The organism is Virgibacillus dokdonensis (assembly GCF_900166595.1).
Classification (GTDB): domain Bacteria; phylum Bacillota; class Bacilli; order Bacillales; family Amphibacillaceae; genus Virgibacillus; species Virgibacillus dokdonensis.
The window spans coordinates 2,768,230-2,825,900 of record NZ_LT745763.1; the positions used below are offsets into that span (position 1 = coordinate 2,768,230).

A 57,671-nucleotide genomic window follows, 5' to 3' on the forward strand; every position below is an offset into this window, starting at 1 on the left:
CTTCATCATATTTGGAAAAATTTAGCTATCGCCAAGCTTTTCTGGCGATAGCAGTAGTTATTACATAAATATAGCGCAAGTTTGTCATACACACAAGGGTGGCGCGCCAATTAGAAACACACACCAACCATGATACTATTACGTCCATATGTCCAACACTTGCCCCCGCTTAATTGCTTTGCCTGATTGCAAATAAAGACACTCATTTGTGATCTGCTTTACCTTCCCTTTGCTAGTTAAAAAATCCCGACCATTAAAGTACTTAATTTCAATACAGATACCCTGACGAACGGCAGCTTGTAATTGGACGTCCAACTCCTCCAGCTTTTGTTCGTCCAAAATAGGCATTTCTTTGCGCTCAAGCTTTTCCCACATATCCTGAAGTACATCCACATGCTCTGGTAACATCATAGAGGTCCATTTTATCGTCCCTCGATCATATATCTTCATCTTATGCACTTCCCTTTCTTTTCACACGATCACAAGAAAGGATATAGCTAAATTTAAACCTGCGAACTTCTTTACGATAAAAACAAAATGCTATAAATGAGTCTTCATATATCTCTATCACACGTATGAATCGTTGTGTTACTCGATTATTTTGATCCATATAAAATAGAACCAGTTTTTGCTTGTTCTCCTTTGACCACTGTAACATGGAGTTCATCGTATAGCCCCCTAAAGAACATTTGTTCTTATTATACCACAAAAACCGAACGTGTATACGTGTTTTTTAGTCATTTCAAAAGAAATCTACCCTTGTGATTCTGTTTCTTGCCGATCTTTCGTTAATGCTACCAAGGAAAGTGCTTCTCGAACAATGGAATTAATTTTTTCGTGAACAAGAGCTTCTCCATATACTTGTTTAGCTGCTTCAATTTGCTCCACAACATCATCAGTAAAATGAATGAGGGGATCATCCGCTTCCATATTGTTATAAAGCTCAATAAAAGTATCTAACGCTTTATCAAATTGTTTACTCTCTTCTTCTGAAGCCTTCATCATGCATCACCTTCCATAAGTTTGCCCTAAAAATAAAACGAACAAACTATAAAAAAGGAAAAGCGCTTTTTCCGCTTCAGATGTAGCACTCTCCTATTACCTCTCTCGGCACATATTCTCACTCATCCTAAGACTTTCCATTTAATACGAGCTGCTATTTGCTGTAATATACGCTTATGTTCTAACAATATCGCCTCTGCTTCCTCTAAACGTACCTCTTGAAAACGAACAGAAGTATTTGGTTGCGTTTGAGCAAGCGTGGCTAAATCCGCCGAAATAACTTGAGCAATTTTTGGATAACCTCCTGTAGTTTGGCTGTCAGCCATTAAAATAATAGGCTGTCCATTTGGAGGAACTTGAACGGTTCCAAATGTAACTGCTTCGGAAAGCATATCAAATTTTTCAGTCAAGGATAGCAAGAGACCCGTTAAGCAGTACCCCATTCGGTCTGATTGCGTTGTAATGGTATAATTTTCATGAAAGAACGCGTACTTACTTTCTTTATCGAATTGCTCAAATTCATTTCCTTTCATAATTCGAATGAATGAATGATTATGAAAGGAAATGAGTGGGGAAGGATTGACTGACCAAGGTAAATAATCAGAGGCGCGTTCTAATTGATGCACGAGTGCTTCTGCTATAGGGCTCCTATCACCACAAGCAAAAGTATCGCCTTTTTGTAAGGTCCTTCCACCATATCCACCTATGCCAGCTCTTACATACGTACTTTTACTATCCATTATTTTTGGTACATGAATACCTCCAGCGAAGGAAACATAGGCATAGCACCCTTTAATAGCAAATTGAAACTGGAGAACAGAACCTTTTCTCACTAAAATCGGACGCCACATAGGTACTGGTTTCCCATCTAATTTAGGCGTTAAATCGCCTCCAGTAATAGCAATTACATGCGATTCTTTAAATTGTAAGGTTGCCCCAGCTAACGCCATTTCTATTACCGCTTCTTCTTCTTCATTTCCTACAAGCAAATTAGCAATTCGTAAAGAATAAGCATCCATTGGTCCGCTTACAATTACTCCATATTTTTGATATCCAAATCGACCCAAATCCTGAATTGTAGTATACAGACCTGCCTGGAGCACACGTACACTATTCATTCTCCTTCCCTCCCCGTCGATATTGCCTATACTCCTCCAGGGATATGGATACGAACTGTATCGTATCACCAGCTTTTAACAAGGATGGCGGTACTTGATTAGGTAAAAATAAATCAATGGGGGTACAGCCAATAATCTGCCAGCCTCCTGGCGTCTCTAAAGGATATACACCTGTTTGTGCTCCAGCAATTCCCACTGACCCTGGTGCAATAGTTAAGCGGGGTGTACTTTTGCGAGGAGTAGCAATTTGTTTACTCATACCACCAATAAAAGGAAAACCAGGGGCAAAACCAAGCATATAGACCAAATATTCTTTTTCCGTATGAATACGAATGACATCCTCCATGGACAAATTGTGATAATTGGCGACATACTCTAAATCTGGGCCATAATCACTCCCATAGAGAACAGGGATGACAACCTTTTGTCCAGTAAATCTTTTCCTGTCATCGTTTAATTTATGTAGTAGCCCATTTATGTAAGTCCTTACGATTTCAAAAGGAGATATAGGCGTTACATGGGAAGGCTGAGATTCATACACCTTATAAGGGTCATAATAAACAGTCACATTAAGGTAAGCAGGTACACATTCTATAAATCCAACAAAAGGGGTCTCTTCTAAAAGAGTTACGAATTGCAATACTCTTTGGTGTACGATTGGATTTAAATCAGCTCCTAATTGTACTATAAGAGCAGATTCATTAAACGGCCAAACTTTTACTTTATTTAGAACACAACTCATCCAATTACCTTCTTTAATCCATTTTTCGAAATAATGATAAAAACATATACTGATTATACGACTTATTAAAATAGTACGTCAATATGACATATAGCAAAATTCTAATTAAACAATAAATAACAATCTTTTCAACATAAAAACAATATGCTACTATTTCTTTATACTAAAAATTTAAAAACTAGTATTAAATCTATTAGAAGAGGAAGAAGAGAATGGTATATCAAATAGACTTAAATTGTGATATGGGAGAAAGTTTCGGAAGGTATAAACTAAGCGAGCAAAAGGATATTTTAACCTATGTCTCCTCAGCTAACATTGCTTGTGGTTTTCATGCTGGAGACCCTACTGTAATGAGAGAAACAGTGCAACTGGCTCTAGAAAACGGGGTGAAGATCGGAGCACACCCTGGCTTGCCAGATTTAAATGGATTTGGAAGGCGAGAGATGGCGATCACAGCTCAACAGGCTTATGATATGGTTATATATCAAATTGGCGCATTACATGCTTTCTTAACTACATACAATGCGCAAATGCAACACGTGAAGCCCCATGGCGCCTTATATAATATGGCCGCCAAAGACAAGGAGTTGGCTGCTGCCATTGCGCAAGCTGTAAATGATTTTTCTACGAATCTAGTATTGTATGCTTTATCTGGCAGTGAACTTGCGAAAGCCGGAGAAAAAATCGGTTTAACAACTGCCCACGAAGTATTTGCCGATCGCACTTACCAATCAGATGGCTCATTAACTTCTCGTAATGAAAATAATGCATTCATTACCAACAGAGAACAAGCAGTATCGCAAGTAATTCGTATGGTGACAGAGAGTAAAGTCATTTCTACACAAAAAAATGCTGTTCCACTAAAAGCAGATACCATTTGTATCCATGGAGATGGTAAACATGCTCTTGAATTTGCTGCTTATATAACCGATGCGTTCCAAAAACACAACATCCGAATTTCCCCAGTTTAATTGAGAAAGGAAAAACTACATGACTGCAAAGAAAATACATTCTCAACTTGAGACAAAAAAAGTGAAAAAGAAATCTAACAGAAGCATTCTTCTTGGAGCAGCTTTTTTAATGGCGACTTCGTCAGTAGGCCCAGGATTTTTAACACAAACGACTGTATTTACACAGCAGTTAGCCGCAAGTTTTGCCTTTGTCATATTCGTTTCCTTATTATTAGATGTGTTTGCACAGCTAAATATTTGGAGGATTATTGCAGTAACCGAGCTACGAGGTCAAGAAATTGCTAATAAAGTTCTCCCTGGGCTTGGTATTATTTTAGCAATTCTCATCGTGTTGGGAGGTCTTGCTTTTAATATAGGAAACGTTGCTGGAACAGGCCTAGGTTTAAATGCTATGCTCGGTTTAAACCCCATTTATGGAGCAATAATAAGTGCCATTTTTGCTATCTTGATTTTCACCATAAAAGAGGCCAGTAAAGCAATGGATAAAGTGGTACAAGTTGCTGGCTTTATTATGATATTATTAATGCTCTATGTAGCTTTTAAAACCTCTCCACCTGTTGGGGAAGCGATGATAAACACGGTAAAGCCAGAAAAAATTAGCATGTATGCCATCATTACTTTAGTTGGAGGAACTGTTGGTGGTTACATCACCTTTGCAGGTGGACATCGTTTGTTAGATGCTGGAATAAAAGGAGAAAAAAATTTATCCTACGTAACAAAAAGTTCTATAACTGGTATCGTTGTTACAGGTGTAATGCGTGTGGCCTTATTCTTAGCAGTTCTCGGTGTTATCTCACAAGGACTAAGCATAGACCCTAGCAATCCCCCTGCTTCCGTTTTTCAACTAGCCGTTGGTGATATAGGGTATCGACTGTTCGGCGTAATTATGTGGGCAGCAGCTATAACTTCTATAGTTGGAGCAGCCTATACCTCTGTTTCATTTATTCGTTCTTTTAGTCCAGCGATTGAAAAATATCATAATTGGATTACCATTTTATTTATTATCATTTCTACAGCTACATTTGCTTTCATTGGCAAACCTGTTCAGATGCTTATATTAGTAGGGGCTTTAAATGCCCTTATCTTGCCACTTGCTTTAGGAACCCTATTGGTGGCTGCAAATAAGAAAAAAATTGTTGGTTCGTATAAACATCCACTTTGGTTAACAATAACTGGAGGAATTGTAGTTGTGTTGATGGGTTACTTAGGCATTCTAACAATGGTAGAGCAAATTCCTTTGTTTTTTTAGAAAAACTTGGTTAGCGCCAATCTTTATAGATCGAGGAGAAAGGAACCTATCTTTTTGGATTGTGTTCCTTTCCCTCGTATATCTGTGTGGGAGTTATAAATGCACACGGATCCTCTCCAATATCTTTCTCAAAATGCAGCTAATCCTTTCCCTTCATTCGTAAATTTAAATCCCGGATTTCGGAAGTAGAAATTTACGCAAAAACAGCTGAACGCTTCCCATGTGAACGACTTATGCTTGCTTCTGCGGTTCGTCCACTTCATTTACAAGTTATTTCCATAATAGATGCTGGCTCGAAATGCGTGCCATAGTAGTTTACTATAGTACAAATTAAGCGTATCCTTGAACCGATAGAGAAGAACCCCCACACCTCAAGCTAAGTTGTAATTAATTTGCCTGTTCTTTAGGGCGTATTACTCCAACTTCAACATGAAACTTTCCAGCAAATATAAAACACACCCTCCATTGCTACGAAATGAGTAATAATGGAGGGTGCATACAAAACAAATTCCAAAATGCAAAGAAATACTTTTATTCAGGCTTAGCCGCCCATAGTTCGATTTCAATCTTTATTTCTGGTAAGCCTAATTCAGAGATATAGCCAATCGTCATTGCAGGGTAATTTTCACCAAATAGGCCATCCCACTCAGAATATAGATAGTCCCAATCGATTTTTTCTGTAGCCCAAATATTTACTTTAATGATGTTATTCTCATCTAATGCTTCCGATTCGGGAACATGTTTCATATTAATAAAGGTGTTTTTAACTTGAGCGTTAAAATCAATCGGGATATCTCCCTTCATGTCCACTCCAATTTGCCCTGAGGTTACAAAAAGATCTGCTTCTTTAGGTATTCTTGTAATATGCGTATAGTTACCCACTGGAGTGGGCATTGTTACAGGGTTTTTTCTAGTAATTTTTCCGTTCATTTTATTACCTCGCCATCAAATTATTCTACTATTATTCTTCAAAAGCTATTTTGGGCACACTTCACCAATTTATATAACTTTTAGAAAAAAACAGCAGTAGAGTATCCATATCCCATTGATAAATAAGCAAGTATTTTTTTCTTCATGAGCTAGATACTCCTTCCTTAAAGATGACAAAGTAAATTCTTTATTCAATATACCACATTCTTTTTAAATCCACAATTATAGCATTAAGAATTAACCTCATTAGATTTTTTAATTCCATTCATTTTTTGGCATGCTGCACTTTTACTGCACAACTATTCCTTTATAGAAAAAATAAAAACGCCTCTTTTATTACTTACATAGACAGTAATACAAAGAGACGTTTTAGTCATCTAATAAATTATAAAAAATCACAGTATGAGGTACCATAAAAACTTCCGATGGTTTTCTCGGATATAAAATCTTTTTTACGCGCCCGGAGGGATTTGAACCCCCGACTCACGGTACCGGAAACCGTTGCTCTATCCCCTGAGCTACGGGCGCATATTTTTATTTTGAATGAAGACACATAGGATATTATAACCTGTATTCTAATAATAGACAACCCCTTTTTTCTTTTGTATGTTTATTTTCATAGAAAACGGGAATAAATGGATGTATATTTGTCAAACTTCAATGTTTATTGTTTGACCTTATTTGACCTATTAGTTATGATAAATATATCGATATCAAAGATATACGAATAGATAGAGGAGGATAATTGTTATGAATTTAATACCAACAGTAATTGAACAAACTAACCGCGGTGAACGCGCCTATGACATCTACTCACGCTTACTTAAAGATCGAATCATTATGTTAGGAAGTGCGATTGACGATAACGTTGCAAATTCCATTGTAGCCCAATTATTATTTCTAGACGCAGAGGATCCTGAAAAAGATATTTCACTATACATCAACTCACCAGGTGGATCAATCACTGCCGGCATGGCAATTTACGATACGATGCAACTCATTAAGCCAGATGTTTCTACAATCTGTACAGGAATGGCAGCATCTATGGGGGCATTCCTATTAACTGCGGGTGCCAAAGGCAAACGTTACGCATTACCTAATAGTGAGGTAATGATTCATCAACCACTAGGTGGAACACAAGGGCAAGCAACAGACATAGAAATTCATGCACGTCGAATCATTCAAATGCGTGAAAAAATTAATCAAATCCTTTCTGAACGAACAGGACAGCCAATTGAAGTCATTGAACGTGACACAGATCGCGATAACTTTATGACAGCTGAAAAGTCTGTAGAATATGGTTTAATTGATAAGGTACTAGAGCGTAAACCTGATTAAAGAACATAGAAAGCCACCCTTTTTGGGTGGCTTTCTATGTTTCAGAAACAAACTTTGTTAACCTTTCAATAGCCTGTTCTTCATCTGTTCCGTCAGCAATAAGTGTAATCTCTTCTCCAGCAACTATAGCTATGCTCATTAATCCCATAATGCTTTTTGCGTTCACTTTTTTCCCATTTTTTTCAATAAAAACATGAGCATGAAAACGATTTGCTTCTTGAACAAATTCTGCTGCTGGTCTAGCTTGTAGACCAGTAGAAAGATTTACTTTAATTATCCGTTCAACCAATTAGATCATCCTCTCTCCCTCTACAGTAAGCGTTATCATTCTCCTCTGATATCGCTAGCATCAACCTAAAAGCCTTCCCATATTGCTTTTACTTTATGCAAACTATTACTACAACATGGAAGAGAGGAACCCCTCTCCATGTTATCTTATCTATGCAAAATATTTATAATTTACAACCATTATATCATGGTACATTTTGTAAGCAAAGGTTAAGGTACAAACTCGCCATTTCTAATTTTTTCGGCGAAGTCATCGATTTTCTTCAAACGATGATTTACACCTGATTTAGATATCTTACCACTTTCTACTAATTCACCTAATTCTTTCAAGGAAACTTCTTGGTGTTTTACACGGAGAACAGCAATTTCCTTGAGCTTTTCTGGTAACTGCTCCAAACCAACTGTACGATCAATGAACTGTATGTTTTCAATTTGGCGAAAAGCTGCTCCAATTGTTTTATTTAAGTTTGCTGTTTCACAGTTAACAATACGGTTAACCGAATTGCGCATATCTCGAACAATACGCACATCTTCAAATTTAAATAGAGCATTATAAGCACCAATTATACTTAAGAATTCTGAAATTTTTTCTGCTTCTTTTATATAAACTATATACCCGTTTTTTCGTTCTAATTTACGAGCATGTAATTCAAATTGGTTAAGCAAATCACAAAATGAATTATTATGTTCCTCATAAATATTAAAAATTTCCAGATGGTAAGAAGACGTCTCTGGATTGTTCACTGACCCACCAGCAAGAAATGCTCCACGCAAATAAGCTCTCTTACAACAAGACTTATGAATAAGATGATCAGAAATAACCCGATTAAACGTCATTGGTTCTTGCAAAATATGGAGATCTACTAAAATTGGTCTTACACCTTCATTCAAACGAACAATATATACATTATTTTTTTTCAATTTCATTTTCTTTCTTACTAATAATTCCACTCTTGTATCATAAGTTGCTTTAATTAAAGAATAAATCCTTCTCGCTATAGCAGCATTTTCCGTCTGTATATCCAAAGTATATTTTTGCTTTGATATTGAAATTGCCCCATTCATTCGAACTAATGCAGCTAATTCCGCATATTTACAGCAATCATCTACTTCGATTGCTGTTAATTCTTTTTTTATTTCGGAAGCAAAGGACATACTTATCCCTCCCTTCTACAGATCAATAGTAGGTGCTATTAATGGCGGCCATCACGGCTACAGATTACATTGTTTCGTTTTTAAAATAAATTTTTCTGTGAAAGCTATTTCCTTTCTTGCTCCTATTACACTAGTTCTTCAAATACAAAATTGACGTGACACCTTTTTTATCTACAATATTCATTTGTTCAAAAGCGAATGTAGCAATGATGCAATTTTATGATTATCATGCCTTAAAGTAGGCTGTGTCGGATCAATAATATCTCCCTCTATAATTTGCAGGCCCATACCTATTAAACGCTCTATATCATATACCACGGGAGAAGCGTTTTCTTCTGCATACATCTCTCGTATCGTTTTTTCAATGGGTTCATTATGTACGACAATCGCATCAACACTCGCTTCTCCAATATGATCACAAATAGCTTGCACGTGGTCAGCAGCTGTATAACCAGTAGTTTCGCCCTCTTGCGTCATGACATTACAAACATATACCACTTGGCATTTTGCATTTTTTATTGCTTCTGCTATTTGTGGCATAATGATGGTCGGCATGATACTTGTATACAAGCTACCAGGTGCAATAACGATTAAATCGGCATTATTTAGAGCACGTACTGCATTCGGTAATGGTTCAACAGGCTGCGGGCTTAAAAAAACACGTTTTATTCTTTTGTTAGATAAAGGAATTTTCGACTCCCCAGACACGATTGTCCCGTCCTCCATTTCAGCATGGAGCGACATGTTATCATTTGAGATCGGATATATTTTTCCTTTTACATTTAGGACGCGAGAGATTTCTCTAATCCCCATATTAAAATTCCCCGTAATCGAACTCATTGCTGCTAGGAGTAAATTTCCAAGTGAATGACCAGATAAGCCATTACAAACATCAAAACGATGCTGAAATAATTCAATTAACATCGGTTCAGCATCAGATAAAGCTGCAATCACGTTACGAATATCCCCTGGAGCAGGAATTGCCATTTCATTACGTAACCTTCCCGTACTTCCTCCATCATCGGCTACAGTAACTAATGCTGTTAAATGAATAGGTAAATCCTTCAGACCTCGGAGTAGGACAGGCATCCCCGTTCCCCCTCCAACAACTACTACATTCGGACGTTTCTCCTCAGTCATATTATTGTCCCTTTCTTTTATCAATATCACGATGCGTGACGTGTGTAATATAGTCTTTATGCAATTCTTTAGCGAAATGTTCAGCCAGTGCGACGGAGCGATGCTGCCCACCAGTACAACCAATGGCAACAACCAATTGTGACTTTCCTTCTTTTTTATATTGTGGTAACATGAATTGCAATAAATCAAGTACTTTTACGATAAATTTTTGTGTATCTGTCCATCGAAATACATAAGAAGATACATCTTTATTTAAACCTGTTAATGGTTGTAAATTTGTTACATAATGAGGATTCGGCAAAAAACGAACATCGAATACAAGATCGGCGTCAATTGGTAAACCATATTTGAAACCAAATGAAACCATGTGCACAGAAAATACTTCTTGATCTTCTTCTGAATACTTTTGAACAATCTTTTCACGAAGCTCTCTCGGCTTTAAATTCGTCGTGTCAATAATTCTTTGTGCTCTTCCTCTTAGTTCATCCAATATTTCTCGTTCTTGCCGGATTCCATTAAGCGGTAAACCTCCAACCGCCAGCGGATGTGAACGCCTCGTTTCTTTATACCTACTGACAAGCTTTTCATCTTTTGCATCTAAGAATAGAACATGTTCATCTAACCATTCTTCATCTGCTAAAGTATCTAAAGCTTCAAACAAGGAATCAAAAAATTCTCTAGCACGTAAATCCATGACAATAGCTACCCGCTGTATATTGTTTGTAGAATCTCTCATGAGTTCAATAAATTTTGGCAATAATGTAGGAGGAAGATTGTCAACGCAATAGTACCCTAAATCTTCAAAGCTTTGCACTGCAACTGTTTTACCGGCACCTGACATTCCTGTAATAATTACTAATTTTGTTTCAAGATTTTCACTCATATTCATTATCTCCCTCTTTCATTGGCTTCCTTGCAGAATGACATTAAAAAATTACTTCATATCGGAGGAACCATCTATTCGATAGGTAATCAAATCATCTTTAGGTGTATAAGTAAAAGCTCCTGATACAACATGTTTATTTTCAAAAATATGCCTATAAATTAACCGGTCACCTTCAGCCATCGGCAACTGTAACACTTGATTCACGGGAACCCATTGTAGCTCTCCTTCTCTACAAAAGTCTGCCAGTTTACCGCTGTAGTCTTGACAAGTAAATGTATACATCATCCATTCTTTCGTTTGTTGATCATCTTGTAAAACAGTGAATGTAAATACCCCAGCTAAACGCGGATTTTGAATTGTCAAATTGGTTTCTTCTTTATATTCTCTAATAACGGCTTCTTTTATCGTTTCACCAGATTCCATCTTTCCACCAGGCATTGCATACCAGCCATGCTTCGGTTTTTTTAATAATAAAATGTGGTCTTGTTTTAATAATATGCAATTTGCTACTTGTTGCATTCCTATCACCTCTAAATGAACAGAAACTAAAAAACAAACTTTCTTTCCCTTTCTAATTATACTAGTTTTATGTTGAAAATGAAACTTCCTAACAGCAAGAGAATGACAAGCACTACGATATGGGGATGGAAACATATACTAATGGAGCGCTACTAACGAGAGAGGAAAACAGAGTTTTTGCTTCAGTATCTTCGTCTTTCTTCTTTTAGCAAAAACTTGTCTATCACCCGAGTATTTTGGAAAAATCACTGTCGTTTTTATTATACTTTGCGTCTAAAAACAGAAAAAAACACAGATACGTGATCTGTGTCCATTAACTAATCTATCTATTAAAAGGGGGTCAATTAGTTATTTTTATTATAACCCATGAATATTGCGCTTATATTACAGCGCGATTAAAAAGCAATGACTCATCGTAAATTTTTCTTAAAAGAAACCTCTAATTACGAATGTGTTGCTTTTAACTCTTCCATTAAATCTTCCACATATTTAATGGCCTGTTCAGCTGCAATACTTCCATCACCAGTCGCTGTAACAATTTGACGTAACGTTTTTTCGCGAATATCACCAGCAGCAAATATACCAGGAATTTTTGTTTCCATATTTTCATTTGTTGGAATATACCCTTCCTCATTGGTAATACCCAACGATGTAAAAGGTTCACTTAAAGGTACCATACCGATATAAACAAATACACCATCGATTTCATGATCATAGGTTTCACCAGTGTTATTGTTCTTTAAAGTAACACTTCCTACTTTCCCGGCGCCTTCGTTTATTTTTTCTACGACAGTATCCCAAATAAAGTCGATTTTATCATTGTCAAAAGCGCGATCTTGCAAAATACGTTGGGCACGTAATTCATCACGGCGGTGAATAATGGTTACTTTGTTAGCGAATCGCGTTAAATAAATGCCTTCTTCCACAGCAGAGTCTCCCCCGCCAATAACAACAAGGTTTTTATCTTTGAAAAACGCTCCATCACAAACAGCACAATAAGAAACCCCTCGACCGCTAAGCTCTTCTTCCCCAGGGATGCCTAGTTTTTTATATTGTGCACCAGTAGTTATAATAAGTGCTCGCGTATGGTATTCTTTTTGTCCAGCAACAATCGTTTTGTACGCTCCATGATCAATTACTTCTTTAATATCACCATACGCATACGCAGCGCCGAACTTTTTCGCATGCTCAAACATTTTATTTGATAAATCTGGTCCTAAAATATGATCATAACCTGGATAGTTTTCAACATCCTCTGTATTCGCCATCTGGCCACCTGGTATTCCACGTTCAATCATTAATGTCTCTAGATTAGCTCGAGAGGCATAGACAGCCGCAGTCATTCCGGCTGGGCCTGCTCCTGCAATGATTACATCATACATTTTAATATCAGACATTGTATTCGCCTCTTTTCTTATAAATAATTCAGCCATACTTAGCTTAATAAACAAAACAACTTTCGTCTATTATTCTGCTCAAGGCGCTTCAACCCTCATGCCAAGGTGTATTTTCGTTTTTCAATTCAGGATGTTTTTTACACCCTTCCCTCCAAATAGACATGGCTTTTTCATGGTCTCCTATATGGTATGCAGCTAATGCATAAAAGCGAAAATAAGATAGATGCCCATTCAATTTGTCTTTTTTTAGCATTTTAAATCTATCTACAGCAGCTACATACTGCCCTGTTCGGGCTAATGTTACTGCAATACGTAATTTTTGTTGCTCGTGAATTGGATATACTTTTAGTAATGGCTCGATATAGAAATTATATGCTTCCATATGACCTAAATAATAATTAAATATAGCTAAATTATTGCATCCATATAGTGAAATTGGATTTGATTCCATTTCTTCAAGCTCCATATTAACCGCTCGCTGTTCATGGCCTAAAAAAAAGAGCGTTTCTGCGTACTCATGCTTTATATTTGGTTGATTTGGAAACAAGATAAGCATTTCCTCTAAAATATGCATCGCCTTTTCCCACTCATGATGCTCCATATGGTAAAAAACCGTTTCCTGATAGATAAGAAGTTCATCCTCTTCTTCCAACTCTTCATCCTCTAGGTCTTCTTCAATTTCAAGTAGTTCTAATAAATGGAGAACTTCTTCTTTAAAGTCCCCATTCGGATCTTTTTCTATATAGAGATGAGCGTACTTTTTTGCATCATTTAATAATCCTAAATGAGCGAAATTGTTCGCTATTAAATAGTAACAATCGACATTCTCAGAAACCTTTAGTACATTCATTAAAAGGTCATTAGCAGCATGGTAAGCGCCAATTTCCGTATATATAATAGATAATTGACATTGATACAAAGTTTCATCAGGCTTGTGATCAATTGCCTTTTTTACCCACTTGACAGCACTATCAAATTTTCTTTTTTGGAAAGCTTCTATACCTTTTGTAAAATAAAAATCACCTTCAGGGATAAAAGGGAGAACGTTATTTTGTTTTCCTTTCGTTTTATTCGTAACTTGCTGCATAATAAATATCCCCCTAATTTGTAGACATACAAATTTAATTATACCATATTTAGTAGCACGTTGATATAGATTCGAATAAGAGTAAAGCATGAGGCAATCCTACGTGGACGGAATATTCTTAAGCTTTTTTCAACAAAACGGGCATCTCCCAATAGATGCCCGTTTTTGCTTTAATTATTTACTACTGGATGAGTAGCCTCTTCCATCGCTATATTTAATTCATCTGTATACTTCTCTACTTCCTCATTCGTCCATTGTAATACCTTAGCCATATATGAAATAACTTTGTCTTTATGTGCCTTTACCCATTCTATTTCAAAAAATAATGCCCCAGTTCGTCGAATAAAGAAGTCTACAGGCTTATACGCTGCCTCATACTCTAGCGCATATACTAGTTCTGCAAAAAGACAACGTTCGATCCCTTCAGCACTTGCTTCTTGCTGTCTATCACGGTAAAATTCCAAGATTTTATCAAAATTCGATCCATACCTGTAAATTAATCGTTTAGCTGTCGAATCATCTATCCCTTCTGCTACTGCTTCCTCTGTCTTACGAACAACAAATTTGGCAAACCCTTGCGAGCCACCAACTTCTCCACCTGAGATTGGGAGATGTACTGTATCAGATTTAGAATATAAAATACCTTCTTCTTCTTTTAACTGCTGTGTAACTTTATCCACGACATCTTCGGCCATCTTACGGTAGCCGGTTAATTTCCCCCCAGCCATTGAAATCAGCCCAGAATCAGAAACAAATATTTCGTCTTTACGTGATATTTCTCCTGGATTGTCTTTCCCTTCTTCAGCAATCAATGGGCGTAAACCAGCCCAGCTCGATTCTACATGGTCGGCAGTAATATTTAATGACGGGAACATATAGTTAATAGCATTCAAAATATAGTCCCGATCAGAAACTGTCGTTGCCGGATTCGCAATATCCCCTTTGTAACTCGTATCTGTTGTACCGACATAGGTTACATTTTCACGAGGTATCGCAAAAATCATGCGACCATCTGGGCTATCAAAATAAATAGCTTGTTGTAATGGGAAAACTTTTTTTGAGAATACAAGATGAACCCCTTTTGTTAAATGTAGCGCTTTCCCTTGTTTTGATCCGTCTATCTCTCTTAATTCATCCACCCATGGTCCACCGGCATTAATCATTTTTTTTGCATGCACTTGATAGCGTTTTCCTTTAATTTGATCTTCAATAATAGCACCTGTTATTTGTTTATTTTTATCATATATAAAGTCAATCACTTTAGCATAGTTAGCTGCATGTGCCCCTTTTTGTACAGCTTTTTTCAATACTTCCATCGTTAATCGGGCATCATCCGTCTTATACTCTACGTAATAACCGGCTCCTTTCAAGCCATCTTGTTTAATCAACGGTTCCTTTGCCAAAGCTTCTTCCATATTTAACATTTTTCGCCGTTCTGATTTTTTTACACCAGCTAGCAAATCGTATACGCGCAAACCAATATTTGTCGTAACTGGTCCAAATGTGCCTCCTTTATAAAACGGCAACATCATCCATTCTGGCGTTGTTACATGTGGGCCATTTTCATACACAATAGCTCTTTCCCGTCCTACTTCTGCTACCATTTTAACTTCCATTTGCTTTAAGTAACGAAGCCCGCCATGGACAAGTTTTGTTGAACGACTAGAAGTTCCTGCTGCAAAATCTTGCATCTCCACTAGCCCTGTTTTCATCCCTCGCATTGTAGCGTCTAAAGCAATACCGGACCCAGTAATCCCCCCACCAATGACCAATAAATCCAGTTGCTTACTTTCCATATGTTTTAAGTTATCCTCACGTTGAAAGCTTGAAAAAGTATGCATTCTCCATCACTCCCTAAATATTCGACTATTGTTTCTATATATCCATACCCCATTTACAGGATACGCATGTATAAAATGGAACGGAAATATATTTACACATAAAAGATAAACGATTATTATTCATCAATGCTGCGTTTAGAAAAACTTGGCTAGATGTATACGATAAACCAAGTGTAAAAAAAGAAAGCCACAAAACAAACTAATATAATATATATTAGTTGCTTTGCGGCTTCTCCATATCTCCGTCCATCTATTAACTTACTTAAAGTATAACATATATGTAGGCAGTCAACAATGATTTCCTTTTACCCTATTACCAAAGATCTGTATTAGATGTTGAGACTCCTACAGCTCCAGCCTCTAGCGCTTGTCTTACTTGATCACTTGTTTTAATGAGTCCCCCAGCAATAACTGGCAGCTTTGTTTGTTCATTTATCGATTGAATCATGGTAGGGATTAGACCTGGTAATACTTCAATACAATCCGGCTTGGCATTTTCAATCTGCTTTAAATTTTGCTCCAGCGCTAAACTGTCCAATAGAAACACCCGTTGAATAGCCAGTAAGCCATGTTTTTTAGCCATGCGAATAACATTTGCTCTTGTTGATAAAATACCATCTGGTTTGATTTCCCTAAGTACATATTCCATTCCGTAATCATCCGACTTTAAACCTTGAATTAAATCGAAGTGAATTAAAATATTTTTATTTGATTTTTTAGTGTGCGCAACGAGACTCTTAATTTGTGCTAAACGCGTTTCTAAAATAACAATGGTCGGGTATCCTGTTTCTAATGCTTTATCAAAGTCCTTCATCTTACGTATAGCCGGCAATATACCAGTCGGAACGTGCAAATCTTTCACCTGCCTTCATTTGAATTATGTTTTTCCTCCCTTTCTTTTTTTGTATGGATTATTTGCATTGGATTTCCCCCAACAAATGCTCCTTCAGGCACATCTTTGTGAATTAATGTACCAGCTGAAACAATCGCCCTATCACCAATATGAACTCCCGGCAAAATAGTCGTGTTCGCTCCTATCATGACTTCATCACCGATCCTAACCTCTCCAAGCCGATACTCTGTAATTAAATATTCATGAGCTAAGATCGTCGTATTATAGCCAATGACACTATTTTTTCCTACCGTAATCTTTTCAGGAAACATTATATCTGGCATAACCATAAGCGCAAAAGCAGTTTGTTTACCAATTTTCATCGATAAGCATGTACGATAAAGCCAGTTTTTCACAGGTAAAAAAGGCGTATATCTGGCTAGCTGAATGATGATAAAATTCCTCATGATTTTCCAAAATGACACTGTCTTATACATTTGCCATAAGGAATTTGTATGTTGCACAGGGTAACGCTTTGTTCTTCGCATGTTTTACACTCCTGTAAGGTTTAAAAGATCACGCATATCCTCTAGCATAAATGTTGGTTCATATTGTAATAAACGTTCTTTTCCTTTAAAAGACCATGCTACTCCAGCTGTTTGCACACCTGCATTTTTCCCAGCCTCTATATCGTGTGCGTTATCGCCGATCATCAATGTTGAAGGTTGTTCTGCAGTTAACTCTTCCATCGCTTTATATACTGGTTCTGCGTGTGGTTTTGGGTTCTTGACATCATCTAATGTAATCACAGTATCAAAATAAGCTGTTAACTTTGTAGTAGATAACCCTTTTTCCACACCTGATCGCATTTTAGTTGTAACAACCCCTAATTTGAATCCGTTTCGTTTTAGCTGCTCCAATGTTTCTATAACATAAGGAAATACCTTAACATAATTATCATGTTCTTTCATATTATGGCTTCGATACGTTTGCACCATGCTGTCTGCCTTTTCTGAATCGATTGCCTTAAACGTATCTACTAAAGGAGGACCATTAAACTCAATAATTTCTTCTCGCGTAAATTGTAGATTATATTGCTTAAATGTATGGAAAAACGAGGCGATAATTAACTCATTTGTATCTATTAATGTCCCATCTAAATCAAAAAGTATTGTACGAATGCTCATTTGTTGTCGGTTCCTTCCTTTTATTTTTATCTAGTTTATTCCAAATATAAGCTATTGTCATCGTTAATACAATCGCTGTTACTAAACGAATGATTAATAGCGGCCAAACTGGTATACCTAGCGGAATAAAGACGAGCGTATCTTCTACAACAGCATGACAAGATACAAGAAAGATCAGCGCAAGTATCATATCCTTTCTCTCGACTCCATCTTCTTTCACAGCCTGTATCATAACTCCAGCACCATAAGCTAAACCAATCGTTAGCCCTGCTACCATCGTCATCGAAGTATTTTCTTTCATTCCAAGTGCTTTTGTAAATGGACCAAAGCCTTTGGAAAGTTTTGTTAGCCAACCCATTTCGCGCAAAAATTGCATTACAATCATAAGCGGAATAACAATAAGTGCTAATTGAACTATCGCAATAGCTGCTGTCTGTAAACCGTGTAAAACAATTTCCCCCCAGCCATTTAAAGCAGGGGTTGAACTGGAAATAAAACCGTAAACAGCTTGTTCGGAACCACCTTCCCATACAAGGTTAATGACAATTGCGGCAAATAGCGCTAAACCTATACGAATTCCAGAAATGAGCCACCAACTAACTCCTACCCTGGACGCTACTGCCGATTCAATAAATAAGTTATGGGAAAATGACAGCATTATAGCCATAATAAAAACTTCTTTTACCGTAAATTCAAAAGAAACAATAGCTGCTATACCTGCATATAGATTTAATGCATTTCCTAGCACTAATGGAACAGCTGCTTCTCCGGAAAGCCCAAATACCCCCATTATAGGTGTTAGCTGTTTGATCACCCATGGAAGTACGGGTGTAAATTGTAAAATGGTTACAATTAGCGTGATTGGGAAAATAACTTTTCCTAATGTCCATGTCGTTAAAAGCCCTTGTTTTAATCCTCTTTGCGCTGTCCCCTTCATTCTCTTCCTCCTCGCATATTTAGCTAGTATACTTTATAGTAAACCAAACGTATTTATGGCATAGTACGTGCGTGCTACTAATTAACCTTATTTCTTCTTCTTTTTCTTCTTCTTTTTTCCAACTAATTTGGTTTTCTTTGTTTGCGATTGTCGTTTCATGATATCTAAATAGCGAACGTGTAAAGTTTTACGACGATAAATAATGAACACAAGCGCAACCACTATAATCAAAACAGAGATGACTTGCGCTTGACGCAATTCACCGAATACATATAGACTGTCCGTGCGCATATCTTCAATAAAGAAGCGTCCTACAGAATACATGATGGCATAACTTAAAAACAACTCGCCACGAAGCGGGTTAAACCTTCTAAACAAAAGCAACAATGCAAAAACCAGCAAATTCCACACAGATTCATAGAGAAATGTTGGGTGATACATAACGCCATCAATACACATTTGATTCATAATAAAATCAGGCAAATATTGATGGAAGCTTTCATATGTAGATGCTGAAATAGGTCCACCATGAGCTTCTTGATTCATGAAATTACCCCAGCGTCCAATAGCTTGACCTAAAATAAGACTTGGCGCTGCAATATCAGCTAATTGCCAAAAAGATACACGCTTCACTCGTGCATATATAATAGCAGTCAGAACAGAACCGATAAGTGCACCATGGATAGCAATGCCACCTTCCCAAATAGCAAAAACATCCGTCCAGCTTCCACCAGCATATTGATCCCATTCAAAAATAACATAGTACATTCTCGCTGAAATAATGGCTATAGGGATCGCAAAAACCACTAAATCAACCATGATATCTTTTTTCATCCCTAAACGGCTGGCTTCACGATTTGCTAATAAAAGCGCTAAAAAGGCTCCAGCAGCAATAATAACTCCGTACCAATAAATTGGAAAAGTACCGATTTGTAAAAAAACTCTATCTAACGGTTCTGCTGAACAGCTCATTCATTCATCCTCCTTACAAGTGATCCTCTGTCTCTTGATCAATCATACTCGTTAATCGCTCTGAAAACTCTTCAGCAGCATTAACACCCATGCGTTTCAAACGAAAATTCATCGCAGCAACTTCGATAATAACTGCGAGGTTCCTTCCTGGGCGAACAGGTATCGTTGCTTTTGGTAATTCCACATCCATAATCTTCATCTTGTCTTCATCCAAACCAAGGCGATCATATTGCTTATGTTGATCCCAATTCTCCAAATTAATGATTAAAGAGATCTTTTTAAAGTTTCGAACTGATCCAGCTCCAAATAATGTCATGACATTAATAATTCCTAATCCTCGTATTTCCAATAAATGTTCAATTAAAGGAGGGGAATTTCCAATTAAGGTATCATAATCTTCCTGTCTTATCTCCACACTATCATCTGCAACTAACCGATGTCCTCTTTTAACAAGTTCCAAAGCCGTTTCACTTTTCCCTACGCCACTTTGCCCCATAATTAATACACCTACTCCATAGACATCAACTAAAACGCCATGAATAGCTGTGAATGGAGCAAATTTGGCCTCTAAAAAGTTGGTTAGTCTACTAATAACTCGCGTTGTTTTTTGCTTTGAATGGAGAATTGGCACGCCTGATTCATTAGCAGCATCCATCAAGACTTGAGGGATTTCCATGTTTCTTGTGACAACTATCCCAGGAGTAATATCTGTACATAACTTGTCAACACGATGGGCTTTTTCTTCATCATTTAATTCCAAGAAATATGCCATTTCTGTTCTACCTATTAACTGAAGTCTTTCCTTAGGATAGTATTTGAAGTAACCTGTCATTTCTATCCCAGGTCTAGAAATATCTCCAGTTGTTATCTCTCTAAACAAACCATCTTTTCCTGCTTTTAATGTTAAATTAAAATTATCCAGTAAATCCTTCGTACGAACTGTTGACATTGTTTCTATTTCCTCCTTGTAGTCAAACGGACACATGCTGTAAAATAACCATTTTTATACTTAAGTGCTTATTAGAGAAACTTGGCTATCGTCAAGTATTTATGGCGATAAAGCGCCGTCGTTTTGCTTATACTTTAACCTTCAAAAATTTATACTTTGGCATGCTGTTGCTTTTTTTAGATTAAATATGCTACGATCTCTTTTAACAAAATTATGTAAAAGCTATTCTTCCACTACATTTTTAGAAACACATCGCATCACTAGGCTTTTCTTGAGTTATAACTTGAATATTTAATTAGAAATCTATTTTCATTATAAATGGTTGGTCATTCCATACCAAATGGCTGTCCATAGAAAGAAGCAAAAGTTTTCTTCATTGTAGCACATACCGTAAAAAAATCGTAGACAAATATGCCTACGATGTTTTATTCGAATTCGTTGTGCGTATAGAAAAACTTTTCTAGTGCCAAGTCTTTACGGCGAAACAAAGCCTTATAGTGTAAATAAAAACTTCTTTAACCTAAGGAATCTTGCACTAGACGATTTAATAACACGCTGATAACTGAAATAATAATGGAAGCTAAAACAGCTGTACCAAACCCACTAATTGCAAAAGAACTCCCCATAACTGCTTGCGTAATCATAAGTGTAAATGCATTGATGATAAACAGAAATAAGCCTAATGTAAGCATCGTAATTGGCAACGTCAAAATAACTAAAATTGGTTTTACAAGGATGTTTAATAGCGATAAAATAAAGCTTGCTAGCACTGCTGTACCAAATCCTTCTAAATGAAACGAATCAAATAGCTGAGCAACGACAATCAATGCAACCGCATTAAGAATAATTGATAAAAGCCATCTCTTCATGCTTAACGTATCTCCCCTTCAGCTGGAATAATCATTGCCGCAATAAGATAAATAACAGCTACCGTGAAAAAGCTCATAAATAACAAAACAACAAATAGTAGCCGTAAAATGGTTGCATCAATATTGAAATATTCTTCTAAGCCGCCGAAAACACCTGCTAGCATCTGATTCGAATTTGAACGATACAACTTTTTCATTATCATAGCCTCCATCCTTATTTAAGAAATAAGTGTCATTGACTTACGTTTAGAAGTTTCAAAAAACAATGGTACTGCGGTCCTTTTAGCACGTAGCAGTGAGGCATGGCAGTTTTCTTATAGTGTAAAAAACGCTTCTTTGCCAAATCGGTCTTTTGCTTCTTGTAAGACCTCTGCTCCTAAATCTTTATAGTTTTTTAATTGTCCAATCATCCCGCCTGCCTGTGATTTGTGACATAGAATAGCATTCATTTTTGTTTCAAACTGTTCCTCTACATCATTAATTACATCAGGCTCTCCCAATTCTTTTTGAAATCCTCTAGCAAATGCTTGTGCCCAAATAACAGGACGACGCGATTTTTCCATTTGCTCTACAGCTTGAATTGCAGCTGCACCTAAAGCGTTATGATCTGGATGCACCGCATAACCTGGATAATGCGTAATAACTAGACTAGGATTTATTTCCTCCAAAATGCCTTGCAAATGGTTAGCGACCACATTCCGATCTTCAAATTCAATCGTTTTATCTCGATAGCCAAGCATCTTTACATCTATATCAAGCACTTCACATGCATTTTTTAATTCTTGCTTGCGAATTTCTGGTAAAGTCTCACGGTTGGCAAATGGCGGGTTCCCCATATTTCTCCCCATTTCACCAAGTGTACCGCATAAATAAGTTACTGGTATTCCCTGACTTCGAAATTGCGCAAGGGATCCAGCAGATCCAAATGACTCATCATCTGGATGTGGTAATATGATAACGACGTGTTTATCCAATTTCATCACCTGTTCTTTCTTAGAATAACTTAACTTATTACCAGTCTATGTGGTAAAGCTTGTACTTAACCTTATACGATAAACTAGCAAATTACATGTTTTCCTATAGTGTACATTAATAATCAAAAGGGGTTTCACTTATTTGCAAAGCAACCATTAATCTTCCTTCACGATCATGGCCAGCAAGTAGCACTTTTGTGTCCTCATGTATCGTCCAATCCGTTAACCCTTCTGCATAAATCCACCCATTCCTTGTCTTTAAACCAACACGAAAAGCATTCCCTTCGCCAACAATTTTTGCTTGCGTGTAAGTAATCTGTACATTCCTGACATAAGCACCTACATTATACGCTTTTTCATCAAAATGACTAGCATAAGCACCATTTGTTGTTTCTACATGAATATAAACTGGCGTGTTTATGAATTTATCCAACCATCCTTGCACTTGGTTGATTTCAATTGGTTTCATTGTGGTTCCTCCCCATTTTCTGCTCCTTTTAGCTTAACGAAAGAAAGAGATATGGTCAAAACATAAACACAGGGGAGGTATTGTTTCTTTTAGCAACCAGGTGACCTACTAAAAGAAGGTAACAATGGCTACATTACATGGTATAGGAAATGAAAGCTTTTGGCGTGGAAAAGAAAGAAGCGCGGGTATGATGAACTGTGCAATTTTTCTAAGGGTACTCCCAATCAGTGAGGGGAGAAAAAACCCCACTGATTAAAGTATACCTTTAACATCCAATGCTTTTTAAGAATAATTCGAGAGTCTGTAAAAATCACTTTACTTTGTCGCTAACTTTTCTGTCGTTTTAATGAAAGCGTCCATCCGTTTCTGGTCACGCTCTAAAACATTTTTTAAATATTTTCCTGTATAAGAATTGTCTTTTTTAGCAATTTGTTCGGGTGTACCAGTAGCAATAATGGTTCCCCCTCCAGCACCACCCTCAGGACCTAAATCGATAATGTGATCAGCTGTTTTAATAACGTCTAAATTATGCTCAATGATAAGAACGGTATCACCATTTTCGACAAGTCGCTGTAACACATTTAGCAGCCGACTAATATCATCAGCATGTAAACCTGTCGTTGGTTCATCTAAAATATAAAAGGATTTACCATTTGATCGTCGATGCAGTTCACTTGCCAACTTGACGCGCTGTGCTTCCCCACCAGATAGAGTTGTAGCCGGTTGACCAAGCTTTATATAACCGAGACCGACATCATAAATCGTTTGTAATTTCCGCTTTATTTTCGGGATATTCGCAAAGAATTCCAATGCCTCCTCAATCGTTAAACCAAGCACATCAGAAATGTTTTTTCCTTTATACTTTACTTCTAATGTTTCCCTATTGTATCTGCTCCCATGACAGACTTCACAAGGAACGTACACATCTGGGAGAAAGTGCATTTCTATTTTAATAATGCCATCGCCATGGCAAGCTTCACAACGGCCTCCTTTAACGTTAAAACTGAATCGCCCCTTCTTGTATCCACGCACTTTTGCTTCATTTGTTTGTGCAAATACGTCACGAATATCATCAAATACACCCGTATATGTTGCAGGGTTAGAACGAGGAGTCCTGCCAATTGGTGATTGATCAATATCAATGACCTTTTCAATATGCTCTATTCCTTTTACTGCTTTATGTTTTCCTGGCTTATGTTTCCCTGTATATAACTCTTTCGCTAAGGCTTTATATAAAATTTCATTTACTAATGTACTTTTCCCCGACCCAGATACACCAGTAACGACGGTCATTAAACCAATCGGAATCTTTGCAGAAACCTTTTGCAGATTATTCTCTTCTGCCCCCACGATCTCAATAACACGCTTATCCTTTTTCCTTCTTTTTGCAGGTAAAGGGATGAATTTCTTACCAGCCAAATACTGCCCTGTTAGCGATTGTTCATGACGCATCACGTTTTCTGGTGTGTCGCTCGCTACAATTTCACCGCCATGCTCTCCCGCACCAGGTCCGATGTCAATTAACCAATCAGCAGCAAGCATCGTATCCTCATCATGTTCTACGACAATGAGTGTGTTATCCAAATCACGCATGCGCTTTAGCGTTCCAATTAAACGATCATTATCACGTTGATGTAAACCAATGGAAGGCTCATCTAGCACATACAAAACCCCTGTTAATGCAGAGCCGATTTGTGTAGCTAAACGTATTCGTTGGGCTTCTCCCCCAGAGAGTGTCCCTGCAGCTCGCGATAACGTTAAATAGTCTAATCCTACATTATTTAAAAACTCCAACCGATTCGAAATCTCTTTTAAAATCATTTTCGCAATTTGTTTTTCTTTTTCGGACAACTGTAAGCCTTGGAAAAAGGTCTGTGCTTCTGTAATTGAAAAATCGGTCACCTCGCTAATATGCTTCCCATTCATTTGGACAGCTAGTGCTTCTTCTTTCAAACGATATCCGCTACAGGATGGACAGTTTTTCTGAGCCATGTATCTTTCTAAATTTTCACGAATAAAATCCGAAGATGTCTCTCGGTAACGTCTAGAGACATTATTAACTACACCTTCAAACATAATATGATTATCTCGAACATTGCCGAATTCATTCACATAGTGAAAATAGATTTTTTCTTTACCACTGCCGTAAAGGATTTTATCCATTTTCTCTTTTGGAATATTTTTTACAGGCATATCCATGTCAATATCATAATGGTTACAAACACTTTTTAACAATTGTGGATAATATTGAGAACTAATCGGTTCCCAAGGCGCAAGAGCATGTTCATTTAACGATTTATCCCAATCAGGAATAACCAGGTCTAAATCGACTTCCAAATTTGTGCCTAATCCATCACAAGTTGGACATGCTCCGTAAGGGCTGTTAAAAGAAAAGAGACGTGGCTCTAATTCTTCAATTGAAAATCCACAAATAGGACATGCATGATTTTCACTAAATGTAATTTCTTCTTGACCGATTACATCAACAATGATTTTTCCTTCGCCTAAAGCTAATGCTGTCTCTATCGAATCACTTAACCGACCTTCCATACCTTCTTTAACAACAATCCGATCAATAACCACTTCGATAGAATGCTTCTTATTTTTTTCAAGCTTTATTTCCTCGGTAACTTCTCGCATTTCTTTATCTACCCGAATGCGAACATAGCCTTCTTGCTTTAATTTTTCAAATACCTTTACATGCTCCCCTTTTCGGCCCGATACTATTGGTGCTAAAATTTGCATTTTAGTCCGTTCAGGATATTCCATAATTCGATCTACCATTTGTTCTACGGTTTGCGATGTAATCTCTACCCCATGTTTCGGACAAGTAGGGTGACCAACTCGAGCAAACAATAAACGCAAATAATCATATATCTCTGTCACTGTTCCTACTGTAGAACGAGGATTTTTACTTGTCGTCTTTTGGTCAATCGAGATTGCTGGAGATAAGCCTTCAATAGCATCTACATCCGGCTTATCCATTTGACCTAAAAACTGTCTTGCGTAGGCAGATAAAGATTCAACATAACGCCTTTGACCTTCTGCATAAATGGTATCAAAAGCCAATGAAGACTTTCCAGAACCAGACAGACCGGTGAGGACGACCAGCTTATTTTTCGGTATATTGACATCAATGTTTTTTAAATTATGAGCTCTAGCACCTTGGATGGTTATATATTTACTAGGCATTTCATCACCTTCCTGCTTTCAGTTCAAGTATGACATCTCGAAGTTCAGCTGCTTTTTCAAAATCCAATGCTTTGGCAGCTTCCTTCATTTCTTTTTCCATATTCGCTATTACTTTTTCTTTATCCTGCTTTGCTAGCTTCGTAACACTTTTCGTTTTACTTTCGTACGTTTCTTGGTCTTCAGCAGCAACAGTTGCTCGAATTACATCTCGTACGTCTTTCTTAATCGTCGTAGGAGTAATACCATACTTTTCGTTATAAGCAATCTGCTTTGCACGCCGACGATACGTCTCATCAATGGCTATTTGCATCGACTTCGTAATTTTATTTGCATACATAATAACCATGCCATTTTCATTACGCGCTGCCCGCCCCATCGTTTGGATAAGGGACCTTTCTGAACGTAAAAATCCCTCCTTATCCGCATCTAAAATTGTCACTAAAGATACTTCTGGAATATCAAGACCTTCACGTAATAAATTTATTCCAACGAGAACATCATATTTACCAACACGTAAATCACGAATTAATTCAATCCGCTCCAATGTTTTAATCTCTGAATGCAAGTAAGCAACTTTTATACCAAGTTCTTTTAAATAATCGGTTAGATCTTCAGACATTTTTTTCGTTAACGTAGTGACTAGCACACGTTCGTTTTTCTCGGAACGTTTATGAATTTCCCCGATTAAGTCATCAATTTGTCCTTCAATTGGTCTTACTTCTACTTCTGGATCCAAGAGACCTGTTGGTCGAATGATTTGTTCTGTCATTGTTGGCGAATGTTCTTGTTCGTATGGTCCTGGTGTGGCAGAAACATAAACGAGTTGGTTCGTAGCTTTTTCAAATTCTTCAAAACGCAACGGGCGGTTATCTAGCGCTGACGGCAATCTGAATCCATGATCTACAAGTACTTGTTTTCGCGCTTGGTCCCCGTTAAACATGCCACGAATTTGTGGGAGTGTGACATGTGATTCATCAATCATAACTAGAAAATCATCAGGAAAGAAATCAAGCAATGTATATGGTGTCGCACCTGCTTCACGCAAAGTAAGATGGCGTGAATAATTTTCAATGCCTGAACAGAAGCCCATTTCATGCATCATTTCCAGATCGTAATTCGTCCGTTGTTCTAAACGTTGTGCTTCTAGTAATTTCCCTTGATCGCGTAACTCTTTTAAACGCTCTGCTAATTCCTTTTCAATATTTTTAATAGCAAGCTTCAATTTTTCCTCTCGTGTTACGAAGTGAGAGGCTGGGAAAATAGCAATATGCTCTCGATCGCCAATAATCTCCCCGGTCAATGCATCTACTTCACGAATGCGGTCGACTTCATCACCAAAGAATTCGACGCGTATACAGTGTTCCTCTCTAGAAGCTGGAATTATCTCCACAGAGTCACCACGTACTCGAAACGTCCCGCGTTGGAAGTTAATATCATTGCGAGCATATTGAATGTCTACAAGTTCACGTAATAGTTGATCTCGATCCTTTTCCATTCCTGTCCGAATAGAGAGTACTTGACTTTTATATTCTTCTGGAGAACCTAATCCATAAATACAGGAAACACTCGCAACAATTAAAACATCTCGTCGCTCAAACAATGCTGATGTAGCAGAGTGCCTTAGTTTATCAATTTCATCATTTATACTCGCATCTTTTTCAATGAATGTATCCGTGGATGGTACGTAAGCTTCAGGTTGATAGTAATCGTAGTAGCTAACAAAATATTCCACAGCATTATTAGGAAAGAATTCTTTAAACTCACTATATAGTTGACCGGCTAAAGTTTTATTATGCGCAATCACTAAAGTTGGCCGATTGATCTCGTTAATTACATTCGACATAGTAAAAGTTTTACCAGTTCCTGTTGCGCCTAAAAGTGTTTGGTGCCTTTTTCCTGCCTTAATATGTTCAACAATTTCTTTAATTGCTTGTGGTTGGTCACCTTTTGGTTCATATTTGGCAACTAGCTCAAATTGATTTTCCACTAGCTTCTCCTCCGATCCGTCCATAACTAGTATTCATTTTATCATAAACCTTACATATGTTAACAGAAAAACGAACAAATATTCGTTATTGTAATAATTCCCTTTCCTACAAAGGCTAACATATGCTTTATGAATTACTAATCAATAAGTATGTTTAAGCTTCATATCGTAATTAAACGCAGGCTCTGCGACTTGCAAACAAAACGCTTGTAAACGGACTTTTTGTCACCTATCGAAAAAATACGTGGCGGGAAACGCAGGCTCCTTTGATAATAAAATAAATGCATGATTTGTTCTTTTATAGCAACTTAAACCTTGGAAAATTATCATTTATTACTTACTCCCGCGAAGTAGTAATTGTTTTATATAATCTTGATTGCCTTCGTTTTTCTTGTACGCTAAATCACGAAATTCGTATACTTTCCTCTAGTGAAAAAAACATGCAGATAATATCCTCTCTACATGCTTCAAACATCTTTACTTTTTTCCTAAAAAGCTTACCTATTATCACAGCTAATATCCCTTTACTTGACTCTCTATTATTTGACACTAGCGTTGCATAAACTTTTTATAAAGTAGTCAAGAAAAAACAACTCGTGTCAATACTAAGAATAATAGGAATTATCAATACAAAAACGCATAAAAAAACCTTATAATAAGGGAATGGTAGTCCTGTCCAAATCCCAAATTATAAGGAGTCTTTCATGGACAATCATACCATAAAAATGGTATTCAAGGAATACATTCATCCATTAGATACAAAAGTTATTCAAAAAATGATTGATATAGAAGGGGTAGACAAGTATGTGAAAAAGCTAGATACCATTGCCTATATTCGCTTATTTATTTACGCACAACTTAAAAAATCAGAAAATCTTGCAGTAATCAGTCAGTCTGTTTCACGCAAAAAAACGGTGCAGCGATTAGTAGGTATAGACAGTATCAGTAAGTCACAACTCTCGCGTAAGAATAGACAAATCCCACATGAAATACCAGAAGCTATTCTTCGTCATCTCATTCAAAAGGTACAGTATACACTAGGACCTGTGAAAGCAGGAAAGGCATTGCTTCAGCTGCATTTGATTGATTCATCGACTATTTCCATGTGTCTTAGTGGCTATGAATGGGCTGATTTTCGAGAAACAAAAGCCGGGATTAAAATGCACACTTCAATTAGGTTGTGCAATGATACGCTCTCGCTAGATAAGATGATTCTAACGCCAGCCCGACCAGCGGATGAGACACAGCTGGATGAATTAATTGTTTATCAGTTAGATGTGCTTCATGTATTCGATCGCGGGTACTTCAACTTTGCGAAGTTCGATGCCTATTCGGAAAAAGGAATAAAATTTGCAACGCGTATCAAAGCCAATACAGTGGTACACGTCGTGGAAGAGTTACTCGTGGATCCATCTTCTCCCATCACACGCCATGCCATGGTGACAATCGGAAACATGAAACATCCATTACAATTGATAGAGACAACAGATAGTAATGGCAAGCCTATTCGGATTGTGTGTAACGACGCCAAGCGCAGTGCGCAAGAAATCAGCGATATCTACCGAAACCGCTGGAAAATAGAGTTGTTTTTCAAATGGATCAAGCAACACTTGGTCATTACAACATTATATGGTAAGAGTGAAAATGCCGTTTATAATCAAGTCTATCTTGCAATGATTACCTTTTGCCTGATCATCCTAATGAAAAATAAAATAGGTTTCAAAGGAACCTTGCTGGAAATGTTGCGTTGGATAAAGGATGGTTACGATCAATCCATGGCAACCTTTATTTTGAAAGTACGTAAAGAACCAGAGCGAGAGTCCAGTGGACGACGAAAGTGGGACAATGAGCGAATTTTTGCAGAGACCCTAGCACAATAGGAGACAGGAGACGTGTTACACTTAGATGATTTAACATACGATCCATTCGTTTAAAAGTATATACTATTCAAAAAATGGATGAAGGGCTACCTCTCATGCCTGTTGTCTTTTTTTCATTGTGTACAAATAACATATATCAGAAAATTCTGTTACATATGTCTCAAATGGAAAATTAACGCTTGACTTGAAGCATTACTTTTTATGCAACGCTAGTGATTATTTGCTTGGCTTCATCTATGTGGATTATTTTACGCCATCTTATATATAGGAGATACTATTTCCCCCTTTGTGGTTTGTTTGTTGTGTAATCCGTTTTATAATAGATGCTACAGAATCTTGCTCTCTATTTTCCAAGTAGTTATGCAACTGTTGATACAGTTGTTGTTGCTTGTAATCATTTGAAAAAAAATCCATTATTTGCTTGCCAATTGTTTTATTTTTATCAATTACTTGTACTAAACCTAAACGTGTTAATTCCTGTAAATTAATTCTTTCCTGGCCTGGTAAAGCGCTGTATATAAACAGTGGTTTCCGCTTCATAAGACATTCGCTAACGGTTACACCACCAGGCTTCGTTATAACAGCATCTACACGCTCATACAGTTGATTCATTGTTTGCTTAGAATGCAAATAGCGTAATGGCGTTATGTGACAACTTTTTTTAGAGTAAAGTTTTTGATATAGCTGCTCATTTTGTCCGCATAAAACATAAAGATGTGCTCGAGAAGATAAATTCAATTCATTTAGCAAACATTCCAAATCTCCCGTCCCTAAACTACCGCCAGCTATTAGTATTTGCAGTTCCTCTTTTTGATTTTGATTGCTATTCGTATAATAAAAATATGGGTGAACGGGGATGCCAGTAACAAATATACTACTTTCCTGTACACCACACTGTATTAAATATTGTTTCATGGAAAGTGTCGGAACGAAATGATAGTCAATTCCCTTTGTCCCCCATAAAGCATTTATAAAAAAATCTGTATACACATTTACTGTAATAGCTTCTATCTTTCTTTGTTGCTTTAAAACACTTGCCATATTGGAAGGTAAAGCATGTGTAAAAAACAGTATATTTGCTCCAGCTTGCTGTACCACCTTTTGTAGTATTGGACGAAACAAAGTTTCATAATGCCATTGTCTGCTTCTTTTTTTAGTCCCTTGTTTATAAACTAAAAACGAGTATAAACGATCATATCCTTCCGGAAAATATTTTATCCAAGTTAAATACGTAGAAGAAACTAACTTTTCTATACTTTTATACCCATAACTAAGTATGTCCACCTTTTCATACCGATGATTTGGATAAATGCTTTTGTACTCAGCAATTAGTGCATCTGCTACATGGTGATGCCCGCTTGGAATTTGTAAAAACGGAAGAAATAATGCTTCTGATGGTTGCATCTGCCTCATTTGTTTCATCCTATCGTTTTAAAGTGAGTTATTTTCATCTATCGCAAAGACTCTACTGTCTAGGCTTGAAAATGAATGCGGAAAGATTAAAAAGCAAAAATTTTTCATTAACAGCGATTTCCGTATTTCATTAATAACTTCCCTTTTGACATAAATAAATAAACAGGTTTTATTGATTTTTTCCCAGCTAAAAAACTAATCGGGAATAATGTTATTTTCTTGAAAATACGATAAAATTTATTTTGCAAGGCTTTCTCTTCAAACCCTAATTTCTTTCCACCTTTTGATAAATTAGTAATTCCAATAATCCCTTTTACTCTTTCCTGTTCCACGTGGTTTTCAATATATGTTGCTAAACTTGGCATTGCTTGTTTTACACTATGATAGATGATAACGGCTCGTTTCATGTCATTCGACTGTTTTGAGAATTTTTTAAGTAATTTAACATTATGCAAATGTATCTTCACTAACAAATCACCCTTTTCTATTACGGTCCCATCAGAAAGAACCATTTTTGCGCCTTTATATTTCGTTAATCGAGCTCGTAATAGCGTCCTTTTTTGGTTTGGGCCAACAATATATGTTAACCTAGAGCAAGTAAAATAAATTGGGTCGATACTTCCCCAAAAATACAGAAAGCAGGTGCGCATAAACATGAGCCACTCAACTCCAACACTTTTTTATATTAGCTTGCAACATTTTTTCAATATTATTACCCATCGACAAAAAGGCTCTAAAATTAAGGGAACGCTAATCTTTAATAATGAGAGATATACACCTCATGAGTGCTGACACCCTCTCTAACACTTGTTCAGTTAACATCTTAAAATAGGCGTTTTACAGCACTTATTTGAAGTGAAAAGAAACCAGAAAAACCTGACTTATCCCAACATTAACAAAGGGAATAAGACAGGTTCATGCGTAGCTATTTGGTTCATTCATTTCGATTAAACGTTAAACAAAAGATTAAAATTTGATAAATTATCCTTCTCCATTACTTACATTAAGATGCTCATGATCGTGTGGGGTAGAGACAAATAATAGTCCTAAACCATGATGGTCCCCCTCATACCATGCCCCTTGTAGTAATTCTATTTCTCCTTCTCGATTAATGATTTCCAATTTAAAAAAAGCTCCACTTGTTTGCAAGGCGTGATAAAAAGATTCAGGTTGACTCACTTTCTTCCCGTTTACTTTAGTGATCAACGTACCTACATGAATCCCTAACCGATCAGCTGGAGAATTCGGAAGTACAGCAAGCACTTTTAACGCTAGATCCGTTGATTGAAAATACCCTGGTTTATTGTGTTCGTTAATACGAAAGCGATAGTTTATCCATTCTCTTCCCAAAATTGCACATAATACCGCTATAAATGAAAACAAAGAATAATATATACTACCTACTGCAAGCGCAGCCACTAGGAAACTTAATAACAATGTAGATCGTGCTAGCTTTTTAGCAGCAAATGAAGGGTGTTGCGCACGTACAATATGATCAAAACCGAGAATAAAAGGAGTAAGTACAAGACCGTATGTCTCCCCATTTAACGTAAAATAAGGCCAAAAATCCGCAAACGGAGTTAGTGAACCTGTTGGGACAAGTGAAAAAAACGGAATTACTGTCAGCTTTTTTAAATGATGCTGTCCGACCCATATCCCCCGTTTACTAAGTGTCAGTTCTGGATAGGTTACATCGTTTCTGGAGCTAAATAATAAGATACTCTCGGCAAGCAATAGCAGAGCTAATAAACTAACTAAACCCGAAAGATGAACATCTGTATGTATATGAAAAGGAAGTATTGTCTCTATATTTATCCATTCAGGTACAAACATGAGGACTAAGTAGGTTATCCCTAAAATATAGCTTGCCGAAAGTAAGTTAATTCTTCCCGTTATACTAATGAGTATAGTTATCAAACCAAATAACAATATAACAGGATATGTAAGTGTAACACCCACACCTAGTGTAAACGCAGAAAGTAACAATCCTACTATAATAGACAGCCAAAACGTATTTTTCCATTCTGAAGACAAATTGTAAATTTTTATACCGAAGTCTTCTCTTTCCCGTTTTATCCGCTTCATTCCAGTAACAATAATTAGAATAAAAATCCAGTAAAATAACGGGTTTAAAAACATTTTCCCTATCCCTTTAACGATTTCTAATAAGCCTGATTCTAACAAGTTTATCACCCCAATAATCAAAGTCGCTTTCTTACAACTTATTATTATCTACATCGAGCTAGGTGTCCTAATATATGTTTTGCGTTTATCCTGGATAGAAGCTGCCAGACTCTCCATTCAAGAATTTGGAATGCTTGAGGCTAAGTAAACTCAGTAGCAAGTAACAGCACCTACACCAATTTTTTTAAGTGACCTTTAGGTCATAGCCTTTGATACGAACAATCCCGGGAGGGATGAATGTACCCAGCTTGACTTTATGTATGCTTCGTATATCAGGCAACAGCGCTTTATAACAATAGTTTTTTATTTCTACATCCATATGAGACTATTTTAGGAAAATCCGCGAGCAAATACTCGCGGACATGATTTCTCATTGCTTACAAATTACTTATAAACTTCTTCTATTGCTTTATCTAATTGTTTATCATCTTTCCCATTACGAATACTTTTAATGATTTGGGTTTCAATCAGCTTAGCTGTCTGCGCATCAATTTCACCAGATGTAGGCAAATCATTATCTTGTTGAAAAGAAGTTACTGCTTGTTTTGTTGCTGCACTAAAGTAGCCATCTATACGCCCAGGATCGTAATCTAAACCTTGAAGCATAATTTGGATATTTTTAATTTTATCTCCAGTTTGGTCTTCCTTTAACGGCTCTTCAATTTTGACAGGGCTTGTATAGTAATATTCAGGTTGTTTTTGACTAATAGTAGGTTGGACACCTTTTTCATGTATCCATTTCCCATTTGGTGACAACCATTTAAAGAAAGTAAGTTTAATAGTACTTTCATCCCCTAAAGGAACGGCCTGCTGAATCGTTCCTTTACCAAAACTTGGTTGCCCAACCACGTCATAGCCCATTTCTTTCATAGCTACAGCTAATATTTCCGATGCTGAAGCACTTCCTTCATCTATAATGACACTGATCGGGTACTTTTTCTTTTCCTTTAAATCAGAATGATATGGTGTTTTGTTACCTTTTTGGTCTTCCACTTGTAGGTAAGGCATATCTTCTGGAACAAATTGTTTTAAAATATCTTCAATAACATTTAACAGTCCACCAGGATTCCCTCGAACGTCAATCACTAATCCTTCAATACCACTATCTTCCATTTTTGTCAGCTGTTCTTTGAACTCCTGAGCTGTGCGTTCCGAAAAATTCGTCACTTCTAAAATACCTGTTTTTTTGCCGTCTACATTCTTCGTTTTACTGTATACCGTTTCCTGAGGAATAGTATCTCTTACTATTGTCACTTTAAAAGGTTCCTCAACTCCAGCCCGACGGATTGTTAGTTCCACTTTGGTTCCTTTTTCTCCTCGTATCTTAGCGACAGATTCATTTTGACTTAAGCCTTCGAGGCTTTTCCCGTCAACTTTGAGAACTTGATCATTTGGCCGTAATCCTGCTTTTTCAGCTGGAGAGTCCTTCACCGGAGCTACTATGCTTAATACATCGTCTACTTTATTTACCTCTGCTCCTATCCCTTCAAATGAAGACTCAATTTGCTCATTAAATTTCTTCATTGTTTCTGCATCCATATAGGAACTGTATGGATCTTCCAAAGTAGAAAGCATGCCCTGAATCGCACCTTCTGTTAACTGCTTATCATCAACTTCTTCTAAGTAATTTTCTTTAATTAATCGAAAAGCTTGATCCACTTTTTCCATATCTTGGGTTGGTACTTCATTGGCAGCCGTTTCACCACCTAATTTCATTGACTGTTCTGTAGGTGGAGTTGTTTTCTGAGCTAGCTTCACTCCCGTGTAACCTCCAGCCAGACCAATAGCTAAAGCTAATATAAAAAGTAGTACAATATGTAGCTTTCTTAATTTCATCCTTTCACCTCAACTCATTAAACATAGGAATCTCACTTGTGCAAGCCTTCATACCAACTGTCATTTAGTAACAAACAAGAGTTGATATTCTCTTGTTATCATAACATATGCAATTCAAAAAATAATTACCATCGTTCCTATTCCGTTTTGGAGAGATTTTTTAACTTTCTTCCCAATATATTTATAAACATGCCCCTCCATGGAATAGGTAAATCATCAAAGGCTGAGTGAACCCATCCAATCATTGCAGCTTCTCTTTATGATGTCATTATACATGTTATCAGCAAAAAAGGCATCAATCGAATTAGGATTGATGCCTTTTGGATTAAAATTAATTTAAAACTGTCATTGGATCAATGGAATTACTTTTAGAACCATTCCAACCACCGCGATGAACTTCAAAATGCAAATGTGGCCCTGTAGACTGTCCAGTATTTCCACTAGCACCAATAACTTGGCCAGCACTTACAGTTTGTCCTTGACTCACGCCGATACTATTTAAATGAGCATATAAGGTTGTATAAGATTGTCCATTTATATTATGTGACACTAAAATAACATTTCCATAACCTGACATCCCAGCTTGAGAAGCAGAATTCGTCATAATAATAACTCCAGATGCCGCCGAACGAACTGGCGTACCTATTGACGCACCGAAATCTGTACCATGATGCATTGATCCCCAGCGAGTGCCATAATGAGAGGTTATTGGCGCAGAGATAGGATACATCATATCTCCCCCCATATTTTGTTCAGGTGCTGGCGCTGGTGCTGAACCACCACTTGAATTTGAACTTGAGCCAGAGCTATTATTAGCAGAAGATGAATGATTGGACTTAGGTTGCGTCGTTTCTTGTTTTGCTTGTTGCTCTGCTTTTTCTTTAGCTAGCTGCTCTAATTCACTCTTCTGTGATTGAGCAAGCTGTTTTGCTTTTTCCGCTGCTTCAGCCTGTTGTGCCAAAATTTCTTGTTCTTCCTCTACACTTACTTTGTATGCTTCCAATTCTTTGTGTTCTTCTTCCAAGCTTGCCATTAGTGTTTCTTTTTTCGACAATTGTTTATCTAACTGTCCTTTCAAGGCAACTAAATCCTGTTTTTGAGCTTGCAAGGATTGTTTTCGCTCTTCCACTTCAGACTTTTTATTTTCTACGTCTACTTTATTTTTTTCCACAGCTATTTTATCCGCTTCATGCTGTTCCATAATCGTTTTATCTTGATCCATAATCGTGTTTACAGCAGATGACCGGCTAATAAAATCACCAAAACTTTTCGAACCTAAAATTACTTCTATGTATTTCATAGAGCCACCATTTTGCTGAATGTTGCGCAGACGATCCTTTAATAATCCTTCTCGTTTAGCAATACGTTCTTTTAGAATAGTAATCTCTTTCTTGAGCTTTTGAATTTGTTTTCCTAATTCCTCTATTTGTTGATTGGTGTTACTTATCTCTGTTTCTTTCGTTGTTATTTGCTCTAACGTTTTTTGTAGATCTGTATCAATCGAATGAATTTCTTTTTCTACAGAACCTTGTTTATCTAGGTTTTTATTAATCTTTTTATCTGTTTTATCTGTGTCACGCTGTAACTTACCTTGTTTTTCTTCAAGTTGTTTTTGTTGTTGTTGTAATGCATCAATTTTTTCATTTAAATCTGCCGTTGATTCTGCGGATATGGAAGTCGTTGATAATGTGATGGTAGAAGCTGCAACAATGGTTGATAATAGGACTGGAAACTTTCTCATTAATCTGTTCACCTTTCCCTCTGTTTTTATTAAGTTCTGTCTACCAGAGGTATCAAAAAGATATCTCTGGTAGATGCCTGTTCATGTTGTTGTTAAAAATAATTGGTTAGACTTTTAGGAATTTCCTAACACTCATCAAACTTCCCCAAACACCTATAGCTGCACCAATTGCTACAATAATTCCCGATAGTTGAAAGGCGAAAGGAGTATAAGGTAAAAGTTCAATAAATTTGTACGTCGTTTGCTTACTTAGGATATCTTCCACGTAATAATACCCTGTAAGCACAATAATAATTGGTATAATTGAACCCATTACACCCAATAATAATCCTTCCACGAAGAATGGCCACCTAATAAAACCATTGGTCGCACCAACTAGTTTCATAATGCCAATTTCTTTACTTCTAGCCATAATCGTGATTTTAATCGTGTTTGAGATTAAAAATATAGCCGTAAATACTAACCCAATTATTAACACTAAACCAATCGTTCTTGCATACTTGTTAAACTCAAATAATCTTTTCACAACGTCTTGTCCATAAACGACATCTTCTACAGCTGACATTTGTTTAATTTCTTCAGCTATATCTGATGTATCTTCAGGCTGTTTTGCCTTCACAATATAAACATGGTTCAATGGATTGTCCTGTTCAAACATTTCCCAAGCTTGTCCATCCTCTCCCATGCTTTCAATTAATTTATTTAATTCATCATCTTTAGAAGAAAAAACAGCAGAATCAATGTTTTCTAATTTATTGATAGATTTTCCTAAAGCTTGGATATCTTCCTGGGTTGCAGTTTGTTCAATCATGACATCGAGTTGGACATCTCTCTCTATGTTGTCTGCCATTTCATTTAAGTTCAGCATTAAAGCTAAAAAAGCAGCAACTAAAATTAATGTCGTTGTCACAGCTGCAATCGAGGCCATTGTCATCCAACCATTACGCCGGATGTTTTTAAATCCTTCACGTATATGTCGCATAAGTATTCTAACCTTCATAGCCGTATTCACCTCGATGTTCATCTCTAACAATTAACCCGTCCTCAATTGCAACAACACGGTTTTTAAAAGTATTTACAATCTCTTTACTATGTGTAGCCATAATAACTGTTGTTCCACGGTCATTAATTTCCTGCAATACCTTCATAATTCCCCATGAAGTATCTGGGTCTAAGTTACCTGTTGGTTCATCAGCAATAACAATCTTAGGGTAGTTCACAATAGCTCGAGCAATCGATACACGTTGTTGCTCACCTCCTGATAATTCATGAGGGAGAAATCTAGCTTTGTGTTTCAAGCCGACTAAATCTAGTACTTCCATTACGCGTGTTCGAATAAGTGATGGATGGGACTCGATTACTTCCATCGCAAAAGCTACATTTTCATAGACTGTCAGTTTAGACAACAATTTAAAATCCTGATAAACGACCCCAACATTTCTCCGCAGCAAGGGCACTTGCTTTTCTTTTAATTCATTAACATTCATTTCATTTACATAAACCGTTCCTTTTGTTGGCTTTACTTCTCGGAATATTAGCCGGATAAATGTGGACTTACCTGCACCACTTGGACCAACTATGTATACAAATTCACCACGGTCAATATTTATATTTATTCCATTTAGTGCCGAAACACCATTATCATACGTTTTATATACATCTTTCATTTGTATCATTCATTAATCACCTTTATTTTTTAATTGTAGCGTGCCACGTTACGCATCGTGTACATCTTCAAACAGTATAGGAACCTTTTATTATTATGAGACAATAGTATCTTATAATTAGCATAACTGAAGGTTTCTGAACAATTCGGATATTTAGGCGTAGGTCTTTCTCACTCCCCCTTTTTACGCACTATTCAATTTTGAAGATAGTGACTAGCACGTTTAAAAATCGAGTTAAGATAACCACTCATAAATGTTGTGAGGAGTGTGTCTACATAATTATAACATCTTTCCGCACCATTTTTAGACACAAAATTATTACATTTGTATTTCAAAGTGAGGCTTATATGAAACAAATTGTCATATTATAGAAAATCAAGTGACTTTCGGACTATTTTTAGAAGTGGATATACTTACCAATCATGATGTAAATGAAAAGAAGCAATTGCCGAAGAAGGGCTCTTCGCATATTTGGAAGATTTAGAGACTTGTTTAAGTAACTTCACTTATATATAAACGAAAAAAATAGTAATTCTTTATAACAAGCCCAACAAAAAAACAGCAGCAATTGTAAAAGGTTACTGTTTTTTTCTTGATTTAAGGTGTAGCAACTCATCGTGGATAATTGTGAACTTCAGCGACTTCTATGTGAACTTCGAGTAACTATTTTGTGAACTTCAGCGACTTTTTATAAAACTCAAGCGAAAATATAATGAACTTCAGCGACTTTTCAAATTTCTACATTCGACCTAAGCCTGCCTTCTATCTAATTTCTGCTCATCCGTTTAGGAGTTTTCGTCCATGCAGGGCGCACATATAAAAAGCTTACTTGTTATTTTGTCAAGTAAGCTTTGTTTTAATTCTCATTATTTCTTTTCTGCTAACCAATCAGCAAGCAATTGAACATCATCGCCTTTAGCCATTCCTGCAGGCATACTTCCTTTTCCATTTTTAATAATGTCTGCAATTTCATCTGAGGAATACTTTGATCCTACATCTGTCAAAGCAGGGGCATTGCCGCCAGATAAGTCTGCACCGTGGCAGCTTAAACAATTATCCTGGTAGACTTCTTCAGCAGCAGTAGCATCTACACTACCGCTATTTTCCTCTGTTTTTGCATCGTCCTTATCAGCTGGTTCTTCGGAAGCATTTTCATCATCGCCGCCCCCACATGCGCCCAGCACTAATACAGTGCCAAACAGCATTGCTAATAACCATTTTTTCATGATTCTAATCCCCCTAACTATGTTATTAATCATACATCAATTCTATTATAACCAATGACTACTGTTTTAAAACTCTTTCTGTTTCCAAATATTACTACAAAAAAGGCGCTAGAGGTTGATAGGTCAACTTACACAGCCAATTATGACGAATTTATGAAAAATTATTATTGGTTTAATTCACCTGTTGTCTTAGATAAGCATCAATAAACGAATCAATTTCTCCATCCATAACGGCTTGCGTATTACCAACTTCTACATTTGTGCGATGATCTTTCACCATAGAATATGGATGAAAGACGTAAGAACGAATTTGACTTCCCCAACCAATTTCCATTTGGTCACCACGAATCTCAGCTAATTCCTGCTTTTGTTTTTCAATTTCAAGTTGATATAATTTTGACTTTAACATTTTCATAGCTGCTTCCCGGTTTTTAATTTGCGACCGTTCATTTTGACAAGTCACAATAATGTTTGTAGGTACGTGGGTAATACGCACAGCAGAATCCGTTGTATTTACATGTTGGCCACCTGCACCGCTAGCACGGTACGTATCGATTTTTATATCCTCCGACTTTACCTCGATATCTACATCATCCGTCATTTCTGGTGTCACTTCACACGAAACAAACGACGTATGTCTTCTACCAGATGAGTCAAACGGTGATATGCGTACAAGGCGATGCACGCCTTTTTCTGCTTTTAAATAACCATAAGCATTATGTCCTTTAATGAGCAATGTAACACTTTTAATCCCTGCTTCATCACCTGGTAAATGATTTAACGTCTCGACTTGAAATTTCTTACTCTCTGCCCAGCGCTGATACATTCGTAACAGCATGCTTCCCCAGTCTTGAGATTCCGTGCCACCTGCACCAGGGTGTAATTCCAAGATAGCATTATTGGCATCATATGGTTCGCTCAAAAGAATTTGTAATTCAAAATCATTGAATTGTTGTCGTAAAGAAGTTAATTGCTGAATTAATTCTTCTAATAACTCTTGATCATTCTCTTCTTTTACAAGTTCATAAGAAACTTCTAAATTATCAAGCTGTTGCTCAAGCTGAGAAAAACTATTGACATATGTTTTTAAATGGTTCATTTCATTGATGACGCCTTGAGCTTTTTCTTGTTCATCCCAAAATTCAGGAGCAGTCATTTGTAGCTCTAATTCTTGAATACGTTCTGTCTTTGCCTCTAAGTCAAAGAGACCCCCTAAAATCGTTGATGCGGCCATTCATCTTATCTAAATCGTTTCTAATATCTACTAGTTCCAATTCAATCACCTCTATGTAATTATTGTTGCCAAAGCGTCAGGAAAGCACTCCGTTTTTGGAGTGCTTCTTCCTTCTTATTTCCCATGGCAATTTTTATATTTTTTCCCACTACCACATGGGCATGGATCATTTCGACCTACATTGTTCTGTTTGACAAATGGTTTACGTGTTTTTTTCTTTTCTTCTTGACCGCCAGAAACAGCTTGCGTATTTTTCACAACTTCCTGGCGTTGAAGGTTATCACGAATTTGAGCTTTCATGATATACTTCGCTACTTCCTCTTCAATACTTTGAATCATTGACTCAAACATAGCGAAGCCCTCTAGTTGATATTCCCGAAGTGGATCGTTTTGGCCATATGCACGTAAATGAATTCCCTGGCGTAACTGGTCCATTTGATCAATATGGTCCATCCATTTTGTATCGACAGTACGAAGGAGAATCACTTTTTCAAACTCTCGCATTTGTTCTTCTGTTAATTCTTGTTCTTTTTCGTCATAACGTGCTTTTACTTTTTCCATGATCCATTCGGTTATTTCTTCTTGATCTTTTCCTTTAAGATCATCTTCAGAGATGTCATGAGGTTCAAGCAAGTTACCTGTTACATAATCTACAATTGCTTTATAATCCCACTTATCTTCATCATCGTCTTGGGTATGTGTTGTAACAACACGTTCCAATGCAGACAAAATCATATTTTCAATAATTTCGCGTAAATTGCCCTCTGCATCAATCACTTCAAAACGCTGTTTATAAATAATTTCACGTTGTTCACGTAAAACATCGTCATAGGAAAGAACCGTCTTACGCGCATCAAAGTTATTTCCTTCCACTCGTTTTTGTGCTGATTCTACTGCACGGGAAACCATTTTACTTTCAATTGGTTGCGAATCTTCCATTCCTAAACGCTCCATCATGGCACGGAGATTATCAGACCCAAATCGACGCATCAATTCATCTTCCATGGAAAGGTAAAATTGCGATACACCTGGATCTCCTTGACGTCCAGAACGTCCACGTAGCTGATTATCAATACGCCTAGATTCATGACGTTCCGTTCCTATAACAGCAAGTCCACCTAATCCCACAACACCTTCGCCTAATTTAATATCTGTTCCTCGACCAGCCATGTTAGTTGCAATTGTAACGGCACCACGCTGCCCAGCATTTTCGATGATTTCCGCTTCACGAAAGTGATTCTTTGCATTCAACACTTCATGCTTAATGCCTGCTTTTTTTAGCATCTTTGAAATGAGTTCAGAAGTTTCGACGGCAACCGTACCGACGAGAACGGGTTGGCCTTTTTGGTGGCGTTCTTTAATATCTTCAACGACAGCACGAAATTTTCCTTCCATTGTCTTATAAATTAAATCAGGCTTATCATCTCGAATAATGGGCTTGTTTGTCGGGATGGCAATAACATCCATATTGTATATATTTCTAAACTCTTCTTCTTCCGTCTTAGCTGTACCTGTCATTCCAGCAAGTTTATTGTACATACGGAAAAAGTTTTGAAACGTAATCGATGCCAATGTCATACTTTCATTTTGGATTTGTAAACCTTCTTTTGCTTCTATTGCTTGATGTAACCCATCACTATAGCGACGACCTTTCATGAGACGACCAGTAAATTGGTCGACAATAACGACTTCCCCATCTTCTACAACGTAATCATCGTCACGGTGCATGGAGATATGTGCTTTTAAAGCTTGGTTAATATGATGTGTTAACGAAACATGATTCAAGTCGAATAAATTATCAATAGAGAAATAACGTTCTGCTTTATTAATCCCTTCTTCTGTCAACTGAACACCTTTCGTTTTTTCATCGTAAGAATAGTCATCTTTTGCCAATGTTGAAACAAATGCATTTGCCTGTTGATATAAACTTGCGGATTTTTTAGCAGAGCCTGATATAATTAATGGCGTTCTTGCTTCATCAATTAAAATAGAGTCCACCTCGTCAATAATTGCATAATTCAACGGACGTTGTACCATCTGCTCTTTATACAAAACCATGTTATCACGTAAGTAATCGAATCCATATTCGTTGTTCGTACCGTACGTAATATCTTGGTTATAAGCCTCTCGTTTTTGCTCTTTTGTAAGTCCATTTCCGTTAAGTCCAACTGTTAAACCGAGGAATTCATAAAGTTCACCCATCTCTTTTGCGTCACGACTTGCTAAATAATCGTTTACTGTAATTATATGGACACCTTTTCCAGCTATGGCATTTAAATATGCAGGCATCGTGGAAGCTAATGTTTTACCTTCCCCTGTTTTCATTTCTGCAATATTTCCTTCATGTAAGGCGATTGCTCCCATTAACTGGGTTTGAAACGGACGCATACCTAAAACGCGTTTTGCAGCCTCTCGCACAACTGCATATGCTTCTACTAGCAATTCGTCTAGCGTTTCTCCGTTTTGATATCTTGTTTTAAATTCTTCTGTTTTTTGTTGCAATTGCTCATCAGATAATTTTTCCATTTCCGGTTCTAACGCTTCAATTTGATCGACAGTCTTTTGAAGTTTTTTCAATTGTCGTTGCGTTCCATCACCAAAAATTTTCTGTAAAATACTTGCCATTTACGCAGCACCTCAATATTTATCAAAAATAACAAATTTCTTGAATCCCCTATATCTTAACATGTAGCATACTTATTGGATAATTGGAGATGTGTATTGTTAATACTAGTTTTAATATTTTAATCCATTATTTATCATAACACTTTCTAAAGATAGATGACAACTTGTAGCATGAAATCACACCTAGCAATGTCTTTCTAAACAAAGTGATTACATCCTAAAACTTGTACACACATAAATGAAAAAAGAACAGGTTAGACGGACATATGCTTTTTAATTTCTCAACCAATGGAAGATATACATCCATGTCAGAGGCCGTAAATATGTATTTTCATTATTTTAGCACTTCAATTTTTACCAGTTTCATTTATGCTTAAACGTTCAGAACTGTTTCGCCCCTCTCTTAGAAAAATTTAGCTTGTCGCCAAGTCTTATAGCGGAAGTCGTAGTTTTTCCTATAGTGTTAAAAAAGCCAATCTAAAAATGGCACTTGGTGTTTCTCTGTTATGAAGTATTGAAACAATTGGTATTAACTACACTTTATTTTGTTCTTCACGATACATTTTAGGGGTCATACCAGTTTCTCGTTTAAACATACTGCAAAATTGGGAGTCATTAGAGAATCCTGCCTCCAAAGCTATATCGGAAATTAACTTCGATGGATCATGAATAAGGCATGCTTTTGCAAATTCCATTCTTTTTAAATACAAATATCGCTGTGGCGTCATGCTAAATTTTTCTTTAAATAAATGTCGAAAATGATCATAACTATATCCAGCAATATTGGCTAAAATTTCATTGGTCAGCTTTTGCTGAAAATATTCTTCCATATAATTACGAACATACTGCATTCTATCATCTGTATGATCCATATACTTTTTAGTTTTACCAATTAACCTCTGTAAATGGATAACGAGCTTTCCTACTAATAAATGAAGCATTTTTGAAAATCCACTTTGTTCTTGTACAAACTCCTCTCTCATCTTAACTAAACACTCTCTAATAACCCAATCCCTGCTGTCTTGAAATACACCATTCTTTTCTAGTATTATCTCGTTTTCGGTATAAAAACCAATATACAGTACGTCAGCATCAACAAAATGTATTTCATCATGATTGGTATTAGGAGAAATAAGGGCAAAATTATTCTCATAAAAAGTATACTCCGTTGAATCGATTTCTGTTTTACCACTTGCAAAATAATAGACTAACTCACAACAATTATGGTTATGACTAGGTATATATTGTCCCTTTTTACGTTTAGAAAAAAACAAAAAATCCAATGTATCCAATCGACCACTCCTCGTATAGTATACTTAACCGAATTATATAATAATGCAACCGAATAATTATAAATATTTATCATTTTATTTGCTAGCATTATAACATGCTATAGCCAAATAATATAATGAAAGCGTTACTATAGTAACCAACTATTTAGCTTCTATCAAGAGCTTTTTGAAAAGCAATGTTTTTGTCGAGATTTGGTGACATTATGGAAAAAATAAACTAGGAAAGGAGTGTCACTATGAATGTTTTATGGGGACTTGCTGGAATTGCAGTACTCGGTTTACTTGCATGGTCAATATCTATGGATAAAAAAGCAATTAATTATCGCACTGTAATAAGCGCCTTCGCTCTTCAAATTCTTTTCGGCTTCGTCGTTTTAAAATGGGATTGGGGACAAAAAATTCTAACAAAGATGGCTGATTTTGTTGAAAAGATTATAGGATCTTCCCAATCAGGAATAGACTTTTTATTTGGAGACCTTCTACCAGATAATGGATTTGTCTTTGCCATTCAAGTACTTCCAGTAATTATTTTCTTTTCTTCTTTGGTATCTGTCTTATACCACTTAAAAGTGATGCAAGGATTTATTAAATTAATTGGTGGTGCATTAATGAAGATACTGAAAACTAGTAAACTTGAATCAACAGCCTCTGCATCAAATATATTTTTAGGTCCGTATGAATCAGCTCTTGTAATTAAACCTTATGTTAAGAGCTTAACAAAGTCGGAACTATTTGCCGTTATGGTTTGTGGAATGGCTACTGTAGCTGGATCTGTATTTGCTGGATATGCGGCACTAGGAATACCAGTGGACTATTTGCTCACAGCTGCACTTATGGCAGCACCTTCCGGATTACTATTTGCCAAAATCATCGTTCCTGAAACTAAAAATAAAGCAGACAAAAAGGCTAATGTTACAACTGAAATTACCACTAAAAATGTTTTTGATGCCGCTGCTACTGGAGCAAGTGACGGTATGAAGCTCGCCTTAACTATTGCAGCCATGCTAATAGCTTTTACATCTTTAATAGCTTTAGTAAATATTTTAATTGACCCTATTGGTAACTTATTAGGCATCCAAGATTTATCTTTAGAATTTCTATTTGGATATTTGTTTTCGCCAATAGCTTTCATCATAGGTATACCATTTGATGAAATTATTGGTGGTGGTTATTTTATTGCTATTAAGTTTACTGTGAATGAATTTGTTGCTTTCACAGAATTTTCAACGGAAATGAGTAGTTTTTCAGATAAATCCGTTGCTATCATTAGCTTTGCACTATGCGGATTTGCAAATATAGCTGGTATTGCGGGCGCTATCGGTGGTTTAGGTGGAATAGCTCCAAACCGAAGAACTGAAATTTCACAACTTGGAGTCCGTGCATTAGCTGCCGCAACATTAGCTAATTTATCAAATGCAGCCATTGCTGGGATGTTTATTGTATAAAATTTAATTCTATTAACAAAAAAGGAGAAAATGATGCAAAACAGATTAATTATTGATACAGATATTGGGAGTGACATTGATGATGCAATGGCTTTAGCACTTGCTATGAAGTCAAAAGAAATAATAATCGAAGGAATTACAACAGTGTATGGCAATGCGGAGCTTAGAGCTAGAATTACAAAAAAATTATTGCAACTAGGAAACCAAAAGAATATTAAAGTATTTGCAGGTGTTAGCCAATCATTACTGTTTAATCGTGATATTTGGATGGCTGGTCACGAAGGAGAGGGTATTCTGACTGAAGATGAGCACATTGAATACGACAGTGGCCATGCAGTCGATTTTATTATTCAAACAATAATGAAAAACCCTGGAGAAATAACACTTATAGCAATTGGTCCGTTAACAAATATTGCCACTGCTATTATTCGTGAACCAAGCATCGTAAAAAACGTAAAAGAAATAATTATAATGGGAGGTGTTACTAGGCTTGGCGACAATTCTCTAACTCTCCCAATAAATGAGCACAATATTAGGTGCGATCCAGAAGCTGCATCCATTGTATTCAGTAGTAAAGCGCCTATTTGTATGGTCGGATTAGATGTAACATATAAAGTGACTTTCACAAAGTTTCATAGAGACCAACTAGAAAATTCGAAAACACCTCTTAATTTAGCACTTGTTAATCAACTGGATCGTTGGTTTGCTTTTATTAAGGAAGATATAACTAAAATGCACGACCCGTTAACCGTTTCTATTGCCATTAATAGAGATATTGTCAAAACAGAAAAAGCGAAAGTTCATGTTGAGTACGATCATCGCCAAATGACTGGAACAACAATTGCCATACCAGACAAAAGTGGTAATGTAGAAATTTGTCTAGATGTGGATAGCCGACGATTTAATAATATTTTATTACGTCGACTATTAGATGAATAAATATATAGCCAAAATAAATGAAAACATGAAGTAACTAGAACGTCACTGTCTTGAAAAAGAGTAAGGAAATATGCAAGTATACGCTACTACTTTGCTTTAGAGTAAGCTTCATTTTTTAAATAAGAGCTTATTCTAAATGCTATTAATATGCAGCTCAAGCCATACAAAAGAGTGGTTCGAGGATGAACCACTCTTTTCAGAGAGGATAATTGGGGGTTTTGGGAGATCACTTATTGCGAGGAAATTTTCACGGAGAAATTTATCGCTTTCGTTCCATCACTCCCTCCTTGTATATAGCTAATTGTCGATTTAAAACTGCTACAATTTCCACAAGTTGGCTAATCGTTCTCTCATGTTGCTCTATTTTTTGAGTAATATGCTTTAGATAAAGGCTTTTGTCACAATCCAATGGCTCACCTCCTACCCTTACATATTTTATATCACAAAAAGCCTTCATGAAGCGAACAGCCAAAATTAGTTTTTAGGCTTACAAACGACATAATTCTGCAATTTTAGGATAAAATACCTAGTTAATGAGTGGATTTATACCACATTTCATAACATTTTTACAGACATTATTTAAATTTAGCATAATGGACATCAATTTTCGACAATATTTTTAGTCTGTTCGTAACACCTTTCTTATTAACTACGGCAGAAAAACATACCAACTAGAATCATAGAATTGTGATAGCCAAACCAGCTGCATGTACAATGTGGTACTACATTATTTTAACTAAAAAAGTAAAAGCCAGCTGTCATAAAACAACTGGCTTTTACTTTTTATAAAATTTTTTATGCGTTTGGTTCAATTAACCCGTACTTTCCATCTTTTCTTCGGTAAACAACATTTGTTTCACCATTTACAGCGTTTTCAAAAACGTAGAAAGAATGACCGAGCATATCCATTTGTAGTACCGCTTCTTCAGAATCCATTGGTTTAAGGTCGAATCGTTTTGTTCGCACAATTTCTATATCAGAAGACTCTTCTTCTTGCTCTCCATTTAAAGCGTCTTTTTCTAATTCTGCAAAAACATGCTTAGGAGATCCTTTTTGTCTAAACTTTCTATTTACTTTTGTTTTATGTTTTCTAATTTGCCTCTCAAGTTTATCGACAACTAAGTCAATAGCAGCGTAAAGATCAACATGTTGTACCTCACCGCGCAATAATAAATTAGTCATCGGGATCGTCACTTCAATCCTTTGTTCATCATTATAGACACTTAAATTCACATGTACATCAGAAGCTAGTGGAGCATCAAAATACCTTTCTAACTTACCTATCTTCTTCTCCACGTAATCACGTATAGCTCCTGTTACCTCAAGATTTTCACCACGTATGTTAAAATTCATATCAGTGTCCTCCTTTCTCCTGCTACTTTCATTATACAACGTTTCCCTTTAAATTTCCTGTAAAAACTATTAAAATGTAAAGGAATTGTTACATTAAATCGTTTAAACCTTGATACAACTAGGTTTAGATAATTTACAATAAAAAACAAGTTAACATAGAACGCGAGTTCGTAAAATGTTTGGTAAATTTTTTTCTTAACATCGGGGTAAATAAAAGGGAGGAAGAAGCACCTTTTTTACCCCGACCTATTTAATAACTTTGTAATCCTTAATCAAGTAGTAGAAAATGAAAAAAATCCCATTGCATAAAGTTACACTGCATTTATTTTTTCCGATCTAAATAGATTCCATCCCGTGATTGTATCGTTTCATATGGATGAATATACTTTCGGTTGGATTGTTTTTGTTTTTTCATTTGGCGCAATTCTACTTTCAAATTATCAAACAGTAACAGCATTTCTTGTTCAATTAACTTATTTAATTGCATAATTTTTTTTGCTGTAGCTTTTTCTTCCTCTGAAAAAGGCGGTTTTAGTGATTTCATTTGTTCACCACGTTCTTCAATCAAGTCATTTACTTTTGAGATGATCGATTCGCGTTCCTTTGGGTCTATTTCCTGTTGAAGAAGATCATGTAAATGTTGGGTAGTATCATAGAAGGAAGTTAACCGATTCATCACACTTGAGCACCTTTAGAATATTGTTTTTTTCTAGTTTGTAAAATTACTTGCTTCCATGTATCACGAAACTCGATAACAAAGCTAAGAACTTCTTCCAATGCCGCTCTATCATTTTGTGTGTTCGCCTCTGTTAAGCGGTGATGCATATATTCATAAAGTGACATAAACTGACTGGAAATATCAACTTCCATATCTAACGTAACCATCAACTCAAGAATGATATTTTGCGCCTTTTGGATATTTTTATTTTTAGCTTCAAACTGATCTCCATCTATATCCTTCATCGCTTGTTTAATAAATTTTATACAACCGTTATACAGCATTAACGTTAACTCTGAAGGTGACGCTGTATTTACTGCGTTATTTTGGTAAACCTGATGTTGCTTATAAAAAGACATATTGCTCACTCACTCCCATCCTTACATGCCACCACCGAATTGGGACATTAATTGCGCTGACTGTTGATTCATTCTTGAAATTGCTTTTTCCATTGCTGTGAATTGGTTCCAGTAACGAGCTTCAGCCTGAGCAATTCGATCTTCAAGAGATTCCATCCGATCATCCACATCTTTCATTCGTTTCCCCAATGTATAACTTTCTAATGAAGGTGTTAAAATACTACCAGCTTTTTCACTGATTTGCTCTTTTGTTGTTTCCAGAGAATCTTCTAAACGTTGGATTAGTCCACGTGAATTTCCTTCGTCACTGTTAGTAAATAAATTTTGTACATCAGCAGGATTTTCCCGAAGTGCTGTTTTCAGTTCTTTTTCGTTAACTATGAGCTTTCCGCCATCTAAATAGTCTTTGGATGTTTCAATTCCAACCTGTGTCAAAGTTGTATATTCTCCGCCAGTATCTACCTTTTCGTACCAGCTAGAGCGCAGATTAAATAAGCCATTAGAAATTGTCGTGTCTCCTCGTAAAAGCCCACTTTTAGCTCTTTTTTCCCAAAGTTCAATTTCGTTCTCCGACATATCCTTTTTTTGTTCAGCGGTTAATGGTGGGTAATCACGATGACGCTCCTCTAGCTGTGATTTATTTAGCGCTTCTACGACTTCATTATACTTATCAACAAATTCCATTATTCTCTCGTAGGAAGCGTCCACATCATTTGTTACAGTAAGGCTGACATTTTTACCCTCTGTCTCTTGCTTAAATTCCAATGTCATTCCATTTATCTTATAGGAATTTGTTTTCGATTCCATGATTAACCCGCTATTATTGTATTCAAACTTCGCATTAGTACCGCCTGATTCCTTATCCATATCCATGTGAAGCACGTTAGCTAAAAATGAATTATTATCAAATTGAATTTCTGCACCATCACGGTAATTTCCTGTCCTTGTCGTTTCCATAATTACTTTTTCCGTTTGTTCATCATAAAACATACGTACATTATTATCATCTCGAGATATTTTTTTTAATACGTCCGTTAATGTATCGCCTTTTTGAATAGTATACGTATATGGTACTTCTTCACCTTTTTCATTTATCGTATTAAATGCTATTTCATCACCTTCAACTAGCTGTACATCTGATTTTACAGTATTTGTGCTTACATTAATCGCTGTACTGGCTAATTGATTCACTCTAATTTGATATGTACCATTGGCAACATCCGCATTTGCAGTTGCTGTTACTGCACCTTCTTTGGTTGAACTAACGTTTTTTGCGTTATAAGCCACACTCTTCCTCATTTCAAACATTAAATCATCTAGCTCTGTTAGCTTGCTGTTGATTTCTCGAAAAGCATCTCGTTTCCATTCTAATTTCGTACGATCTTGCTCTAATTTATTTAATGGTATACGTTCAGCCTTCATCAACTTATCTACCATTGCTTCAATATCCATACCACTTGCTAAGCCACCAACGCGCATGACCATTTGTCTCGCCCCTTTACATCGTATTATTCAAATGTTTTAGAAAAACTTTGCTTTCCGCAAATCTTTTATGGCGGAAAAACGCCATCATTTTACTTATATTCTAAAATTTTATACTCTCTAAAACTTAAGAGAGCAAATTACCGTTTTTCTTCGACTATAAAATCTCCCCTCTCGATATACAAAAGCCACTTTAAACGTTTTATATTTTCTCATCGATTAATATACCCATATATTCCGCCATATCTGCATACATATCTAGCATTTTTTTCGGAGGTATTTCTTTTATAACTTCATCTGTTAATGGATTGACTACTGTCACATAGTATTCATTCAGCTTTTCATGAAACTTAAAACGTAGATCTGTTCGGAACGGCTCAATAAATTCGTTCCATTTTTCTACAGCTGTTTTCAGCTTATCTTTTGTCACGACCATGGACGGACGAATAGCATCGGCTCGACTTTGATCGTTGTTAGTTGTCTCCTTCTTAACCGCTTGCCGATCGTTACTCTGTTCTTGTAACTTAGGATGTGACCCGGTCCCAATGCGCTCTAATCGCATATTCATTTGCTCCACAACCTTTTTATTTTTATATCGGATTAACTGTACAATTATTTAATCTGTTTAATAAAAATGCTATTAATGAAGAACTTATAACAATACGACAAAATATTTTAGCGTCTGGTTTGTTATGAAACTATCTATGTATTATCTTTTAAAAGATTCACTATTTCATTTGGAATATTTGCCGCTTTATTGTTTTCATGAGTGATATCTAAATAGAGTTCTTTACGATAGATATCTACAGATGAAGGAGCACTAATGCCGATTTTCACTTGATCGCCTTCCATACCAAGCACTTTTATTTCAATATCTTCACCGATTTGGATGGCCTCATTACGTTTACGAGTTAATACAAGCATATTTATTCTCCCTTCGCCATTAAAGGATCGTTTACAGTAATCGGCTCTCTCGTGTTGTATTGGTTCGTCTTAATTACAAACTGCTTTCCACACCAGTTGTTTGCATTAATAATTATCGGAGCTTGCAAATTAATCGTGCTATCCTTAAAAGGCTTCTTTAGAGTGACAATCGATAATACAACGATATCCGTTTCGTCTCCCAGTTTTAATGCTTGTACAATACTGTCGTCCAATTCAAATGTATAATCTGTATACATATGGTAGGGATTAATGACAATAAATGCTATCTCTTTTTCTTTCATGGATTGTAATAATTGGAATACAGATGGCTTAGGAAAATCAATTAAAACAAATTCTGTTTCTTGAGGAAATCCTAATACACCAGTTGGAAAATGAATAACCCTAGCAAAATCAATATCCATCTCTCCAAAATATTTTGTCATTATAAGCATAATTGTACTCCTTCCATTTCTTTAACTGATCTAATAGATTGCAAAACATGATGTTTTAATTAAGTTAGATGACCGTACTGTTACGCTTGTTGTAGTATGGATATTACTCTTGCAACAGCAAATTTACAATATCCTGTATGCAAAGACAAACCTCATTATTAAGTGAATCTCAATTCGTCGGGGTTTCTTCCCCCCAATGACCTAAAGCCTTTTTACAAAAAAGGGCTTTAGGTGAAGTTATTTCCTAATTAGACTTCAGCTTCTATCTTCCCATTCTTGAAGTGCGAATCTTATAACACCTTATCTTCAGGATAAACGACTTCAATCTGCAAATCTTGGTATTGCTTCATTCTTGTCAATACATCTCCAGGTACATAGTGATGCTCAGCTGAATTTGTTTGGACCTCAATATTTGGCTTTTTTGCTTGTACATCTATATGAAGTTCTGCTGGTTTATAGTCTATTTTCACTGAAAACGGAGAAGGGATAAAAGCTATTCCTAACCGTTTCATTGGTGTATATGCATTCATTTTTGCTTGAGATATTAGCGGATTTCCTTTTTGCTCAATCTTCATTAGTTCTGTTCCTTGCTGCGCGCGTCTCTCTATTCCCTCTAAAACGGCTTGTTTCCCTTCTCTTGCAAATTGATCATTTCTTTGGAAAATAGACATTAAATTCGCATCGGCAAATGCCTTTGTTTGATCAATAGTTAACTTACTAGGAGTTGTCCGCATACTCACTTCTGCCTTAGGCTGTTGAATTGATATGTCTGCTTTTGGTTGCCGGATTGTTTGTTTTGGTTTCGTTTGTTGCAGTTCAATTTGAGCCATTTGGGATGTCATTTTCAATTGAGGAATATTCATGCGTCATCGTTCCTTTCGTATTCATAACGGAAACCCTGCCACCTAACAAAGGGACAGGGTTATGTTATTATCTCAAGAAATCAACAAGGGTCGGCTGGATAATTCTAGAACCCGTTGATAATGCGGCGCGATGTAAAAATTCCTGCGTAATTAAATTAGTAATGGCTTCACTATAATTAATATCCTCATTATCGGACATCATTTTTGTAGCCATTATTTTCTGATCACCCAGTCTATTTTCCACGAGTTCCAAACGATTCATGCGAGCACCCAAGCCTGCTCTTGTATCAATAATTTGATTAATTCCTGTATCAAGTTCCTCAATACTTTCGCCAATGACCTCTTCAATACCATCCATGTCATGATTATCAAGCTTTTGAATAAATGAATCGACTGTATCAAATAGACCATTACCGAATACAGCTCCTCCGTCCACGTTAGCTTGTAATTCTAAACCAGCAGCAATAGGAATATTAACAGGATCCGTATTAGGTGAAAAAACGCCATTTTGATCAAATGGTGAATTGGTCGTATCCGTCCCATTGAATATGTATTTACCATTCACTTTTGTATCTGCTATACTAATTAAATGCTCTTTCAATTGTTTAGCTTCTTCTTTTATACTCTTGTATTCTTCATCATCATTCGTTCCATTACTTGCCTTAACTGCTAATTCCCGTAACTTTTGCATTGCCTTTGTGGCCTGATCAAGCGCTGCATCTGAGTTATCCATCCAATTATGTGCCTCGCCTGTATTCCGTAAATACTGCTCCGCTTCATTTTCCTGTCTACGATAATTAATCCCCTTCATTGCTACAACTGGATTATCGGAAGGACGATTTATTTTTTTCCCTGTTCTTACTTGTTCCATATACGTATCCAACTTCGTATAGCTATTGGACAAATTCCGTAACATGTTATTTGAAAGCATACTCTGCGTAATTCTCATACTACCATCTACCTCCCAACAAGACCCATATTATTAATGACACGGTCTAGCATTTCATCAATGGTTGTCATACTTCGTGCAGCAGCGTTATAAGCATGCTGAAATTTAATCATGTTAGACATTTCTTCATCTAAGGAGACACTGCTCACTGACATCCGTTGTTCTTCTACTTGCGATTTTAAGATCCCTGTATTTTCTGTCATCCGTTTAGCTTCTTCGGCTTCTACACCCATTTCTCCAATTAACGAATCATAAAAACTATTAATCGATGTATTCTCGCCTAACGGATTTCCAGCTAATGATTTATCCGTAAATACTTCAGAAAGCGCTAAGGCATTTGCTCCTTCTCCATCCGTTTCATTTGTACTTGCAGCAATGTTATCTGGCTCATCCATAATAAGTTGGTTTACCGTAATTCCAGCAGCACCGCTCTTACCGTTTTTAAAGACGAAGAAATCAATACCGTCCGTTCCATCCAAAGCTTTTCCACTTCTATGTACACGATTAAATTCCTTAGCCATTTCGGTTGCCATTTTATCTAAATTTGTTAACATATCCGTGTAAGTGCCTTGAATTGCCCCATCACCGTCTAAATCATGACCATAAGAATCAATGAGACCTCCTAAGGTTCCATTTGATTCAAGAATATTGACTGTTTCTCCATTTACACTTATTCCGGTTACTGATGCATAAGGATCAGAGCCATACTCCACAGTAAACTCATTAATCTGCTGTTGCTCAGATGTTCCGTTTATTAAAACGACATTAGGTTGAAAAGAATTACCAGTGTTATCTACAACTTCAATGGAGGCTATTCCATCGGCTATCTTTGGCGAGCTTTCAGAGCTTTTAGAGTAGGTGACTTTTATATTCATTTTACTGGATAATTTATCAATGAGGTTATCTCTACGATCGTATAGATCATTAGGTAAATAACCATGTGGCTCAAGCTCACTAATTTGTTCGTTCAAACTGCCAATTTGTCGTAATAATGAATTCGTTTCTTTCACAGTTGTATCGATTTGATTTTTTAAGTCTGATCGATGGGAAGATAACGATTTAGATAAATGCTGAAAAGTTTCTGCTACTGCCATGCCACGGTTTGCAACAACGGACCTAGCTCCTGAATTATCAGGATTAACCGCCAATTCTTGCAGTGAATTCCAGAATTTCTCCATTGTACTTGCTAATCCGTTGTCAGATGGCTCATTTAATACTGTTTCCATTCTACTAAGAGCTTCTGATTTTGAAGTCCAAAAACCTGATCTACTATTTTCAGACCGAAATTGATAATCTAAAAATTTATCGCGTACGCGTTGAACAGAACCAGCTTCAACACCTGTGCCTATTTGTCCAGGTATTTCAGGACGGTTTCTTGAAGCAGCAGGGTAAGCAGTCGTCGTTTCAAAATTAACCCGTTGCCTCGTATAGCCTTTTGTATTCGCATTGGAAATATTATGTCCCGTTGTATATAATGCTGATTGTTGCGCAAACAGCGCCCGTTTTGCCATTTCTAATCCATGAAAACTACTCATCTTACGGCCTCCTATTAAACCTTTGAGTCAAATAAAGACTGTTTAGATCTTACTTGTTTTTCCTTATCCGTTCCATAATTCATTGATTCAATTGTTGGATTCATTAGATCAAGAGAAAAGTGAACAAATTGTAAAGACTGTTGAATTAACATACGGTTCAATTGCTCTTGTTGTTTCAACTGCGCCATTGTCCTCATTAGCTCCGTTGTTAGTTCGATTAACTGCTCTTTGTCTTTTTCAGATTCCACTTGAGATAAAAGCGTCGTAACAGTTTGCTCTTGCTCCTGAGGCTGATTAACCTCAAACCAAGTAGCCATATATTGTTGTCGTTCTTTCTCTACTTTCTCCATTTTTCTAGACAGTTTACGCTCTCTAGCTATAATAGATGATAATGTATCCACATCGCCGTTCTTTACAACGTTTGTTTTCGTCTTTGAGAGATCGACGAATTCTACATGCAAATGTAATAATTTTTCTAATATGTCTATAAGAGTTTTTAAGCTCAAGCAAACCCTCCTTTCCTTCCCTTCATTACTTTCCAGTAAAGAAATCGATTAATTTCTGTGCTGTTTGATCATAGTTCATTTTGTATTCACCAGATTCTATCATTTCTTTTAATCGATCTATTTTGGCAGTTCTTGTTTTATTTTCCCTATTGTCCTCATGCAACTGTTTTGCTTCATTTGATATTTCTAATTGGTCTTTTTTCATTGTTTGTTTAACTTCCATTTGTTTAGGCAGTTGTTGTTTATGGTATGGGTTAAAGTCAGATTGATTAGGCCCATTTATTTTCATTTCCACTCCACCTCTTTAAGAGCAAATTCCAATGATTATATGTTAACTTACTTCTATTATCGGATTACATCATCAATTATTAAAGCTATTATTTACAAGTGATTGATCTATGTTATTAAAACGTGAATCTTCAATCTTGGGCGTTTTCTTTCATTGCTCCAGTTAGACTAGGACAGCTTGACGGTTATATTTCTTGATTAGGAATTTGTCCACACCCTTTTTCCGACATAGATATAGGATACTTACTACCACATTCCAATTTTATTAATCATCAAACGAGTAATACGTTTTTTGTCTCTCTTTGTCTTCTTCTATTCGTCTTTCTTTTTGCGCTTCATACTGTTGTAAGTCTTTTTTTAATTTCTCTCTACAAGAGATACATAAATTGCCTGCAGTGATGTAGTTACCACAATGACTACATGGATAACCAATGTTCGGGAACTCAGATGGCAATAAACGTTTTTCTTTAATAAATTTAATAATTAATTCCTCATCTACACCTGTGTTTTCAACAATTTCAGACATTGTCGCTTCTCTATTTTTTCGTTTGGACATAAATTGATAAACGGTTCGAAACGCTTCCTCCTCTTGTTGGTAGCAATTTTGACAAATTGTACGTGCTCCTTTTAAGAATAAACGATCACAACGAGAACAGTTTGCTAATTCTGCCATAATAGATCCCCACTTTCCATTGATATCCGCTTCAAGCATTTTCTCATATTATAACA

57 protein-coding genes and 1 tRNA gene are annotated in these 57,671 nt (G+C 36.4%); 6 read left to right on the forward strand and 52 right to left on the reverse strand.

The window, feature by feature from the left end; genetic code table 11:
- Positions 1-138 precede the first annotated feature (138 nt).
- The 5 genes from B2C77_RS14610 to pxpB form a co-directional block, all read right to left on the reverse strand.
- A complete protein-coding gene (locus B2C77_RS14610) occupies positions 139-450 on the reverse strand; it encodes a YolD-like family protein (protein WP_077705244.1) in 312 nt (103 codons plus the stop codon).
- Position 451: 1 nt separating this feature from the next.
- A complete protein-coding gene (locus B2C77_RS14615) occupies positions 452-667 on the reverse strand; it encodes a hypothetical protein (protein ID WP_077705247.1) in 216 nt (71 codons plus the stop codon).
- A gap of 86 nt (positions 668-753) precedes the next feature.
- On the reverse strand, positions 754-1,005 hold the full coding sequence (locus B2C77_RS14620; protein ID WP_237342761.1) for an atypical membrane-integrating protein (Mistic protein): 252 nt from the start codon (positions 1,003-1,005) through the stop codon (positions 754-756).
- A gap of 119 nt (positions 1,006-1,124) precedes the next feature.
- Positions 1,125-2,120, reverse strand: a complete 996-nt coding sequence (locus tag B2C77_RS14625; protein WP_077705250.1) for a 5-oxoprolinase subunit C family protein — start codon at positions 2,118-2,120, stop codon at positions 1,125-1,127.
- Positions 2,113-2,862 carry a 5-oxoprolinase subunit PxpB gene (pxpB, locus tag B2C77_RS14630; RefSeq protein ID WP_077705253.1) on the reverse strand — a complete coding sequence of 250 codons (750 nt, stop codon included), beginning with the start codon at positions 2,860-2,862 and terminating at the stop codon, positions 2,113-2,115. The genes B2C77_RS14625 and pxpB overlap by 8 nt, the downstream gene beginning before the upstream one ends.
- 212 nt (positions 2,863-3,074) lie before the next feature.
- On the opposite strand from pxpB, the gene B2C77_RS14635 reads away from it, so the two are divergent.
- Both B2C77_RS14635 and B2C77_RS14640 read left to right on the forward strand, forming a co-directional pair.
- Positions 3,075-3,833 (forward strand): LamB/YcsF family protein, encoded by a 759-nt coding sequence (locus tag B2C77_RS14635; protein ID WP_077705255.1) that lies wholly within the window; start codon positions 3,075-3,077, stop codon positions 3,831-3,833.
- A gap of 19 nt (positions 3,834-3,852) precedes the next feature.
- Complete coding sequence (locus B2C77_RS14640; protein ID WP_077705258.1) at positions 3,853-5,082, forward strand: NRAMP family divalent metal transporter; 1,230 nt, start codon at positions 3,853-3,855, stop codon at positions 5,080-5,082.
- Between the two features lie 531 nt (positions 5,083-5,613).
- Here the strand turns inward: B2C77_RS14640 and B2C77_RS14645 are convergent.
- Positions 5,614-6,012: a RidA family protein gene (locus B2C77_RS14645; RefSeq protein WP_077705261.1), complete on the reverse strand. Its 399-nt coding sequence runs from the start codon at positions 6,010-6,012 to the stop codon at positions 5,614-5,616.
- A gap of 455 nt (positions 6,013-6,467) precedes the next feature.
- Positions 6,468-6,540, reverse strand: a tRNA-Arg gene (locus tag B2C77_RS14650).
- 222 nt (positions 6,541-6,762) lie between these two features.
- Here B2C77_RS14650 and clpP point away from each other — a divergent pair.
- Positions 6,763-7,350, forward strand: coding sequence for an ATP-dependent Clp endopeptidase proteolytic subunit ClpP (gene clpP / locus B2C77_RS14655; RefSeq protein WP_077705264.1), 588 nt, complete (start codon positions 6,763-6,765; stop codon positions 7,348-7,350).
- A gap of 34 nt (positions 7,351-7,384) precedes the next feature.
- Here the strand turns inward: clpP and B2C77_RS14660 are convergent, their stop codons facing one another.
- The 20 genes from B2C77_RS14660 to uvrB all read right to left on the reverse strand — a co-directional run bounded on the left by B2C77_RS14660 (position 7,385) and on the right by uvrB (position 28,031).
- The gene (locus B2C77_RS14660) at positions 7,385-7,639 is read right to left on the reverse strand and encodes an HPr family phosphocarrier protein (RefSeq protein WP_073007535.1); all 255 of its coding nucleotides are present in this window, start codon (positions 7,637-7,639) and stop codon (positions 7,385-7,387) included.
- Between the two features lie 209 nt (positions 7,640-7,848).
- A complete protein-coding gene (gene whiA, locus B2C77_RS14665; protein ID WP_077705267.1) occupies positions 7,849-8,793 on the reverse strand; it encodes a DNA-binding protein WhiA in 945 nt (314 codons plus the stop codon).
- A gap of 180 nt (positions 8,794-8,973) precedes the next feature.
- Positions 8,974-9,933, reverse strand: a complete 960-nt coding sequence (locus B2C77_RS14670) for a gluconeogenesis factor YvcK family protein (protein ID WP_073007542.1) — start codon at positions 9,931-9,933, stop codon at positions 8,974-8,976.
- 1 nt (position 9,934) lies between these two features.
- On the reverse strand, positions 9,935-10,816 hold the full coding sequence (gene rapZ / locus B2C77_RS14675; RefSeq protein ID WP_077706928.1) for an RNase adapter RapZ: 882 nt from the start codon (positions 10,814-10,816) through the stop codon (positions 9,935-9,937).
- Positions 10,817-10,867: 51 nt separating this feature from the next.
- Entirely contained in the window at positions 10,868-11,338 is a 471-nt protein-coding gene (locus tag B2C77_RS14680; protein ID WP_077705270.1) for an NUDIX hydrolase, read from the reverse strand.
- Between the two features lie 443 nt (positions 11,339-11,781).
- On the reverse strand, positions 11,782-12,771 hold the full coding sequence (gene trxB, locus B2C77_RS14685) for a thioredoxin-disulfide reductase (protein ID WP_141130737.1): 990 nt from the start codon (positions 12,769-12,771) through the stop codon (positions 11,782-11,784).
- Positions 12,772-12,823: 52 nt separating this feature from the next.
- The gene (locus tag B2C77_RS14690; protein ID WP_077705276.1) at positions 12,824-13,822 is read right to left on the reverse strand and encodes a tetratricopeptide repeat protein; all 999 of its coding nucleotides are present in this window, start codon (positions 13,820-13,822) and stop codon (positions 12,824-12,826) included.
- Positions 13,823-13,992: 170 nt separating this feature from the next.
- Positions 13,993-15,663, reverse strand: a complete 1,671-nt coding sequence (locus tag B2C77_RS14695) for a glycerol-3-phosphate dehydrogenase/oxidase (RefSeq protein ID WP_077705278.1) — start codon at positions 15,661-15,663, stop codon at positions 13,993-13,995.
- A gap of 313 nt (positions 15,664-15,976) precedes the next feature.
- Entirely contained in the window at positions 15,977-16,516 is a 540-nt protein-coding gene (locus B2C77_RS14700) for a glycerol-3-phosphate responsive antiterminator (RefSeq protein WP_073007849.1), read from the reverse strand.
- A gap of 5 nt (positions 16,517-16,521) precedes the next feature.
- Positions 16,522-17,043 carry an acyltransferase gene (locus tag B2C77_RS14705; protein ID WP_077705280.1) on the reverse strand — a complete coding sequence of 174 codons (522 nt, stop codon included), beginning with the start codon at positions 17,041-17,043 and terminating at the stop codon, positions 16,522-16,524.
- Positions 17,044-17,046: 3 nt separating this feature from the next.
- A complete protein-coding gene (gene ppaX / locus B2C77_RS14710) occupies positions 17,047-17,682 on the reverse strand; it encodes a pyrophosphatase PpaX (protein ID WP_077705281.1) in 636 nt (211 codons plus the stop codon).
- On the reverse strand, positions 17,657-18,619 hold the full coding sequence (locus tag B2C77_RS14715; protein WP_077705283.1) for a nucleoside recognition domain-containing protein: 963 nt from the start codon (positions 18,617-18,619) through the stop codon (positions 17,657-17,659). Before B2C77_RS14715 ends, ppaX begins: the two co-directional genes overlap by 26 nt.
- A gap of 87 nt (positions 18,620-18,706) precedes the next feature.
- Positions 18,707-19,591: a prolipoprotein diacylglyceryl transferase gene (lgt, locus tag B2C77_RS14720; protein WP_077705286.1), complete on the reverse strand. Its 885-nt coding sequence runs from the start codon at positions 19,589-19,591 to the stop codon at positions 18,707-18,709.
- Between the two features lie 13 nt (positions 19,592-19,604).
- On the reverse strand, positions 19,605-20,540 hold the full coding sequence (gene hprK, locus B2C77_RS14725) for an HPr(Ser) kinase/phosphatase (RefSeq protein WP_073007563.1): 936 nt from the start codon (positions 20,538-20,540) through the stop codon (positions 19,605-19,607).
- Positions 20,541-21,055: 515 nt separating this feature from the next.
- A complete protein-coding gene (locus B2C77_RS14730) occupies positions 21,056-21,409 on the reverse strand; it encodes a phage holin family protein (RefSeq protein WP_077705289.1) in 354 nt (117 codons plus the stop codon).
- Positions 21,410-21,411: 2 nt separating this feature from the next.
- Positions 21,412-21,606, reverse strand: a complete 195-nt coding sequence (locus B2C77_RS14735) for a PspC domain-containing protein (RefSeq protein WP_073007568.1) — start codon at positions 21,604-21,606, stop codon at positions 21,412-21,414.
- Positions 21,607-21,723: 117 nt separating this feature from the next.
- A complete protein-coding gene (bshB2, locus tag B2C77_RS14740; protein ID WP_077706929.1) occupies positions 21,724-22,383 on the reverse strand; it encodes a bacillithiol biosynthesis deacetylase BshB2 in 660 nt (219 codons plus the stop codon).
- Positions 22,384-22,498: 115 nt separating this feature from the next.
- A complete protein-coding gene (locus tag B2C77_RS14745) occupies positions 22,499-22,852 on the reverse strand; it encodes a YojF family protein (RefSeq protein ID WP_077705292.1) in 354 nt (117 codons plus the stop codon).
- A 315-nt stretch (positions 22,853-23,167) separates the two neighbouring features.
- A complete protein-coding gene (gene uvrA, locus B2C77_RS14750; protein ID WP_077705294.1) occupies positions 23,168-26,044 on the reverse strand; it encodes an excinuclease ABC subunit UvrA in 2,877 nt (958 codons plus the stop codon).
- A gap of 4 nt (positions 26,045-26,048) precedes the next feature.
- Entirely contained in the window at positions 26,049-28,031 is a 1,983-nt protein-coding gene (gene uvrB, locus B2C77_RS14755; RefSeq protein ID WP_077705297.1) for an excinuclease ABC subunit UvrB, read from the reverse strand.
- A gap of 704 nt (positions 28,032-28,735) precedes the next feature.
- On the opposite strand from uvrB, the gene B2C77_RS14760 reads away from it, so the two are divergent.
- A complete protein-coding gene (locus B2C77_RS14760; RefSeq protein WP_077705300.1) occupies positions 28,736-29,911 on the forward strand; it encodes an IS4 family transposase in 1,176 nt (391 codons plus the stop codon).
- A gap of 258 nt (positions 29,912-30,169) precedes the next feature.
- Here B2C77_RS14760 and B2C77_RS14765 read toward each other — a convergent pair whose 3' ends face one another.
- From B2C77_RS14765 to B2C77_RS14815, 11 genes are all read right to left on the reverse strand, one after another.
- Positions 30,170-31,324 carry an MGDG synthase family glycosyltransferase gene (locus B2C77_RS14765; protein WP_176087335.1) on the reverse strand — a complete coding sequence of 385 codons (1,155 nt, stop codon included), beginning with the start codon at positions 31,322-31,324 and terminating at the stop codon, positions 30,170-30,172.
- A gap of 107 nt (positions 31,325-31,431) precedes the next feature.
- Positions 31,432-31,974, reverse strand: a complete 543-nt coding sequence (locus B2C77_RS14770) for a YkoP family protein (protein WP_077706930.1) — start codon at positions 31,972-31,974, stop codon at positions 31,432-31,434.
- Positions 31,975-32,305: 331 nt separating this feature from the next.
- Positions 32,306-33,508 (reverse strand): PDZ domain-containing protein, encoded by a 1,203-nt coding sequence (locus B2C77_RS14775; RefSeq protein WP_077705305.1) that lies wholly within the window; start codon positions 33,506-33,508, stop codon positions 32,306-32,308.
- A gap of 384 nt (positions 33,509-33,892) precedes the next feature.
- Complete coding sequence (locus B2C77_RS14780) at positions 33,893-35,344, reverse strand: S41 family peptidase (protein ID WP_077705308.1); 1,452 nt, start codon at positions 35,342-35,344, stop codon at positions 33,893-33,895.
- Between the two features lie 331 nt (positions 35,345-35,675).
- Entirely contained in the window at positions 35,676-37,085 is a 1,410-nt protein-coding gene (locus B2C77_RS14785) for a murein hydrolase activator EnvC family protein (protein WP_077705311.1), read from the reverse strand.
- Between the two features lie 106 nt (positions 37,086-37,191).
- Positions 37,192-38,085: a permease-like cell division protein FtsX gene (gene ftsX / locus B2C77_RS14790; protein ID WP_077705314.1), complete on the reverse strand. Its 894-nt coding sequence runs from the start codon at positions 38,083-38,085 to the stop codon at positions 37,192-37,194.
- Entirely contained in the window at positions 38,075-38,761 is a 687-nt protein-coding gene (ftsE, locus tag B2C77_RS14795) for a cell division ATP-binding protein FtsE (protein WP_077705317.1), read from the reverse strand. The genes ftsX and ftsE overlap by 11 nt, the downstream gene beginning before the upstream one ends.
- Positions 38,762-39,618: 857 nt before the next feature.
- The gene (gene cccB / locus B2C77_RS14800; RefSeq protein ID WP_077705320.1) at positions 39,619-39,978 is read right to left on the reverse strand and encodes a cytochrome c551; all 360 of its coding nucleotides are present in this window, start codon (positions 39,976-39,978) and stop codon (positions 39,619-39,621) included.
- Between the two features lie 172 nt (positions 39,979-40,150).
- A protein-coding gene (prfB, locus tag B2C77_RS14805; RefSeq protein ID WP_141130738.1) for a peptide chain release factor 2 occupies positions 40,151-41,252 on the reverse strand; the annotation gives its coding sequence in 2 pieces (ribosomal slippage) (positions 40,151-41,179 and positions 41,181-41,252; 1,101 coding nt in all).
- Between the two features lie 74 nt (positions 41,253-41,326).
- The gene (gene secA / locus B2C77_RS14810) at positions 41,327-43,837 is read right to left on the reverse strand and encodes a preprotein translocase subunit SecA (protein ID WP_077705323.1); all 2,511 of its coding nucleotides are present in this window, start codon (positions 43,835-43,837) and stop codon (positions 41,327-41,329) included.
- Between the two features lie 533 nt (positions 43,838-44,370).
- Complete coding sequence (locus tag B2C77_RS14815; protein ID WP_077705326.1) at positions 44,371-45,129, reverse strand: helix-turn-helix domain-containing protein; 759 nt, start codon at positions 45,127-45,129, stop codon at positions 44,371-44,373.
- Between the two features lie 236 nt (positions 45,130-45,365).
- On the opposite strand from B2C77_RS14815, the gene B2C77_RS14820 reads away from it, so the two are divergent.
- Both B2C77_RS14820 and B2C77_RS14825 read left to right on the forward strand, forming a co-directional pair.
- On the forward strand, positions 45,366-46,574 hold the full coding sequence (locus B2C77_RS14820; RefSeq protein ID WP_077705328.1) for a NupC/NupG family nucleoside CNT transporter: 1,209 nt from the start codon (positions 45,366-45,368) through the stop codon (positions 46,572-46,574).
- A gap of 30 nt (positions 46,575-46,604) precedes the next feature.
- Positions 46,605-47,513, forward strand: a complete 909-nt coding sequence (locus tag B2C77_RS14825) for a nucleoside hydrolase (RefSeq protein ID WP_077705331.1) — start codon at positions 46,605-46,607, stop codon at positions 47,511-47,513.
- Positions 47,514-47,772: 259 nt separating this feature from the next.
- Here the strand turns inward: B2C77_RS14825 and B2C77_RS21730 are convergent, their stop codons facing one another.
- From B2C77_RS21730 to B2C77_RS14890, 14 genes are all read right to left on the reverse strand, one after another.
- Positions 47,773-47,922, reverse strand: a complete 150-nt coding sequence (locus B2C77_RS21730) for a hypothetical protein (RefSeq protein WP_176087336.1) — start codon at positions 47,920-47,922, stop codon at positions 47,773-47,775.
- A gap of 386 nt (positions 47,923-48,308) precedes the next feature.
- Positions 48,309-48,866 carry a ribosome hibernation-promoting factor, HPF/YfiA family gene (hpf, locus tag B2C77_RS14830; RefSeq protein ID WP_073007597.1) on the reverse strand — a complete coding sequence of 186 codons (558 nt, stop codon included), beginning with the start codon at positions 48,864-48,866 and terminating at the stop codon, positions 48,309-48,311.
- 322 nt (positions 48,867-49,188) lie between these two features.
- Positions 49,189-49,542 carry a flagellar protein FliT gene (gene fliT, locus B2C77_RS14835; RefSeq protein ID WP_077705334.1) on the reverse strand — a complete coding sequence of 118 codons (354 nt, stop codon included), beginning with the start codon at positions 49,540-49,542 and terminating at the stop codon, positions 49,189-49,191.
- Positions 49,542-49,943: a flagellar export chaperone FliS gene (gene fliS, locus B2C77_RS14840; protein WP_077705337.1), complete on the reverse strand. Its 402-nt coding sequence runs from the start codon at positions 49,941-49,943 to the stop codon at positions 49,542-49,544. The genes fliT and fliS overlap by 1 nt, the downstream gene beginning before the upstream one ends.
- Positions 49,944-49,964: 21 nt before the next feature.
- Positions 49,965-51,428, reverse strand: a complete 1,464-nt coding sequence (locus B2C77_RS14845; RefSeq protein ID WP_254843979.1) for a flagellar hook-associated protein 2 — start codon at positions 51,426-51,428, stop codon at positions 49,965-49,967.
- 199 nt (positions 51,429-51,627) lie between these two features.
- Positions 51,628-51,987, reverse strand: a complete 360-nt coding sequence (gene flaG / locus B2C77_RS14850) for a flagellar protein FlaG (RefSeq protein ID WP_077705340.1) — start codon at positions 51,985-51,987, stop codon at positions 51,628-51,630.
- Between the two features lie 140 nt (positions 51,988-52,127).
- Positions 52,128-52,349 carry a carbon storage regulator CsrA gene (gene csrA, locus B2C77_RS14855; RefSeq protein ID WP_077705343.1) on the reverse strand — a complete coding sequence of 74 codons (222 nt, stop codon included), beginning with the start codon at positions 52,347-52,349 and terminating at the stop codon, positions 52,128-52,130.
- 2 nt (positions 52,350-52,351) lie between these two features.
- The gene (gene fliW, locus B2C77_RS14860; protein WP_077705345.1) at positions 52,352-52,801 is read right to left on the reverse strand and encodes a flagellar assembly protein FliW; all 450 of its coding nucleotides are present in this window, start codon (positions 52,799-52,801) and stop codon (positions 52,352-52,354) included.
- Between the two features lie 290 nt (positions 52,802-53,091).
- Positions 53,092-53,643: a DUF6470 family protein gene (locus tag B2C77_RS14865; RefSeq protein WP_254844046.1), complete on the reverse strand. Its 552-nt coding sequence runs from the start codon at positions 53,641-53,643 to the stop codon at positions 53,092-53,094.
- A gap of 88 nt (positions 53,644-53,731) precedes the next feature.
- Positions 53,732-54,613 carry a flagellar hook-associated protein FlgL gene (gene flgL, locus B2C77_RS14870; RefSeq protein ID WP_077705351.1) on the reverse strand — a complete coding sequence of 294 codons (882 nt, stop codon included), beginning with the start codon at positions 54,611-54,613 and terminating at the stop codon, positions 53,732-53,734.
- Between the two features lie 8 nt (positions 54,614-54,621).
- The gene (gene flgK, locus B2C77_RS14875; protein ID WP_077705354.1) at positions 54,622-56,148 is read right to left on the reverse strand and encodes a flagellar hook-associated protein FlgK; all 1,527 of its coding nucleotides are present in this window, start codon (positions 56,146-56,148) and stop codon (positions 54,622-54,624) included.
- Between the two features lie 14 nt (positions 56,149-56,162).
- Positions 56,163-56,654, reverse strand: a complete 492-nt coding sequence (locus B2C77_RS14880; protein ID WP_176087337.1) for a flagellar protein FlgN — start codon at positions 56,652-56,654, stop codon at positions 56,163-56,165.
- 25 nt (positions 56,655-56,679) lie between these two features.
- The gene (gene flgM / locus B2C77_RS14885) at positions 56,680-56,943 is read right to left on the reverse strand and encodes a flagellar biosynthesis anti-sigma factor FlgM (RefSeq protein WP_077705360.1); all 264 of its coding nucleotides are present in this window, start codon (positions 56,941-56,943) and stop codon (positions 56,680-56,682) included.
- Positions 56,944-57,207: 264 nt separating this feature from the next.
- On the reverse strand, positions 57,208-57,654 hold the full coding sequence (locus B2C77_RS14890) for a TIGR03826 family flagellar region protein (RefSeq protein WP_254843980.1): 447 nt from the start codon (positions 57,652-57,654) through the stop codon (positions 57,208-57,210).
- Positions 57,655-57,671: the final 17 nt, after the last annotated feature.

Bases quoted from the DNA above. Each gene is read 5' to 3' on its own strand.
- hprK (WP_073007563.1), bottom strand. From the start codon at position 20,540: ATGTCAACAGTTCGTACGAAGGATTTACTGGATAATTTTAATTTAACA.
- trxB (WP_141130737.1), bottom strand. From the start codon at position 12,771: ATGGCTGAATTATTTATAAGAAAAGAGGCGAATACAATGTCTGATATT.
- B2C77_RS14670 (WP_073007542.1), bottom strand. From the start codon at position 9,933: ATGACTGAGGAGAAACGTCCGAATGTAGTAGTTGTTGGAGGGGGAACG.
- B2C77_RS14620 (WP_237342761.1), bottom strand. From the start codon at position 1,005: ATGATGAAGGCTTCAGAAGAAGAGAGTAAACAATTTGATAAAGCGTTA.
- B2C77_RS14770 (WP_077706930.1), bottom strand. From the start codon at position 31,974: ATGCGCACCTGCTTTCTGTATTTTTGGGGAAGTATCGACCCAATTTAT.
- B2C77_RS14635 (WP_077705255.1), top strand. From the start codon at position 3,075: ATGGTATATCAAATAGACTTAAATTGTGATATGGGAGAAAGTTTCGGA.
- whiA (WP_077705267.1), bottom strand. From the start codon at position 8,793: ATGTCCTTTGCTTCCGAAATAAAAAAAGAATTAACAGCAATCGAAGTA.
- B2C77_RS14715 (WP_077705283.1), bottom strand. From the start codon at position 18,619: ATGAAGGGGACAGCGCAAAGAGGATTAAAACAAGGGCTTTTAACGACA.
- B2C77_RS14730 (WP_077705289.1), bottom strand. From the start codon at position 21,409: ATGAAGAGATGGCTTTTATCAATTATTCTTAATGCGGTTGCATTGATT.
- B2C77_RS14765 (WP_176087335.1), bottom strand. From the start codon at position 31,324: ATGAGGCAGATGCAACCATCAGAAGCATTATTTCTTCCGTTTTTACAA.
- pxpB (WP_077705253.1), bottom strand. From the start codon at position 2,862: ATGAGTTGTGTTCTAAATAAAGTAAAAGTTTGGCCGTTTAATGAATCT.
- uvrA (WP_077705294.1), bottom strand. From the start codon at position 26,044: ATGCCTAGTAAATATATAACCATCCAAGGTGCTAGAGCTCATAATTTA.
- csrA (WP_077705343.1), bottom strand. From the start codon at position 52,349: ATGCTTGTATTAACTCGTAAACGTAATGAGGCCATCCAAATCGGTGAA.
- B2C77_RS14645 (WP_077705261.1), bottom strand. From the start codon at position 6,012: ATGAACGGAAAAATTACTAGAAAAAACCCTGTAACAATGCCCACTCCA.
- B2C77_RS14820 (WP_077705328.1), top strand. From the start codon at position 45,366: ATGAATGTTTTATGGGGACTTGCTGGAATTGCAGTACTCGGTTTACTT.
- B2C77_RS14745 (WP_077705292.1), bottom strand. From the start codon at position 22,852: ATGAAACCAATTGAAATCAACCAAGTGCAAGGATGGTTGGATAAATTC.
- B2C77_RS14680 (WP_077705270.1), bottom strand. From the start codon at position 11,338: ATGCAACAAGTAGCAAATTGCATATTATTAAAACAAGACCACATTTTA.
- B2C77_RS14705 (WP_077705280.1), bottom strand. From the start codon at position 17,043: ATGCGAAGAACAAAGCGTTACCCTGTGCAACATACAAATTCCTTATGG.
- B2C77_RS14690 (WP_077705276.1), bottom strand. From the start codon at position 13,822: ATGCAGCAAGTTACGAATAAAACGAAAGGAAAACAAAATAACGTTCTC.
- B2C77_RS14890 (WP_254843980.1), bottom strand. From the start codon at position 57,654: ATGCTTGAAGCGGATATCAATGGAAAGTGGGGATCTATTATGGCAGAA.
- B2C77_RS14640 (WP_077705258.1), top strand. From the start codon at position 3,853: ATGACTGCAAAGAAAATACATTCTCAACTTGAGACAAAAAAAGTGAAA.
- secA (WP_077705323.1), bottom strand. From the start codon at position 43,837: ATGGCAAGTATTTTACAGAAAATTTTTGGTGATGGAACGCAACGACAA.
- ppaX (WP_077705281.1), bottom strand. From the start codon at position 17,682: ATGAGCATTCGTACAATACTTTTTGATTTAGATGGGACATTAATAGAT.
- rapZ (WP_077706928.1), bottom strand. From the start codon at position 10,816: ATGAGTGAAAATCTTGAAACAAAATTAGTAATTATTACAGGAATGTCA.
- cccB (WP_077705320.1), bottom strand. From the start codon at position 39,978: ATGAAAAAATGGTTATTAGCAATGCTGTTTGGCACTGTATTAGTGCTG.
- hpf (WP_073007597.1), bottom strand. From the start codon at position 48,866: ATGAATTTTAACATACGTGGTGAAAATCTTGAGGTAACAGGAGCTATA.
- B2C77_RS14865 (WP_254844046.1), bottom strand. From the start codon at position 53,643: ATGACATCCCAAATGGCTCAAATTGAACTGCAACAAACGAAACCAAAA.
- flgL (WP_077705351.1), bottom strand. From the start codon at position 54,613: ATGAGAATTACGCAGAGTATGCTTTCAAATAACATGTTACGGAATTTG.
- B2C77_RS14695 (WP_077705278.1), bottom strand. From the start codon at position 15,663: ATGCATACTTTTTCAAGCTTTCAACGTGAGGATAACTTAAAACATATG.
- flgK (WP_077705354.1), bottom strand. From the start codon at position 56,148: ATGAGTAGTTTTCATGGATTAGAAATGGCAAAACGGGCGCTGTTTGCG.
- fliT (WP_077705334.1), bottom strand. From the start codon at position 49,542: ATGAATCGGTTAACTTCCTTCTATGATACTACCCAACATTTACATGAT.
- B2C77_RS14610 (WP_077705244.1), bottom strand. From the start codon at position 450: ATGAAGATATATGATCGAGGGACGATAAAATGGACCTCTATGATGTTA.
- B2C77_RS14615 (WP_077705247.1), bottom strand. From the start codon at position 667: ATGAACTCCATGTTACAGTGGTCAAAGGAGAACAAGCAAAAACTGGTT.
- B2C77_RS14825 (WP_077705331.1), top strand. From the start codon at position 46,605: ATGATGCAAAACAGATTAATTATTGATACAGATATTGGGAGTGACATT.
- B2C77_RS14785 (WP_077705311.1), bottom strand. From the start codon at position 37,085: ATGAGAAAGTTTCCAGTCCTATTATCAACCATTGTTGCAGCTTCTACC.
- fliW (WP_077705345.1), bottom strand. From the start codon at position 52,801: ATGCTTATAATGACAAAATATTTTGGAGAGATGGATATTGATTTTGCT.
- ftsE (WP_077705317.1), bottom strand. From the start codon at position 38,761: ATGATACAAATGAAAGATGTATATAAAACGTATGATAATGGTGTTTCG.
- flgM (WP_077705360.1), bottom strand. From the start codon at position 56,943: ATGAAAATAAATGGGCCTAATCAATCTGACTTTAACCCATACCATAAA.
- B2C77_RS14845 (WP_254843979.1), bottom strand. From the start codon at position 51,428: ATGGTCATGCGCGTTGGTGGCTTAGCAAGTGGTATGGATATTGAAGCA.
- B2C77_RS14735 (WP_073007568.1), bottom strand. From the start codon at position 21,606: ATGAAAAAGTTGTATCGTTCAAATTCGAATCAGATGCTAGCAGGTGTT.
- lgt (WP_077705286.1), bottom strand. From the start codon at position 19,591: ATGAGCTGTTCAGCAGAACCGTTAGATAGAGTTTTTTTACAAATCGGT.
- flaG (WP_077705340.1), bottom strand. From the start codon at position 51,987: ATGCGATTAGAGCGCATTGGGACCGGGTCACATCCTAAGTTACAAGAA.
- B2C77_RS14625 (WP_077705250.1), bottom strand. From the start codon at position 2,120: ATGAATAGTGTACGTGTGCTCCAGGCAGGTCTGTATACTACAATTCAG.
- B2C77_RS14780 (WP_077705308.1), bottom strand. From the start codon at position 35,344: ATGAAATTAAGAAAGCTACATATTGTACTACTTTTTATATTAGCTTTA.
- fliS (WP_077705337.1), bottom strand. From the start codon at position 49,943: ATGTCTTTTTATAAGCAACATCAGGTTTACCAAAATAACGCAGTAAAT.
- ftsX (WP_077705314.1), bottom strand. From the start codon at position 38,085: ATGAAGGTTAGAATACTTATGCGACATATACGTGAAGGATTTAAAAAC.
- B2C77_RS14760 (WP_077705300.1), top strand. From the start codon at position 28,736: ATGGACAATCATACCATAAAAATGGTATTCAAGGAATACATTCATCCA.
- clpP (WP_077705264.1), top strand. From the start codon at position 6,763: ATGAATTTAATACCAACAGTAATTGAACAAACTAACCGCGGTGAACGC.